This window comes from Pseudomonas sp. UYIF39, assembly GCF_029963765.1.
Lineage (GTDB): Bacteria > Pseudomonadota > Gammaproteobacteria > Pseudomonadales > Pseudomonadaceae > Aquipseudomonas.
In genome coordinates this window covers 110,160-165,928 of sequence record NZ_JALBYU010000008.1, presented here as the reverse complement: position 1 = coordinate 165,928, position 55,769 = coordinate 110,160, and the positions used below count along the sequence as shown (strand labels likewise).

At 59.0% G+C, this 55,769-nt stretch carries 52 protein-coding genes, 3 tRNA genes and 3 pseudogenes (2 of these 58 cut by a window edge); 31 read left to right on the top strand and 27 right to left on the bottom strand.

What is annotated here, in order from left to right:
• A protein-coding gene (locus tag MO767_RS13455) for a DUF480 domain-containing protein (protein ID WP_282480879.1) crosses the window boundary here: on the bottom strand, position 1 shows a 1-nt sliver of it. The gene continues 647 nt to the left of window position 1, outside the view; only 1 of the gene's 648 nt is visible here; only part of the start codon is in view: it crosses the left edge, with 1 base visible at position 1; the stop codon falls past the left edge of the window.
• Positions 2–308: 307 nt separating this feature from the next.
• On the opposite strand from MO767_RS13455, the gene MO767_RS13450 reads away from it, so the two are divergent.
• The 6 genes from MO767_RS13450 to MO767_RS13425 all read left to right on the top strand — a co-directional run bounded on the left by MO767_RS13450 (position 309) and on the right by MO767_RS13425 (position 5,474).
• On the top strand, positions 309–1,286 hold the full coding sequence (locus MO767_RS13450) for an NAD-dependent epimerase (RefSeq protein WP_282480878.1): 978 nt from the start codon (positions 309–311) through the stop codon (positions 1,284–1,286).
• Positions 1,287–1,334: 48 nt separating this feature from the next.
• Complete coding sequence (locus tag MO767_RS13445; protein ID WP_282480877.1) at positions 1,335–2,075, top strand: glycosyltransferase family 2 protein; 741 nt, start codon at positions 1,335–1,337, stop codon at positions 2,073–2,075.
• A complete protein-coding gene (locus tag MO767_RS13440; protein WP_008148397.1) occupies positions 2,072–2,350 on the top strand; it encodes a lipid-A-disaccharide synthase N-terminal domain-containing protein in 279 nt (92 codons plus the stop codon). Before MO767_RS13445 ends, MO767_RS13440 begins: the two co-directional genes overlap by 4 nt.
• A 3-nt stretch (positions 2,351–2,353) precedes the next feature.
• Complete coding sequence (locus tag MO767_RS13435) at positions 2,354–3,874, top strand: glycosyltransferase family 39 protein (protein WP_282480876.1); 1,521 nt, start codon at positions 2,354–2,356, stop codon at positions 3,872–3,874.
• Positions 3,871–4,809, top strand: coding sequence for an SdiA-regulated domain-containing protein (locus MO767_RS13430; RefSeq protein WP_282480875.1), 939 nt, complete (start codon positions 3,871–3,873; stop codon positions 4,807–4,809). Before MO767_RS13435 ends, MO767_RS13430 begins: the two co-directional genes overlap by 4 nt.
• A 155-nt stretch (positions 4,810–4,964) precedes the next feature.
• Positions 4,965–5,474 carry a DUF1993 domain-containing protein gene (locus MO767_RS13425; protein WP_282480874.1) on the top strand — a complete coding sequence of 170 codons (510 nt, stop codon included), beginning with the start codon at positions 4,965–4,967 and terminating at the stop codon, positions 5,472–5,474.
• A 62-nt stretch (positions 5,475–5,536) separates the two neighbouring features.
• Here MO767_RS13425 and sstT read toward each other — a convergent pair whose 3' ends face one another.
• Positions 5,537–6,769: a serine/threonine transporter SstT gene (sstT, locus tag MO767_RS13420; RefSeq protein ID WP_282480873.1), complete on the bottom strand. Its 1,233-nt coding sequence runs from the start codon at positions 6,767–6,769 to the stop codon at positions 5,537–5,539.
• Positions 6,770–7,049: 280 nt separating this feature from the next.
• On the opposite strand from sstT, the gene MO767_RS13415 reads away from it, so the two are divergent.
• Positions 7,050–8,204, top strand: a complete 1,155-nt coding sequence (locus MO767_RS13415; protein ID WP_282480872.1) for an MFS transporter — start codon at positions 7,050–7,052, stop codon at positions 8,202–8,204.
• 4 nt (positions 8,205–8,208) lie between these two features.
• Here MO767_RS13415 and nhaR read toward each other — a convergent pair whose 3' ends face one another.
• A complete protein-coding gene (gene nhaR, locus MO767_RS13410; RefSeq protein WP_282480871.1) occupies positions 8,209–9,108 on the bottom strand; it encodes a transcriptional activator NhaR in 900 nt (299 codons plus the stop codon).
• Positions 9,109–9,243: 135 nt separating this feature from the next.
• Between nhaR and MO767_RS13405 the strand changes: the two genes are divergently transcribed.
• Together MO767_RS13405 and MO767_RS13400 are read left to right on the top strand one after the other, a co-directional pair.
• Complete coding sequence (locus MO767_RS13405; protein WP_282480870.1) at positions 9,244–9,486, top strand: hypothetical protein; 243 nt, start codon at positions 9,244–9,246, stop codon at positions 9,484–9,486.
• Positions 9,487–9,514: 28 nt separating this feature from the next.
• Positions 9,515–10,264 (top strand): TerC family protein, encoded by a 750-nt coding sequence (locus MO767_RS13400; protein WP_282480869.1) that lies wholly within the window; start codon positions 9,515–9,517, stop codon positions 10,262–10,264.
• 79 nt (positions 10,265–10,343) lie between these two features.
• Here MO767_RS13400 and MO767_RS13395 read toward each other — a convergent pair whose 3' ends face one another.
• Positions 10,344–10,511: a hypothetical protein gene (locus MO767_RS13395; RefSeq protein WP_282480868.1), complete on the bottom strand. Its 168-nt coding sequence runs from the start codon at positions 10,509–10,511 to the stop codon at positions 10,344–10,346.
• Between the two features lie 167 nt (positions 10,512–10,678).
• Here MO767_RS13395 and MO767_RS13390 point away from each other — a divergent pair.
• From MO767_RS13390 to MO767_RS13380, 3 genes and pseudogenes are all read left to right on the top strand, one after another.
• A pseudogene (locus MO767_RS13390) lies at positions 10,679–11,408 on the top strand (peptidase C39 family protein).
• Positions 11,409–11,502: 94 nt separating this feature from the next.
• Positions 11,503–11,709, top strand: a complete 207-nt coding sequence (locus MO767_RS13385) for a DUF6021 family protein (protein WP_008148414.1) — start codon at positions 11,503–11,505, stop codon at positions 11,707–11,709.
• Between the two features lie 17 nt (positions 11,710–11,726).
• Complete coding sequence (locus MO767_RS13380; protein WP_282480866.1) at positions 11,727–11,942, top strand: hypothetical protein; 216 nt, start codon at positions 11,727–11,729, stop codon at positions 11,940–11,942.
• A 55-nt stretch (positions 11,943–11,997) separates the two neighbouring features.
• On the opposite strand, the gene pbpG is transcribed toward MO767_RS13380, so the two are convergent.
• The 3 genes from pbpG to folD all read right to left on the bottom strand — a co-directional run bounded on the left by pbpG (position 11,998) and on the right by folD (position 14,993).
• Positions 11,998–12,936 carry a D-alanyl-D-alanine endopeptidase gene (gene pbpG, locus MO767_RS13375; RefSeq protein WP_282480865.1) on the bottom strand — a complete coding sequence of 313 codons (939 nt, stop codon included), beginning with the start codon at positions 12,934–12,936 and terminating at the stop codon, positions 11,998–12,000.
• 214 nt (positions 12,937–13,150) lie between these two features.
• Positions 13,151–13,933 (bottom strand): methanethiol S-methyltransferase, encoded by a 783-nt coding sequence (mddA, locus tag MO767_RS13370; RefSeq protein ID WP_282480864.1) that lies wholly within the window; start codon positions 13,931–13,933, stop codon positions 13,151–13,153.
• A gap of 205 nt (positions 13,934–14,138) precedes the next feature.
• A complete protein-coding gene (gene folD, locus MO767_RS13365; RefSeq protein WP_282480863.1) occupies positions 14,139–14,993 on the bottom strand; it encodes a bifunctional methylenetetrahydrofolate dehydrogenase/methenyltetrahydrofolate cyclohydrolase FolD in 855 nt (284 codons plus the stop codon).
• Between the two features lie 279 nt (positions 14,994–15,272).
• Here folD and MO767_RS13360 point away from each other — a divergent pair.
• The 10 genes from MO767_RS13360 to MO767_RS13315 all read left to right on the top strand — a co-directional run bounded on the left by MO767_RS13360 (position 15,273) and on the right by MO767_RS13315 (position 25,602).
• A tRNA-Arg gene (locus MO767_RS13360) sits at positions 15,273–15,349 on the top strand.
• A gap of 40 nt (positions 15,350–15,389) precedes the next feature.
• Positions 15,390–15,465: transfer RNA gene (locus MO767_RS13355), tRNA-His, on the top strand.
• A 54-nt stretch (positions 15,466–15,519) separates the two neighbouring features.
• Positions 15,520–15,604: transfer RNA gene (locus MO767_RS13350), tRNA-Leu, on the top strand.
• A gap of 422 nt (positions 15,605–16,026) precedes the next feature.
• Positions 16,027–17,337, top strand: coding sequence for a trigger factor (gene tig / locus MO767_RS13345; protein ID WP_282480862.1), 1,311 nt, complete (start codon positions 16,027–16,029; stop codon positions 17,335–17,337).
• Between the two features lie 93 nt (positions 17,338–17,430).
• Positions 17,431–18,066 (top strand): ATP-dependent Clp endopeptidase proteolytic subunit ClpP, encoded by a 636-nt coding sequence (clpP, locus tag MO767_RS13340; protein ID WP_046047575.1) that lies wholly within the window; start codon positions 17,431–17,433, stop codon positions 18,064–18,066.
• Positions 18,067–18,178: 112 nt separating this feature from the next.
• Positions 18,179–19,462, top strand: coding sequence for an ATP-dependent Clp protease ATP-binding subunit ClpX (gene clpX, locus MO767_RS13335; RefSeq protein ID WP_007946893.1), 1,284 nt, complete (start codon positions 18,179–18,181; stop codon positions 19,460–19,462).
• 161 nt (positions 19,463–19,623) lie between these two features.
• Positions 19,624–22,020 carry an endopeptidase La gene (gene lon / locus MO767_RS13330; protein ID WP_027926069.1) on the top strand — a complete coding sequence of 799 codons (2,397 nt, stop codon included), beginning with the start codon at positions 19,624–19,626 and terminating at the stop codon, positions 22,018–22,020.
• A gap of 147 nt (positions 22,021–22,167) precedes the next feature.
• Positions 22,168–22,440 (top strand): HU family DNA-binding protein, encoded by a 273-nt coding sequence (locus tag MO767_RS13325; RefSeq protein WP_002552737.1) that lies wholly within the window; start codon positions 22,168–22,170, stop codon positions 22,438–22,440.
• Between the two features lie 233 nt (positions 22,441–22,673).
• Positions 22,674–24,545, top strand: coding sequence for a SurA N-terminal domain-containing protein (locus MO767_RS13320; RefSeq protein ID WP_282480861.1), 1,872 nt, complete (start codon positions 22,674–22,676; stop codon positions 24,543–24,545).
• A 229-nt stretch (positions 24,546–24,774) separates the two neighbouring features.
• Entirely contained in the window at positions 24,775–25,602 is an 828-nt protein-coding gene (locus MO767_RS13315; protein ID WP_282480860.1) for a DUF2242 domain-containing protein, read from the top strand.
• A gap of 350 nt (positions 25,603–25,952) precedes the next feature.
• Here the strand turns inward: MO767_RS13315 and MO767_RS13310 are convergent, their stop codons facing one another.
• Together MO767_RS13310 and MO767_RS13305 are read right to left on the bottom strand one after the other, a co-directional pair.
• Positions 25,953–26,993 carry an AraC family transcriptional regulator gene (locus MO767_RS13310; protein ID WP_282480859.1) on the bottom strand — a complete coding sequence of 347 codons (1,041 nt, stop codon included), beginning with the start codon at positions 26,991–26,993 and terminating at the stop codon, positions 25,953–25,955.
• A 3-nt stretch (positions 26,994–26,996) separates the two neighbouring features.
• A complete protein-coding gene (locus tag MO767_RS13305; RefSeq protein ID WP_282480858.1) occupies positions 26,997–28,127 on the bottom strand; it encodes a carbon-nitrogen hydrolase family protein in 1,131 nt (376 codons plus the stop codon).
• A gap of 209 nt (positions 28,128–28,336) precedes the next feature.
• Here MO767_RS13305 and MO767_RS13300 point away from each other — a divergent pair, with 209 nt between their 5' ends.
• Both MO767_RS13300 and MO767_RS13295 read left to right on the top strand, forming a co-directional pair.
• On the top strand, positions 28,337–30,376 hold the full coding sequence (locus MO767_RS13300) for an NADPH-dependent 2,4-dienoyl-CoA reductase (RefSeq protein ID WP_282480857.1): 2,040 nt from the start codon (positions 28,337–28,339) through the stop codon (positions 30,374–30,376).
• A 50-nt stretch (positions 30,377–30,426) separates the two neighbouring features.
• On the top strand, positions 30,427–31,344 hold the full coding sequence (locus MO767_RS13295; RefSeq protein ID WP_282480987.1) for a pyridoxal-phosphate dependent enzyme: 918 nt from the start codon (positions 30,427–30,429) through the stop codon (positions 31,342–31,344).
• A gap of 10 nt (positions 31,345–31,354) precedes the next feature.
• Here the strand turns inward: MO767_RS13295 and MO767_RS13290 are convergent, their stop codons facing one another.
• From MO767_RS13290 to MO767_RS13280, 3 genes are all read right to left on the bottom strand, one after another.
• Entirely contained in the window at positions 31,355–31,903 is a 549-nt protein-coding gene (locus MO767_RS13290; protein WP_282480856.1) for a cytochrome b, read from the bottom strand.
• A gap of 187 nt (positions 31,904–32,090) precedes the next feature.
• Positions 32,091–32,918, bottom strand: coding sequence for a phosphonoacetaldehyde hydrolase (phnX, locus tag MO767_RS13285; protein ID WP_282480855.1), 828 nt, complete (start codon positions 32,916–32,918; stop codon positions 32,091–32,093).
• Between the two features lie 194 nt (positions 32,919–33,112).
• A complete protein-coding gene (locus tag MO767_RS13280) occupies positions 33,113–34,222 on the bottom strand; it encodes a 2-aminoethylphosphonate--pyruvate transaminase (protein WP_282480854.1) in 1,110 nt (369 codons plus the stop codon).
• A gap of 109 nt (positions 34,223–34,331) precedes the next feature.
• Between MO767_RS13280 and MO767_RS13275 the strand changes: the two genes are divergently transcribed.
• Positions 34,332–35,195: a LysR substrate-binding domain-containing protein gene (locus tag MO767_RS13275; protein WP_282480853.1), complete on the top strand. Its 864-nt coding sequence runs from the start codon at positions 34,332–34,334 to the stop codon at positions 35,193–35,195.
• Positions 35,196–35,295: 100 nt separating this feature from the next.
• Here the strand turns inward: MO767_RS13275 and MO767_RS13270 are convergent, their stop codons facing one another.
• Complete coding sequence (locus MO767_RS13270; RefSeq protein ID WP_056740259.1) at positions 35,296–36,168, bottom strand: LysR family transcriptional regulator; 873 nt, start codon at positions 36,166–36,168, stop codon at positions 35,296–35,298.
• Between the two features lie 268 nt (positions 36,169–36,436).
• Here MO767_RS13270 and MO767_RS13265 point away from each other — a divergent pair, with 268 nt between their 5' ends.
• Positions 36,437–37,762 (top strand): MFS transporter, encoded by a 1,326-nt coding sequence (locus MO767_RS13265; RefSeq protein WP_282480852.1) that lies wholly within the window; start codon positions 36,437–36,439, stop codon positions 37,760–37,762.
• 67 nt (positions 37,763–37,829) lie between these two features.
• On the opposite strand, the pseudogene tssI reads toward MO767_RS13265, so the two are convergent.
• A pseudogene (gene tssI, locus MO767_RS13260) lies at positions 37,830–39,255 on the bottom strand (type VI secretion system tip protein TssI/VgrG).
• A 232-nt stretch (positions 39,256–39,487) separates the two neighbouring features.
• Here tssI and MO767_RS13255 point away from each other — a divergent pair.
• Positions 39,488–40,195, top strand: coding sequence for a YebC/PmpR family DNA-binding transcriptional regulator (locus MO767_RS13255; RefSeq protein WP_282480851.1), 708 nt, complete (start codon positions 39,488–39,490; stop codon positions 40,193–40,195).
• A gap of 27 nt (positions 40,196–40,222) precedes the next feature.
• On the opposite strand, the gene MO767_RS13250 is transcribed toward MO767_RS13255, so the two are convergent.
• From MO767_RS13250 to MO767_RS13210, 9 genes and pseudogenes are all read right to left on the bottom strand, one after another.
• The gene (locus MO767_RS13250) at positions 40,223–41,536 is read right to left on the bottom strand and encodes a leucine-rich repeat-containing protein kinase family protein (protein WP_282480986.1); all 1,314 of its coding nucleotides are present in this window, start codon (positions 41,534–41,536) and stop codon (positions 40,223–40,225) included.
• A gap of 99 nt (positions 41,537–41,635) precedes the next feature.
• Positions 41,636–42,498: pseudogene (gene zapE, locus MO767_RS13245) on the bottom strand (cell division protein ZapE); the annotation flags it as partial.
• Positions 42,499–42,660: 162 nt separating this feature from the next.
• A complete protein-coding gene (locus MO767_RS13240) occupies positions 42,661–43,707 on the bottom strand; it encodes an ABC transporter substrate-binding protein (protein WP_282480850.1) in 1,047 nt (348 codons plus the stop codon).
• A gap of 18 nt (positions 43,708–43,725) precedes the next feature.
• On the bottom strand, positions 43,726–44,841 hold the full coding sequence (locus tag MO767_RS13235) for an FAD-dependent oxidoreductase (protein WP_282480849.1): 1,116 nt from the start codon (positions 44,839–44,841) through the stop codon (positions 43,726–43,728).
• Positions 44,838–46,193, bottom strand: a complete 1,356-nt coding sequence (locus MO767_RS13230) for an FAD-dependent oxidoreductase (protein ID WP_282480848.1) — start codon at positions 46,191–46,193, stop codon at positions 44,838–44,840. The genes MO767_RS13235 and MO767_RS13230 overlap by 4 nt, the downstream gene beginning before the upstream one ends.
• A 49-nt stretch (positions 46,194–46,242) precedes the next feature.
• Complete coding sequence (locus tag MO767_RS13225) at positions 46,243–46,533, bottom strand: (2Fe-2S)-binding protein (protein WP_282480847.1); 291 nt, start codon at positions 46,531–46,533, stop codon at positions 46,243–46,245.
• Positions 46,534–46,540: 7 nt separating this feature from the next.
• The gene (locus tag MO767_RS13220) at positions 46,541–47,335 is read right to left on the bottom strand and encodes an ABC transporter permease (protein WP_008148452.1); all 795 of its coding nucleotides are present in this window, start codon (positions 47,333–47,335) and stop codon (positions 46,541–46,543) included.
• A gap of 6 nt (positions 47,336–47,341) precedes the next feature.
• A complete protein-coding gene (locus tag MO767_RS13215; RefSeq protein WP_282480846.1) occupies positions 47,342–48,211 on the bottom strand; it encodes an ABC transporter permease in 870 nt (289 codons plus the stop codon).
• Entirely contained in the window at positions 48,208–49,233 is a 1,026-nt protein-coding gene (locus MO767_RS13210; RefSeq protein WP_282480845.1) for an ABC transporter ATP-binding protein, read from the bottom strand. Before MO767_RS13210 ends, MO767_RS13215 begins: the two co-directional genes overlap by 4 nt.
• A gap of 243 nt (positions 49,234–49,476) precedes the next feature.
• On the opposite strand from MO767_RS13210, the gene MO767_RS13205 reads away from it, so the two are divergent.
• Positions 49,477–50,313: an IclR family transcriptional regulator gene (locus tag MO767_RS13205; RefSeq protein ID WP_282480844.1), complete on the top strand. Its 837-nt coding sequence runs from the start codon at positions 49,477–49,479 to the stop codon at positions 50,311–50,313.
• Positions 50,314–50,351: 38 nt separating this feature from the next.
• Here the strand turns inward: MO767_RS13205 and MO767_RS13200 are convergent, their stop codons facing one another.
• Both MO767_RS13200 and MO767_RS13195 read right to left on the bottom strand, forming a co-directional pair.
• A complete protein-coding gene (locus tag MO767_RS13200; RefSeq protein WP_282480843.1) occupies positions 50,352–51,104 on the bottom strand; it encodes an anti-sigma factor in 753 nt (250 codons plus the stop codon).
• The gene (locus MO767_RS13195; protein WP_282480842.1) at positions 51,101–51,607 is read right to left on the bottom strand and encodes a sigma-70 family RNA polymerase sigma factor; all 507 of its coding nucleotides are present in this window, start codon (positions 51,605–51,607) and stop codon (positions 51,101–51,103) included. Before MO767_RS13195 ends, MO767_RS13200 begins: the two co-directional genes overlap by 4 nt.
• Before the next feature lie 158 nt (positions 51,608–51,765).
• Between MO767_RS13195 and MO767_RS13190 the strand changes: the two genes are divergently transcribed.
• On the top strand, positions 51,766–52,854 hold the full coding sequence (locus tag MO767_RS13190; RefSeq protein ID WP_282480841.1) for a catalase family peroxidase: 1,089 nt from the start codon (positions 51,766–51,768) through the stop codon (positions 52,852–52,854).
• On the top strand, positions 52,851–53,396 hold the full coding sequence (locus tag MO767_RS13185) for a cytochrome b (RefSeq protein ID WP_282480840.1): 546 nt from the start codon (positions 52,851–52,853) through the stop codon (positions 53,394–53,396). The genes MO767_RS13190 and MO767_RS13185 overlap by 4 nt, the downstream gene beginning before the upstream one ends.
• A gap of 29 nt (positions 53,397–53,425) precedes the next feature.
• On the opposite strand, the gene MO767_RS13180 is transcribed toward MO767_RS13185, so the two are convergent.
• Positions 53,426–54,631: an MFS transporter gene (locus MO767_RS13180; RefSeq protein ID WP_282480839.1), complete on the bottom strand. Its 1,206-nt coding sequence runs from the start codon at positions 54,629–54,631 to the stop codon at positions 53,426–53,428.
• A gap of 96 nt (positions 54,632–54,727) precedes the next feature.
• On the opposite strand from MO767_RS13180, the gene MO767_RS13175 reads away from it, so the two are divergent.
• Positions 54,728–55,174: a helix-turn-helix domain-containing protein gene (locus MO767_RS13175; protein ID WP_123366482.1), complete on the top strand. Its 447-nt coding sequence runs from the start codon at positions 54,728–54,730 to the stop codon at positions 55,172–55,174.
• A gap of 39 nt (positions 55,175–55,213) precedes the next feature.
• Here the strand turns inward: MO767_RS13175 and MO767_RS13170 are convergent, their stop codons facing one another.
• A protein-coding gene (locus MO767_RS13170; RefSeq protein ID WP_201182367.1) for a M14-type cytosolic carboxypeptidase crosses the window boundary here: on the bottom strand, positions 55,214–55,769 show its final stretch. 596 nt of this gene lie beyond the right edge of the window; 556 of the gene's 1,152 nt are visible here — the last part of the coding sequence; its start codon lies off the right edge, out of view; the stop codon is at positions 55,214–55,216.

Sequence of the window (55,769 nt, the reverse complement as noted above, 5' to 3'; positions counted from 1 at the left end):
TGATTCTTTATCCTTCCCGGGGTCAATTTTTTCTCCTGCTGGCATGCACTTTAGATTGACGTGTGTCAATGGCAACTGAACTCGTCACGCCTTCTTAGCAATTGTTACAAAAGCTAAATGAATAATTAACGCAATTTTTACAATCCGACGAGCAACGTATGCTTGGCCGAGAACTGGCGGGCTTTACTGTGGGCATCTGGTAGTTCTCCCATCGACGATTTAAGCCTTTTTGACTGGACTGTGGAGCAAAGCATGAAGCTGACGTGGGTATTGGCCAAGAGCAATGCGCTGATCGGCGCGAACTCCCTATGAATGTTCTGGTCACTGGCGCCGCCGGTTTCATCGGTTATCACACTGTTAAGCGTTTGTGCCGGGAAGGCCTTGAAGTCATCGGAATCGACAACCTCAACGACTATTACAGCGTTGAGCTCAAACGCGCACGGCTTAACGAGCTTGCGTGCTTGCCAGGCTTTCGTTTTCAGACCCTGGATATCGTCGACAAACCGGCACTGATGGCGTTGTTCAAAGAACATCGTTTTACCGAGGTTGTGCATCTGGCGGCCCAGGCGGGTGTTCGCTATTCACTGGACAACCCGGACGTCTACGCGCAATCGAACCTGGTGGGTTTTCTGAATGTGCTGGAAGCGTGCCGTCACTATCGCCCCGAGCACCTGATCTATGCATCAAGCAGCTCGGTGTACGGTACCAACAGCAAAATGCCGTTCAGTGTCGAAGACGCTGTCGATCACCCCATTTCACTGTACGCGGCCAGCAAACGTGCCAATGAGTTGATGGCTCACAGCTACTGTCATTTGTATGGTCTGAAGGCCAGCGGCCTACGCTTTTTTACCGTTTACGGACCTTGGGGACGCCCCGACATGGCGCTGTTCAAGTTCACCGAAGCGATCCTCAACGGCCTGCCGATCGATATCTATAACCACGGCCAGATGGCGCGCGACTTCACTTACATCGACGACATTGTCGAAAGCGTCACCCGTCTGCGCCCTCGGCCGCCGATTCCGGACGGGGAGGGCGACGGCGTCAACCGGATTTTCAACATCGGGCGTGGCATGCCGATAGCTCTGCTAGAGTTCGTCGATTGTCTGGAGTCGGCGCTGGGGATCAAAGCGCAGCGCAACTTTCTTCCACTGCAGCCTGGCGATGTGGTCAAGACTTGGGCTGACGTGTCGGCATTGACCCAATGGGTCGACTTCCACCCTCAGGTGACGGTGGAAGCGGGTGTAGCGGAATTTGTGAAGTGGTATCGCCACTTTTATCAGAGATGAAATGTTCGCCCTTGATAATAAGAAACCAAGGATTAAAGGGGGGACCCTATGAGTTATGAAATATTTGTATCTGTACTGATTCCGGCAAAAAACGAAGCGAACAACCTGAAGCCCTTGATTGAAGAAGTGCGCGCGGCCTTGGCCGACGAAGCGTACGAAATCATCGTCGTGGACGATGGCAGTACCGATGCCACCTTGCACGAACTGCGGCAGATGAAAAACAGTGGCCTGAGCACGCTGCGTATCCTGCGTCATGAGCGTTCGCTTGGGCAAAGTACCTCGCTTTACCATGCGGCACTGGCTGCCAAGGGGCAGTGGCTGGCCACGCTCGATGGCGACGGCCAGAACGATCCTGCGGACATCCCCGGGATGTTGGCGCTGGTGCGCGGTGAACAGGGGCTGGCCGGCATTCAGTTGGTGGCCGGGCACCGGGTCAACCGCCGCGACAACGCGAGCAAGCGCTGGGCTTCACGGTTTGCCAATGGATTGCGCAGCCGCATGCTCAAGGACCAGACACCGGACACCGGTTGCGGATTGAAGTTGATCGAGCGGGCGGCGTTTCTGCGCCTGCCGTACTTCGATCATATGCATCGGTACATTCCTGCGCTGATCCAGCGCCACAACGGCCGAATGATCACTCATCCGGTCAACCACCGTCACCGCACATCCGGGGTCTCCAAATACGGCAACCTCGACCGTGCCCTGGTGGGCATTCTCGACCTGATCGGCGTCTGGTGGCTGATCCGGCGCACGCGCCTGAACGCCATTGCGCAGGAAATCGAAGGATGAATCTTTCCCGTGAAACCCTGTGGCTGGTGGTCGGCTTCGCCGGCCAGATAGCCTTTACCGGTCGCTTCGTCTTGCAGTGGCTTTACAGCGAATACAAGAAACGCAGCGTGATTCCAGTGAGTTTCTGGTACCTGAGCATCGTCGGTAGCGCCCTGCTGCTCGCTTATGCCATTTACCGGGAGGACCCGGTGTTTATTGCCGGTCAAGCCTTTGGCTCGATCGTTTATCTGCGCAATTTGCAGTTGATTGCCCGCAGCAAACACTTAAAGGACTGAGTCATGCGCAGAACGCTATCACCCCGGGTCGAATGCCTGGGTTTGATGTTACTCGCCCTGGTTTTGATTGGTGCCGGGCTGGGGCTACGTCAGCCGCAGAATGTCGACGAGGAGCGATTCCTTGGCGTTGCGCTCGAGATGTTGCAGCACGGCTCGTGGCTGATTCCGCACCGTGCGGCAGAAATCTACGGCGACAAACCGCCGATTTTCATGTGGACGGTGGCGTTCTTCGCCTGGCTGACCGGTAAACCCGCCATCGCCCTGTATCTGCCGGGGCTTCTATCGGCCGTGACGGTCACCGCAGTGGTCTATGACTTGGGCCGCCGGTTATGGCATCAACGTGTCGGTCGGATAGCGGCGCTCTTGTACCTGGCGACGTATCAGACGTACAGCATCCTGCAGACCGGCCAGATCGACAGCTTTTTGATTCTGTTCACTTCCGTGGGTATGTACGGTCTGGCGCGGCACCTGTTGCTCGGGCCGGCCTGGCGCTGGTTTTACCTGGGCTGCGCTGCCATGGGCATTGGTGTGATCACCAAAGGGGTTGGCTTCGTCCCGGCCCTGATGCTGATTCCGTATGTCTACGCGGTGCGCAAAGGTTGGCCCGGTGTGGTGGCCATGCCGGGCGAGGCGCGCAAGTGGCTGCTGGGACTGTTGGTCATGCTGGGCGCCATCGCGATCTGGTTACTGCCCTTGGCCTTGTCCATCGCGCTCAATGGCGCTGCTGACGAGGTCGCCTATGCGCGAGAAATTCTGCTGCGCCAGACCGCGGGACGCTATGCCGCGGCCTGGGACCATCGCGAGCCGTTCTGGTATTTCTTCGTTCACGTGATCCCGCAATATTGGCTGCCATTGGTGCTCGTGTTGCCGTGGCTGGTGCCCGCTTGGCGCCGACAACTGCGCAAGCACGACGGCCGAGTGTTGGTGCTGCTGGGCTGGGTGGTGCTGGTGGTTCTGTTTTTCTGTATCAGCAGCGGCAAGCGCAAGCTGTACATCTACCCGGCGCTACCGGGGCTGGTACTGGTGGCTGCGCCGCTGATTCCCTGGTTGCTCAAGCGCTGGTTCACTCAGCGTCCGCGGGGGCGGCGAGTATTCCAGGCGCTGGTCGTGACCTGGTTTGCGCTTTGGATTGCCCGCGGTTTTATCGAACCGATCAAGGACGGTCCCAACCCTCACGAAGCGATCATGGCGCAGGCGGCGTCCATGACTCAAGGTGCCGACCTGGTGTTGGTCAATTGGCGCGAGGGCCATTGGCTGTTCGCACGACAACCGATCGTGCACTTCGGGATGGTCGGCTCCACGGTCGAGCAGGCGGCACTGTGGCTGCGCGAACACCCTCAGGCTTACGCCTTGGTCCCCGACGAACTGTTGAGCCAGTGTTTCAATCCCCAGTCCGCGCGTGAGTTGGGCGAAACCTCCCGTGCACACTGGTCGATCGTCGGCGCGGATGCCGATAACGGCCAATGCCATCCGGGACAACCCGTCAATGTCTATCGATTTACGTGGGACCCGAAAAAAACATGAGTAAATCATGGAAGACTGGAGCTCTGCTCATCGCCGCGCTGGTCGGCGTTAGCGTGGTTTTCGTTCATTTTGGCTTGCCCGGGCAGTTGTACGCGCACTGGCATAACAGCTGGTATGGCAATCAGGCGTCAGACAAAAATATCTGGCTGCCAGACTACAAGGTCGCGATCGAAGGCAAGCCGATCCCGGGCATCACCGATTTGTCCGGTCTCGTCTATGACCCTGATCACGATCGCTTGTTGGGTATCACCAATAGTGCGCCGATGGAGATTCTGGTGCTGACCCGTGACGGCGATTTGCTCGAACGCTACCCATTGATCGGTTTCCAGGACACCGAAGGCATTGCATACATGGGCAAAGGGCGAGTGGTCATCGTCGATGAAACGTTGCAGCGGCTGCACATTTTCAACCTGCCGGACACCGCTGGCCCCATCCATGCGGAGCAAACCGAATCACTCGCCATTGAGATCAACCTCAGCGAGCATAACAAGGGGTTTGAAGGTGTGACCTATGACCCGGCCAATGACCGCATCTTCGCCATCAAGGAGCGTGATCCGCGGCAACTGTACTCAGTCACCGGCATGCTCGGCTCCATTGGCAACCAAATGCAGATCCGTATCAAGGACTTGACGACCTGGGTCGACCGCGGCGTTTTCAGCAAAGACCTTTCCGAGGGTTACTACGATCCTCGCACCGGCCACTTACTGTTGCTAAGCGAAGAGTCCAGCAATGTGACCGAACTGGACCAGCAGGGTAACTTTGTCAGTATTCTCTCCCTGCGCGCCTTGGCGGGTGACCTCAAACATACGCCGCCGCAAGCCGAAGGCATGACCATGGACAGCGCAGGCGAGCTTTACATTGTGAGCGAGCCCAACCTGTTTTACCGGTTCAGCCAATCGAAGGCCGGTCTGTCGGCGAGTGCAGAAAAACACTGATCAAGTTGAAGTTTTCATGCCGGCGAGGGGCTAACGTACGCAGATCGTTTAGAGCTTGCGCTGCGTTTTTCCCACCGGATAAAAGACCCGCCGCAGGGGACCGTGCATGGCTATAATCGCCCCACGTTTCCCTCCTGTCACAACACGAGACTGCCATGACTATTTCCCTGTACGCCACTTCCGTCCCGGTTTTCAAACAAATGCTCAACGCCCTGAGCGACGTTTTGAACAAGGCCGAAGCCCACGCCACCGCCAAGAACATCGACCCAAATGCTTTCCTGCAAGCCCGTCTGTACCCGGATATGTTCCCGCTGATCCGTCAGGTGCAGATCGCCGTTGATTTCGCCAAGGGCGTTTCCGCGCGTCTGGCCGAAGTTGAACTGCCGAAATACGACGACACCGAAACCACCTTCGCCGAGCTACAAGCGCTGATCGCCAAAGTGCTGGCCTTCATCGGCGAGATCAAACCGGAACAGATCGACGGCAAGGAAGGCATCGAAATCATCACCCGTCAGGGCACGCCGAAAGAGAAGCGCTTCACCGGCCAGGCTTACCTGCTGAGCTACGGTCTGCCGCAATTCTTCTTCCACGTCACCACCACCTACGCACTGCTGCGTCACAACGGTGTGGAAGTGGGCAAGCGCGATTACATGGGCGCGTTCTAAACCTCCCGACGTAAAAAAGCCCGCCAAGGTGTGAACCTTGGCGGGCTTTTTTTTGATCTTTGTTACGCCAGACGCTGAGCTTTTTCGTCTTCGCCCAGGCAAGCGGCGGCCGTAAACAGTACGTCGGTGGAGGAGTTCAGCGCGGTTTCCGCGGAGTCCTGCAGCACACCGATGATGAATCCGACGGCCACCACCTGCATGGCGATTTCACTGGGGATGCCAAACAGGCTGCACGCCAGTGGAATCAGCAGCAACGAGCCGCCCGCCACGCCCGAAGCGCCACAGGCACAGATCGCCGCGACGATGCTCAGCAGGATGGCGGTCGGAATGTCCACGGCGATGCCCAGCGTATGCACGGCGGCCAGGGTCAGCACAGTAATGGTGATCGCCGCACCCGCCATGTTGATGGTTGCACCCAGCGGGATCGAGACCGAGTAAGTGTCTTCGTGCAGGCCTAGGCGCTTGCTCAATTCCAGATTGACCGGAATGTTCGCCGCCGAACTGCGGGTGAAAAACGCCGTGATGCCGCTTTCCCGCAGGCACATCAGCACCAACGGATAAGGGTTGCGACGCAGTTTCCAGAACACGATGACCGGGTTCATCACCAGCGCTACAAACAGCATGCAGCCCAGCAAAACCGCCAGCAGATGCACATAGCCGATCAAGGCACCGAAACCGGAGGTGGCGAGGGTCGAAGCCACCAGACCGAAAATGCCCAGCGGCGCAAAACGAATCACCAAACGCACGATCAGGGTCACACCGTTGGACAAGTCGCCGAGCACCTCGCGAGTGGTGTCACCGGCATGGCGAATGGCAACGCCCATGCCAATCGCCCACGCCAGAATGCCGATGAAGTTGGCATTCATCAGCGCGCTGACCGGGTTGTCGACCACGCTCAGCAGCAGACTTTGCAGCACTTCACTGATACCGCCCGGTGCAGTGACCGCAACGTCGTGAGTCGCCAATACCAGGCTCGAGGGGAACAGCGTACTGGCGACAACGGCCACCACCGCCGCCGCAAACGTTCCCTGCAGATACAGAAACAGAATCGGCCGGATGTGGGTTTCCTGGCCGTGCTTATGGTTGGCAATCGAGGCCATGACCAGCACGAACACCAGAATCGGCGCGACAGCTTTAAGTGCCGATACGAAGACTTTGCCGATAAACGCAGTGGACTTCGCCACCTCCGGTGCGAACAGCGCGAGGGCAATCCCGGCGATCAGGCCAATGATGATTTGTGTGACCAGGCTTAAGCGATTCAGGCGTAACCATAAAGAAGGGGATGAAGCGGTCATAAAACGGCATCTCTGATTTTTTTAGGTGCGGGGGTATCGCGACATCAATGCCAATCAATGGCCGATGAACAGGGTGTACGTATCGCAGGGCGCGGACTTTATCACAGCGTGGCCTTTATCCTTCAGACCTGTGACGATCTGCCGCCCGAGGGTCAACGAGATCGGCAGGTTCGTGCAACCCTGATCGGAAACACTCTGTTAAGATTCGCCATCCTCATTTTCAAGTCATGCCAGTGGGCCTTCGGGCTATCGCTGGTGTCGTCGTTTTCTGGAGTTCTGCATGCTGTTGCCCATCCTTCTGTTGTCTGCCGCCGGTTTCACGGTGCTGACCACGGAATTCATCATCGTCGGCCTGTTGCCAGCGATCGCTCGAGACCTTGAAGTCAGCATCCCGCAAGCGGGTTTGCTGGTGACCTTGTTCGCCTTCACAGTCGCCGCATTCGGGCCGTTCCTGACCGCCTATTTCGCCCGGTTTGAGCGCCGCAAGTTGTTCATCTCGGTGCTGATCATGTTCGGCCTGGCCAACACCCTCGCGGCGTTTGCGCCGAACATTTGGGTGATGTCCGTCGCTCGGTTGATCCCCGCGTTGGGCTTGCCAGTGTTCTGGGCGCTGGCCAGTGAAACCGCGGTGGACATTGTCGGCCCGGACTACGCCGGCCGCGCCATTGCCAAGATCGGATTCGGGATTGTCTGCGCCACTGTGTTCGGTATTCCGGTGGGCACACTGATCTCCGATGCGTTCGGTTGGCGCAGTGCCTTCGGCATTCTGGCGGTGATCGCGTTTGCCAAGGCGTTGCTGCTTTTTATCTACCTGCCGAAAACCAATCTGCATCAGCATCAAGTGAGCTTCAGTTCGCAATTCAAAATTTTGCGTAGTCCGCTGATGGTTGGCCATGTGCTGCTGTCGATCCTGGTGTTTAGCGGCATGTTTACCGCTTATACCTATCTGGCGGACATTCTTGAGCGACTGGCTGGCTTCAGCGGCACGGTGGTCGGCTGGTGCCTGATGGGCTTCGGCGCGGTCGGGTTGATCGGCAACTCACTGGGCGGCCGCGCGGTGGATCGTCATCCGTTGATTGCCTCGATGATGTTCTGCGCGTTCATGATCGCCGGCCTGGTGGCGTTGGTGCCGAACATTCATTCGCCGCTGGGACTGGCAGCGGCGATGGGGATCTGGGGCGTGACTCAGGCGGCGTTGTTCCTGGTCAGCCATGTGCGATTGATGAAGGCTGCACCCGAAGCGCCGGCGTTCGCGGCATCGCTGAACATTGCCGGGGCTAACCTCGGGATCGGCCTGGGCGCCATGATCGGCGGTAGGGTCATCGACGGTGTAGGCCTGCAAGGTCTTGGTTTCGCGGCGGCCGCTTTTATCCTCGCCTCGATCCTCTTGGCCATCGCGCTGATGACCTTCAAGCCCCGCGAAGTCTGCGCCTGACACCTCACATCTCGGTGAACAGCTCGCGTCGGGCACCTTCGGTAATCGCGACAATGCCGGGGTGCTTGACCTTGCGTTCCACCGAAATGGCGTAGAACGACTCGGTCACCGCGTCGGTCTGGCCAATCAATTCCACGCCGTATTGGCGTTTCACCTCGTCGGCAATCACACTCGGGCCGATGAAAATCCCGCTGCCGGATTGGCCAAACGCCTGCATCAAGGCGCTGTCGTCGAACTCGCCGACGATGCGCGGCTGGATCTGCTGCTCGGCAAACCAGCGCTGCAAGCGACTGCGCACCACGGTCTCCGGCCCGGGAATCAGCAGCGGTGCGCCGTGCAGGCTGCGGGGGAAATCCTGACCGAATTGCGCCGCCAGTTCAGCAATGGCGAAGAAGCTGATACCGCATTCCCCAAGTTTCTGGCTGTAGCCCTTGATGTCCAGGTGCGAGGGCATCGGACTGTCGGAGATCACCAGGTCGAGACGCTGGATCGCCAGGTCGGCGAGCAGGCGTTCCAGTTTGTCTTCGCGACAGGTGATGCGCAGCGGCTCGCTCAATTCCATGGTCGGCGCAATCAGGCGATAGACGATGGATTTGGGCACCACATCTGCCACGCCAACCCGAAACAGAATCTGCTGTTCGTTGGGCTGTGCTCGCAGCATCAGTTCCAGTTCGCCGCCCAGCTGAAACATTTGCTCGGCGTAGGGCAGTGCCTGACGGCCGGACTCAGTGAGTTCCAGTTGCCGGCCGACACGGCGAAACAGCTCGATGCCATAAGTTTGTTCGAGCAGGGAAATCTGCCCGCTGATGGTCTGCGGCGTCAGATTCAGCTGCTCGCAGGCGCGCACGATGCTGCCGGTCTTGGCCACCACCCAGAAGTAATGCAGCTGTCGATAGTTGAGCATGGCGACCTACAGTTCGTTAAAACCGAAGTATAACCGCTAAAAATACGAATTTTCCTGAAGTGTTTGCCTCCCTAGAATGCCTCGCTATCAACGGGCCATCGTTTCCGCCCGGTTTGCTCTATCGAGGAAAGCATCATGAAGCTTAAAACCACGGCACTGCTGATCACGTCTTTACTGGTATTGGCCGGTTGTGACCAGGCCGAAAAAAGCGCTCAGCAACTGATGGGCAAGGCTGCCGAAACCGCCAAACAAGCGATCGACGACACCCACAAAGCCGCAGAGCAGGCAATCAGTGACGCCACTGGCGGGCTGATCAGCAAGAAAGAACAATCGGGCGAAGATAAAGAGAAAACCGAATCTTCGTCCCAGGAAATCTAAACCGTCTTAAACGAGTCAGGACTGACCCATGGAATACCTTTTAGAACTTGCTGCAAGCCCCACCGCCTGGGTCGCCCTGGCTACGTTGATCGTTATGGAAATCGTGCTCGGCATCGATAACCTGATCTTCATTTCGATCCTGACCAATAAACTGCCCGAGCAGCACCGGCAGAAGGCGCGGCGCATTGGTATCGGCATGGCGCTGATCCTGCGACTGGCGCTGTTGAGCACCATCGCGTTCATCGTCCAGTTGACTGAACCTGTGATCGATATCTTGGGCCAGACGTTCTCCTGGAAGGACATGATTCTGATTGCCGGCGGCCTGTTCCTGTTGTGGAAGGCGACCACCGAGATCCATCACAGCATGGACCCTGCGCCGGATGATCCGACGTCGGCCACCTCGACCGTGACCCTGGGCTTCGCTGCCGCGATCGGTCAGATCCTGCTGCTGGACATGGTGTTCTCCATCGACAGCATTATTACCGCTGTCGGCATGACCGAGCATTTGCCGATCATGATCATCGCGGTGGTGGTGTCGGTGTTGGTGATGTTGCTGGCGGCTGATCCTCTGGCCAAGTTCATCAACGACAACCCGACGGTGGTGATGCTGGCGCTGGGCTTCCTGATCATGATCGGCATGACGCTGATCGCCGAAGGCTTCGGCGCCCATGTACCGAAAGGCTATGTGTATGCGGCCATGGCGTTCTCGGCGACGATCGAGGGTTTGAACATGATGTCGCGACGGTCGAAGCAGAAGCGTTTAGCCGCTGAAGCTTAATCTGCGTTAAACGAAACGGCCGCCTGTGCTCGAAAGAGCCCGGGCGGCCGTTTTTGTTTGCGCTACACAATGGTGTCGTTCAGTGCGCGGTAACGTGGTGTGCATCGGTTGTATCGGTTTTCGCTACCGGCACCGACCGAGCCGGATGATGGTGCCGGCGGGTAATTCGCAGGACTCCCCATAACATGGCGGCGGCAACGGCCAGCCAGCCAGAAATCAACATCACAATGGTCATTGCCAGGCTCATCAGTGCCTCCTCTTCGCCCTGCTGCAGGCACACACTCTTTGCACATGACAGTCTAGTCGCTGCTGTGTTTCAGGCTATTGACCAAAGGTCGGCTGTCACCAATCAGTTCGCTTTATCGAATGCCATCATCTGCCGGTTAAGGCTATACCGCTGCCGCGCGGCGTCCTATGATCGACGGCCAAGCCGGGAGCGTGAATGCCTGGCGTCTAAATCAAGAGAGTGATGATGGTGCGGGTATTTTCTCGAATTCGATCTTTAGTGCTGGTCGTTGGCTGCGTTGCAGGTCTGGCTGGCTGCGCAGGAAGTGTGGCACCTGAAATCAAGCGCCTGCCGGAGCGAGTCGAGCTCAGTGGCACGTTCTACCGTGGCGTGGCGAATCAGAGTGGGCCACAAGTGCTGGCCAGCATGTTGTCCCAGCAAGGCATTGTGATTACGCCAGGGTTGCTCGAAAAACCGTTGCATTTACCGGGCGCCGAAGCCCAGTTGCAGCAGAACATGCAGAACCTCGCTCGCGAGTACGGCATGGTCGTCTATCCCCTCGACAGCAATCTGCCTGCACTTTTGACCCAGGTTGCGGCTGGCTACCCGGTAATGGTGCGATTCACAGAAGGCTCGGCGTTCTGGGCTGAACCGCGTTACGCCATTCTTGCCGGGTACAACCGTCAGAAACAGACAGTGGTGCTGCGCTCGGGCATGAATCGTCGGGAGTTGATGGGCTTCGGTTCGTTTGAATCGGCGCTCAAGGATGCCGGTGGCTGGGCCGTGCTGATTCAGAAGCCGAATCAATTGCCGGCCAATGTCGATCAACAGCGATGGCTCAAGGCAGCGAGCGACCTTGCCCAGGCAGGCCAGGAGCAGGCGGCCGCCAGGGCGAAGAAAGCGCTGAACGCGCAATAAGTCCGTTCGTCATCTGTCGGGCACCCCTGCACTTTGCCGACCTCTAACAAAGTAGGGCCCGGATTTCTCCGGGCCAGACTCAAAGGAGGTGCCTATGGCACATTCCACTACCCCCGTCGGCCCGCACTCTTCTGAGCATTCTTCGGGCGATGAGTTGGGGTTCGATCCCGATTCACCGGATCTCGCTGATCCTCAGGTCGACCCCATCGGACCTGCCAAGGCCCCCAGGGATGTGAAGCCGGGCGACAACACCAAGGCTCCCGCGAAGCCTTACGATCCACTCGCCAATCTGAAACCCTGAGCCTTAGTGAGGTGCGTATGTCTACTGATTCGAGTTTCAACGACAAACGTCCGGACAGCGTTCCAACCACCCCTGAAAACGACATCGACCCCGTGATGGATCCGGACAGCCCGTTAAGGGATCCTTTGGCCAGGCCGGTGATCGTGCCGACGGAGCATCCACAGGGCTGGAATGACCCGAGTGTCGGGGACGGCATTCCGGATGACGACCAGATGCCGCTGCCGAATGACTGACGCCGGACGAAAAAAAGCCCCGAATAGTCGGGGCTTTCTTTCATCTGTCGTTTACTTATTTAGACGCTTCAACCACGCCGCTCTGACGATGCTTGAGGTTCTTGTTGGATTTGTACTGCAAGGCTACAGACGGTACGTTCGTGCCTTGGCCTGTTTCCACCCAGCTGCGAATACGGCTGGCATCGGCAAAGTGTGTGTACTTGCCGAAAGCATCGAGGATAACCAGCGCAACCGGGCGGTTGCCCATGCTGGTGACCAGTACCAGGCAGTGACCGGCCTCGTTGGTGAAGCCGGTTTTCGTCAGCTTGATGTCCCAGTTCGGCTTGTTGATCAAATGGTCGGTATTATGGAAACCCAGGCTGTAGTTGGGTTTACGGAACGAGACAGTTTTTTCTTTGGTAGTACTTAGCTCAGTCAACAGCGGGTACTTGTGCGCAGCGATCAGCAGTTTGCTCAGGTCGCGGGCCGTGGACACGTTGCGAGGGGAGAGGCCGGTGGGTTCGACGAAGTGCGTGCTGGTCATGCCCAGTGCTTTGGCTTTGGCATTCATTGCGGCAATGAACGCGACGTAGCCACCCGGATAATGATGGGCCAGGCTCGCGGCAGCGCGGTTTTCCGAGGACATCAGGGCAATCAGCAGCATTTCCTTGCGCGGCATTTCGCTGTTGAGTTTGACCCGGGAAAACACACCTTTCATTTCCGGGGTGTCACTGATGTTGATGGAGATGTATTCGTCCATGTTCTGTCTGGCTTCAACCACGACCAGGCCGGTCATCAGTTTGCTGACGGACGCGATTGGCACCACCACGTCAGGATTGCTGGCATAGATGACTTTGTTGGTCTGCAGATCCATCAGCAATGCGCTGCCGGAAGCGATCTTCAGTGTTGACGTATCTCGCGGCGCCGAAGTGGTGTCGGCAGCGTTGACCATTGGTGTGGTGAAAGTCCCTGTAAATGCAAAAAATAGGCTCAGGATGGAAAGACGGATTTTCACGCTGGCAGACTCGTTAGGTGTGGATAAGCCGTTCTGTAACGGGTTGTTTCATTAAAACCGACGCATTTTAGGAGTATGAGCTACGAAAGCGCTAGCTGCCTGTATGGCGAGTGCTTTATATGAAAAAAATGAGAAAAAGGTGCGGGGGGAGATACTTACATCGTGTTTAGTCTCAGACATTGTGGGTGGCTGAGATTGCGGGTGGTTTTTGTGCTCAGTGCCCTTTGGTCTGGTTCCGCTTGGGCGCAAGCATTCCGACCTCTTGCTGATAGCGCTGATATTCCTCCCCAAGTGACTCGACCAGGTCTTTTTCTTCCAGGTGCGCGCCGATCAGGATGTAGAAGGTGCTGAGTATCGCAAACAGAAGATGCCCGGCGGTCATGTCGGGCGTCGCCCAGAATGCAATCAGGAAGCCGAGGTACAAGGGATGGCGGACAAGTTTGTAGAGCCATGGCGATTTGAAGGTGGGCTTTTCGGGGATGAGCTTGCGCCAGGCATAAAGCGCTTGCTTCACACCGAATAGCTCGAAGTGGCTGATCAGGAAGGTTGCCAATAGCGCGATGCCCCAGCCTAGCCAGAACAGTGAGATGAGCAGCCCTTTGCCCCAAGGCGATTCGACCTTCCAGACGGGCGTTGCGATAGGCTGCCAAAGCACAAACAACAAGGTGAGCACCAGGCAACTGGATAGTACGTACGTAGCGCGCTCCAGCGTGGCGGGGATGAACCTCATCCACCATCGCTTGAAGTTTTTTCGCGCCATGCCACTGTGTTGTGCGGCGAACAACGTAATCAGAATGGCATCAACCAGCACTGCCAGAGGCCATGTGTTGCCTGGTCCTGAATTGATATCTTTGGGGACTCCGATGCCTGCGAGAAATCCGATCAGATATAGAACGGTCAGCAGGAAAAACAGGTAGCACAAGAGGCTGTAAAGCAAGCCAGCCAGTTTTACAGAGAAAACGAAAAAGCGATGTCCGGTCAGGTTAGGGGGATTCATACGTGATGTCTTCCAGGCTTTGCGCGTACTTCCCGATTCGCGTCTACGGTTTATGAGGATGTTTCGAGTACCAGTCTAGGGCGGTATGGGATTTTCGCCGTTTCTCTGACCAGCAGTCCTTGAGGGGCATTACTTGAGCCATGTCTGAAAACAGGAAACCCCGCCAATAGCGGGGTTTCTTGCGTGTTCGGCGTAGCCGGTGGAATCAGCTGTGCAGTGTTTCGGCTGCGTACAACGTATTTTCCAGCAGGCACGCACGGGTCATCGGACCAACGCCACCCGGGACTGGAGTGATCCAGCCGGCGCGGGGCAGGGCGGTGTCGTAGATCACGTCACCGACCAGTTTGCCGTCTTCCTGGCGGTTGATGCCGACGTCGATCACGATCGCGCCTTGCTTGATCCACTCACCCTTTACCAGCCCCGGCTTGCCGGCGGCGACCACCACCAGATCGGCGCGACCGACGTGGCCTGCCAGATCCTTGGTGAAGCGGTGGGTGACGGTCACGGTGCAGCCGGCCAGCAGCAATTCCATTGCCATCGGGCGGCCAACAATATTGGAAGCCCCGACAACCACTGCGTCCATCCCGTAGAGATCGACACCGGTGCTTTCCAGCAACGTCATGATGCCTTTAGGGGTGCACGGACGCAGCAGCGGAATACGCTGGGCGAGGCGGCCGACGTTATAAGGGTGGAAACCGTCGACGTCCTTGTCTGGACGAATGCGTTCCAGCAATTTGGAGGCGTCCAGGTGTTCAGGTAAAGGAAGCTGAAGCAGAACGCCATCAATTGCCGGGTCGTCATTCAGGCGATCGATCAGATCGGTCAGCGCTTCTTGAGTAGTTTCGGAAGGCAGGTCGTAGGCTTGGGAAATGAAGCCAACCTCTTCACAGTCTTTACGCTTGTGCGAGACATAAACCTGAGAGGCGGGATCGCTGCCGACCAGGATCACCGCGAGACCGGGCGTGCGCAGACCTTGCTGGCGACGCTCGTTGACGCGTTTGGCGATCTGCTGGCGAAGGCTGGCGGCGATCGATTTGCCGTCGATTAGTTGTGCAGTCATTGCGCGTGATTAACCATCGAGAGGGGAAAAAAAGAGAACGTATTCTCGCATGTCATGAGGTGAGGGCAAAGGCGCTTGGTCTGCAAATTCCCCTAACCCCTTTAATTAAATGAATTTTTTTTAAAAAAGAGTTGACGACCTTCAGGGTCACCTATAACATTCGTCGCACTTGTCGGGCACAGCCTAGCACTGGTTAAGAAGGTCGAGCAGAGTTGATGTTTAATTCGGTGAGACTGAAAGCACTTAGTTTGTAATCGTCCAAGAATACAGATTAACAAGGCGCCCGTAGCTCAGCTGGATAGAGCATCCGCCTTCTAAGCGGATGGTCGCAGGTTCGAGTCCTGCCGGGTGCGCCATTAGGCAGCTTTGGCACAAGTAACGCAACATGGCAATATGGTGGGCGTAGCTCAGTTGGTAGAGCACGGGATTGTGACTCCCGTTGTCGAGGGTTCGATCCCCTTCGTCCACCCCATATTTAGAAAGGCGCCAGATTAACAGTCTGGCGCCTTTGCTTTAAAAGCTTGATGCGGATGTGGTGGAATTGGTAGACACACTGGATTTAGGTTCCAGCGCCGCAAGGTGTGAGAGTTCGAGTCTCTCCGTCCGCACCATTACAAGTAGCTATTTAATAGCAGAAAACGGCGCAGCACCTGAAAAGGGCTGCGCCGTTTTTGTTTTAGAAGTCTGAATTTTCAAAGCGGCCGCAGGTTCTGGGTCGAGAGGGCGCCTCGGATCGTCGGATTTATGTTTCTCGATGATGCTGATTCGCCCGTTGGTCCCCTTGTGGGGTCGACTGTCAGGGATGGATTGCCGATGTCTTCTATATATAGAAGGATTGGTGCAGAGCTCTGGCATGATTGGCTGTATTTGCTAACAGGGCGAGGCACAACCGTTTGTCCCCGCCTATAAATTGCCTGCTGCTTTTTTACCCGTTTTCAGTAGGGTGACTTCTTGAGTTTGACCCACTAGAATGCATGCCCTTGATTCTGGGGTCGGAAACGGCCGGCTAACGTCTGTGCAACGAGGAATATCCATGCAAGTTTCTGTTGAAAATACTTCTGCTCTTGAGCGCCGCATGAGCATCACCGTGCCGGCTGAGCGCATCGAGACTCAGGTCAACAAGCGTCTGCAGCAGACTGCCCAAAAGGCCAAGATTGCTGGCTTCCGTCCAGGCAAAGTGCCAATGAGTGAAATCAAGCGCCGTTTTGGTGCTGATGCACGTCAGGAAGCGGTCGGCGACGTGATCCAGTCCTCTTTCTACGAAGCTGTCGTTGAGCAGAAGCTGAACCCGGCTGGCGCTCCTTCGATCGAGCCGAAATCGCTGGAAGCCGGCAAAGATCTGGAATACGTCGCGATTTTCGAAGTGTTCCCTGAGTTCACCGTTGCCGGTTTCGACGGTATCGCGGTTGAGCGCCTGAGCGCTGACGTGGCTGATGCCGATCTGGACAAAATGCTGGAAGTGCTGCGCAAGCAGAACACCCGTTTCGAAGTGGCCGATCGCGCTGCTCAAAACGAAGACCAGCTGAACATCGATTTCGTTGGCAAGGTCGACGGTGAAGTGTTCGCTGGCGGTTCCGCCAAAGGTACTCAGCTGGTTCTGGGTTCCGGCCGCATGATCCCTGGTTTTGAAGACGGTCTCGTTGGCGCTAAAGCCGGCGAAGAGCGCGTTCTGAACCTGACCTTCCCAGAGGACTATCAGAACCTCGACCTGGCAGGCAAAACCGCTGAGTTCACCGTGACTGTGAACACTGTTTCCGAGCCAAAACTGCCAGAGCTGACCGAAGAATTCTTCGCTCAATTCGGCATCAAGGAAACCGGTCTGGAAGGCTTCCGCACCGAAGTTCGCAAGAACATGGAGCGTGAACTGCGTCAGGCGATCAAATCCAAGGTCAAGAATCAAGTAATGGACGGTCTGCTGGCCACCAACCCGATCGAAGTGCCTAAGGCTCTGCTGTCCAACGAAGTTGACCGTCTGCGCGTGCAGGCTGTTCAGCAGTTCGGTGGCAACATCAAGCCTGAGCAACTGCCGGCCGAACTGTTCGAAGAGCAAGCCAAGCGTCGCGTTGTGCTGGGTCTGATCGTGGCTGAAGTGGTCAAGCAATTCGACCTCAAGCCTGACGAAGCCCGCGTTCGTGAAATGATTCAGGAAATGGCGTCGGCTTACCAAGAGCCTGAGCAGGTTGTGTCCTGGTACTACAAGAACGACCAGCAACTGAACGAAGTCCGTTCGGTTGTGCTGGAAGAGCAAGTTGTGGATACTGTTCTGCAGAAAGCTAGCGTGACCGACAAATCGGTCTCTTACGAAGAAGCAGTCAAGCCGGTAGAAGCTCCACAAGCCGACTGATCGTTTTTGCGGTAAGAAGTACACACCATAAGCCAGCCTTCGTGCTGGCTTATGCGTATTCAAGACATAACTATTTGGGAGTGACTGCAGAGCATGTTCCGTAATTCGTATATTCAGCAGAACTCTGATATCCAGGCCGCAGGCGGCCTGGTCCCGATGGTTGTCGAGCAGTCTGCTCGTGGCGAGCGCGCCTATGACATCTACTCACGCCTTCTCAAGGAGCGAGTGATCTTTCTGGTTGGTCCGGTAGAGGACTACATGGCCAACCTGATCTGTGCGCAACTGCTGTTCCTTGAAGCGGAAAACCCGGACAAGGACATCCATCTCTATATCAACTCCCCGGGCGGTTCGGTGACGGCGGGCATGTCGATCTATGACACCATGCAGTTCATCAAGCCAAACGTGTCGACCACCTGTATCGGTCAAGCGTGCAGCATGGGCGCGTTTCTATTGACGGCCGGTGCCCCCGGCAAGCGTTACTGCCTGCCGAACTCGCGTGTGATGATTCACCAGCCGCTGGGCGGTTTCCAGGGCCAGGCTTCGGATATCGAAATCCATGCCAAGGAAATCCTCTTCATTCGTGAGCGTCTCAACACGCTGATGGCCAAGCATAGCGGGCACACTCTTGAAGAAATCGAGCGCGATACCAACCGCGATAATTTCATGAGTGCAGAGGCAGCGCGTGAATACGGGTTGATCGATGAAGTGATCAGCCAGCGCCCCGCTTAAAATAAGCAGCTCAAAATAGGGTTGGTCGGCGCGTCCGATCACTAGCGGGCTTGAAAAAGCCCGCAATAGCCTTCATCTTGTGTTGCAAGCCTATCGGATTTGGATCGAACGAATGACTGACACCCGCAACGGCGAGGACAACGGCAAGCTGCTCTATTGCTCCTTCTGTGGCAAAAGCCAGCATGAAGTGCGCAAATTGATTGCCGGCCCCTCGGTCTTTATCTGCGACGAGTGCGTCGACCTGTGCAATGACATCATCCGTGAGGAGGTGCAGGAAGCCCAGGCCGAAAGCAGCGCGCATAAATTGCCTTCGCCTAAAGAAATCAGCGGCATCCTTGATCAGTACGTGATTGGTCAGGAGCGTGCGAAAAAGGTTCTGGCCGTAGCGGTGTACAACCACTACAAGCGCCTGAACCAGCGTGACAAAAAGAATGACGATGTCGAACTCGGCAAGAGCAACATCTTGCTGATCGGCCCGACAGGCTCGGGTAAAACCCTGCTTGCCGAAACACTGGCCCGCTTGCTGAACGTTCCGTTCACCATCGCCGACGCAACCACCCTCACCGAGGCGGGTTACGTGGGTGAAGATGTCGAAAACATCATTCAGAAGCTGCTGCAGAAGTGCGATTACGACGTAGAAAAGGCCCAAATGGGCATTGTCTACATCGATGAGATCGACAAGATCTCGCGCAAGTCTGACAACCCGTCGATCACCCGGGACGTTTCCGGTGAAGGCGTACAGCAGGCCCTGCTCAAGTTGATTGAAGGCACGGTCGCTTCCGTTCCGCCTCAAGGTGGTCGCAAGCATCCGCAGCAGGAATTCCTTCAGGTCGACACCCGTAACATCCTGTTCATCTGCGGTGGTGCGTTCTCCGGTCTGGAAAAGGTTATTCAAAACCGTTCCACCAAGGGCGGCATCGGTTTCAACGCGGAAGTGCGCAGCAAGGAAGAAGGCAAGAAAGTCGGTGAGTCCCTGCGTGAAGTCGAGCCTGACGATCTGGTCAAGTTCGGGCTGATCCCGGAATTCGTCGGTCGTCTGCCGGTACTTGCCACGCTGGACGAGCTTGATGAGGCTGCGTTGATGCAGATTCTCACCGAGCCGAAAAATGCTCTGACCAAACAGTATGCCAAGCTGTTCGAGATGGAAGGTGTGGACCTGGAATTCCGGGCCGACGCTCTGAAATCGGTCGCCAAGCGTGCCCTGGAACGTAAAACCGGTGCCCGTGGACTGCGTTCGATTCTCGAAGGTGTATTGCTCGACACTATGTATGAAATCCCCTCGCAGTCCGAGGTGAGTAAAGTAGTGATCGACGAAAGCGTTATAGAAGGCAAGTCCAAGCCACTGTATATCTACGAAAACAGTGAGCCGGCTGCCAAGGCAGCGCCAGACGCCTAAGCGTCACGCTGCTGGAATAAAGAAGGGGCCTTCGGGCCCCTTTGCTTTTTGCGCGTTTTAACACCTTCTTTAAGCTTGTTTTTTTTGAAGGTAGCCCCCATCTTGGTTTCAAGCTCACTTCCATCTGTTTACGGCCTTATGGCCGCCGTAGAGGCGAAATCATGAAGACAACCATCGAATTGCCTCTCCTGCCATTGCGTGATGTTGTGGTTTATCCGCACATGGTTATCCCGCTGTTCGTGGGGCGCGAGAAATCCATCGAAGCCCTCGAGGCAGCGATGACGGGCGACAAGCAGATCCTTCTGCTGGCTCAGAGAAACCCTGCTGACGACGATCCCGGTGAAGATGCACTTTATCGCGTAGGTACCATCGCTACCGTTCTACAGCTGCTCAAGCTGCCGGACGGCACGGTCAAGGTTTTGGTTGAAGGTGAGCAGCGGGGCGCTGTTGAGCGTTTCAGCGAAGTGGACGGCCACTGCCGTGCCGAAGTCTCATTGATCGACGAAGTCGACGCGCCTGAGCGCGAGTCGGAAGTATTCGTCCGCAGCCTGCTCGCTCAGTTCGAACAATATGTGCAGCTGGGCAAGAAAGTCCCGGCTGAAGTCCTGTCGTCGCTCAACAGCATCGACGAACCAGGCCGTCTGGTCGACACCATGGCCGCACACATGGCCCTGAAAATCGAGCAGAAGCAGGAAATCCTCGAAATCATCGATTTGTCGGCCCGGGTCGAGCACGTTCTGGCGTTGCTGGATGCCGAGATCGACCTGCTGCAAGTCGAAAAACGCATTCGTGGTCGCGTCAAAAAACAAATGGAGCGCAGCCAGCGCGAGTACTACCTGAATGAGCAGATGAAGGCCATTCAGAAAGAGCTCGGCGACAGCGACGAAGGCCACAACGAAATCGAAGAGCTGAAAAAGCGCATCGATGCCGCCGGTCTGCCGAAAGACGCCTTGGCCAAAGCCCAGGGTGAACTGAACAAATTAAAACAAATGTCGCCAATGTCTGCGGAAGCGACCGTGGTGCGCTCGTATATTGACTGGCTGGTTCAGGTGCCGTGGAAGGCTCAGAGCAAAGTGCGTCTGGATCTGGCGCGCGCAGAAGACATTCTCGATGCAGACCACTATGGTCTGGAAGAAGTCAAAGAGCGGATCCTCGAATACCTCGCAGTGCAAAAACGCGTGAAGAAAATTCGTGGTCCGGTGTTGTGCCTGGTCGGTCCTCCGGGGGTGGGTAAAACCTCTCTGGCGGAGTCGATTGCTCACGCCACCAACCGGAAATTCGTGCGCATGGCCCTCGGCGGTGTGCGTGATGAAGCGGAAATTCGTGGTCATCGCCGTACTTATATCGGTTCGATGCCAGGAAGATTGATTCAAAAGATGACAAAAGTGGGCGTCCGCAACCCGCTGTTCCTGCTCGATGAAATCGACAAAATGGGCAGCGACATGCGTGGCGATCCGGCGTCGGCGTTGCTGGAAGTGCTCGACCCTGAGCAGAACCACAACTTCAACGATCATTATCTGGAAGTCGACTACGACCTGTCCGATGTGATGTTCCTTTGCACCTCGAACTCCATGAACATTCCACCAGCCTTGCTGGACCGGATGGAAGTGATTCGTCTGCCGGGTTACACCGAAGACGAAAAGATCAACATCGCCGTCAAATACCTTTCGCCAAAGCAGATTACTGCCAATGGTTTGAAAAAAGGCGAGCTGGAATTCGACGCCGAAGCGATTCGCGACATCATCCGCTACTACACCCGCGAAGCCGGTGTACGTGGGCTGGAGCGCCAGATTGCCAAGGTTTGCCGCAAGGCGGTCAAAGAGCATGCAATGGAAAAACGCTTCTCGGTGAAGGTCACTGCCGAGATGCTGGAGCACTTCCTGGGGGTGCGCAAATTCCGCTACGGTCTGGCCGAATCGCAGGATCAGATCGGTCAGGTCACCGGGCTGGCGTGGACTCAGGTGGGTGGCGAATTGCTGACTATCGAAGCCGCAGTAGTACCGGGTAAAGGCCAGTTGATCAAGACCGGTTCTTTGGGTGACGTCATGGTCGAATCGATCACTGCGGCCCTGACCGTTGTTCGCAGTCGCGCGAAGAGCCTGGGGATTCCCCTGGACTTCCACGAGAAGCGCGACACGCACATCCACATGCCGGAAGGGGCGACCCCGAAGGACGGCCCTAGCGCCGGTGTGGGCATGTGCACGGCTCTGGTGTCGGCATTGACCGGGATCCCTGTGCGCGCGGACGTCGCCATGACTGGCGAAATTACGCTGCGTGGTCAGGTGCTGGCAATTGGCGGTTTGAAAGAAAAACTGCTCGCTGCTCACCGTGGCGGAATCAAAACGGTGATCATTCCTGAAGAGAACGTACGCGATCTGAAGGAAATTCCTGACAATATCAAGCAAGATCTGCAGATTAAACCGGTTAAATGGATTGACGAGGTCCTGCAAATTGCGCTGCAATACGCGCCGGAGCCCTTGCCAGATGTAGCTCCAGAGATAGTTGCAAAGGATGAAAAACGCGAGTCTGACTCTAAGGAAAGAATTAGCACGCATTAGTACGCATTTGCTTGGGTGGCTTGTTGACAGCTTTTTAGAGCCCTTGTTATAAAGCGGCTCTTAAGTGTCTGTAGGCCATTCAGCACTCGTTTTTGCTTTCACCAAAAAACTTAGAATCATACTCAAATAGATATAAGGGGACTTAGAGTGAACAAGTCGGAACTGATTGATGCTATCGCTGCATCCGCTGATATCCCGAAAGCTGCTGCTGGCCGTGCGCTGGACGCTGTAATCGAATCCGTCACTGGCGCTCTCAAGGCTGGCGACTCTGTTGTTCTGGTTGGTTTCGGTACTTTCTCTGTAACTGATCGTCCAGCTCGCATTGGTCGTAACCCACAGACCGGTAAGACGCTGGAAATCGCAGCCGCTAAAAAACCAGGTTTCAAAGCCGGTAAAGCACTGAAAGAAGCTGTCAACTAAGTTCGATTCAGGTTTTTGCCTATCCGGGTCGGGGTCATGCCTGACTTGGCAGCGGAGCGGTAGTCCAGTCGGCGAGTCGCCGATCCGAGACGCCGAGGCTCGCAAGTTCGAGTCATCGGTCCGCTCCGCCAGTTACGAGAAGGCGCATCCTCGGATGCGCCTTTCTTCTATCCGGATTCTACCCACGCTCCACGGTTGCCTAATTTTGAAGTTCAACCGTTTCTGGGGGACGCATGCTGCAGAATATCAGGGACAATTCACAAGGCTGGATTGCCAAGACCATTATCGGGGTCATCGTTGCACTGATGGCTTTGACCGGTTTCGACGCCATCTTCAAGGCCACGACGCACAAAAATGATGCGGCCAAGGTCAATGGCGAAGAAATCAGCCAGAACGAGCTGAGCCAGGCGGTCGATATGCAACGCCGTCAGCTTATGCAACAGCTGGGCAAGGATTTCGATGCTTCCTTGCTCGATGAAAAAATGCTGCGCGAATCGGCTCTCAAAGGCCTGATCGATCGCAAGCTGCTGCTGCAAGGCGCAGAAAACTCGAAGTTCGCATTTTCCGAAGCTGCTTTGGATCAGGTGATCCTGCAAACGCCTGAATTCCAGGTGGATGGCAAGTTCAGTTCTGAGCGTTTCGACCAGGTTATTCGCCAGCTCGGCTACAGCCGCATGCAGTTCCGCCAGATGCTGGCTCAGGAAATGCTGATCGGTCAGTTGCGCGCTGGTCTGGCAGGTAGCGGTTTCGTCACCGACGCACAGGTTCTGGCATTCGCCCGTCTGGAAAAACAGACCCGCGATTTCGCTTCCCTGAACGTCAAGGTTGACCCGGCGGCTGTGAAGCTGACCGACGATGAAGTCAAAGCCTACTACGACGAACACGCCAAGGAATTCATGACGCCGGATCAGGTGGTCATTGATTACCTGGAGTTGAAGAAGGCTTCCTTCTTTGATCAGGTCAGCGTCAAGGACGAAGACCTGCAAGCGGCGTATCAGAAAGAAACCGCGAACCTGTCCGAACAACGTCGGGCCGCGCACATTCTGATCGAAGTGAACGACAAGGTGACCGAAGCGCAAGCCAAGGCCAAGATCGAAGAGATTCAGGCGCGTCTGGCGAAAGGCGAGAAGTTCGAAGCGCTGGCCAAGGAGCTCTCCCAGGATCCTGGTTCGGCGAACAACGGCGGTGACCTCGGCTTTGCCGGTCCTGGTGTCTACGATCCAGCCTTCGAAACAGCGCTGTATGCGTTGGCCAAGGATCAGGTCTCGGCGCCGGTCCGCACCGACTTCGGTTTCCACCTGATCAAGCTGTTGGGTGTCGAAGCTCCTGAAGTACCGACGCTCGCCAGCCTGAAAGACAAGTTGACCCGTGAGCTGAAAACCCAGCAGGTCGAGCAGCGTTTCGTCGAGGCGACCAAGCAACTGGAAGACTCGTCGTTCGAAGCCTCTGATCTGGCTCAGCCGGCGCAGGACCTGAAGCTCACTGTTCATACGTCCAAACCGTTCGGCCGTGAAGGTGGCGAAGGTGTTGCGGCGAACCGTGCCGTGGTTACTGCTGCGTTCAGTCCCGAAGTGCTGAATGAGGGTGCCAACAGCACCGCCATCGAGCTCGATCCGGAAACCGTGATCGTGCTCCGCGCCAAGGAGCACCTGAAGCCTGCGCAACTGCCGCTGGAAAGCGTTGCTGCCAGTATTCGTGTGCAATTGGCCAAGGAGCACGCCAGTGCTGCCGCCAAGACCAAGGCTGAAGAGCTGATTGTCAGCCTGCGCGATGGCAAGACTGCGCTGGACAAGGCGATCGACGGTCAGAACTGGAAAGTGACCCAGGCAGCTACTCGTGGCCAGGAAGGGATTGACCCCACCGTGCTGCAGGCGCTGTTCCGCATGCCGAAGCCCGCCGCCAAGGACAAGCCGACCTTCAGCAGCGTGACCCTGGCCGATGGTAGCCTGGTGATTGTGCGTCTGAACGGCGTGAACGAAGCGGCTGCGCCGACCGAAGAAGAGAAGGCTCAATACCGTCGCTTCCTCGCTTCGCGCATTGGCCAGCAAGACTTTGCGGCCTACCGCAAACTGCTGGAAAACCAGGCTGAGATCAAACGCTTCTGATGCCTGACTGAGTTTTGCGCGACACAAAGACCCCGGCCGAAAGGCTGGGGTTTTTTGTGGGTGAAATAAAAGCCGCACGGGTTATCCGTCGCCTGAGTATTTACCGAGCGACTTTTTCCTGTAAATGACAGTCAGTAGACTTGTAACTGTTTTAAGACACTAATCGATACTCCGCTAAGCATCGATCTGTTGCACAATACGCCCCGGACCGTTTTCCTCAGGATGTTCAATGTTTAAATCATTTCCCATGCGTGTTGCAGGGCTGGCGTTGGTGCTGGCCGCCGCGGCCGGCTGCTCGTCGAAGAAAGCCCCTATCTACGAGCATGAGAACTTCGATGACTCCGGAACATTTTCGCGCAGCTACCCGGTGACGGATGCGCAGACGTGCGAAGCCGCCCGTCGGGCGTTGCTCAGCCAGGGCTACATCATCACTAGCTCCGACCCGAAACTGGTCAGCGGACACAAAAGCTTCCAGCAGACCGGCGAGAGCCACATGGAGATCAGCTTCAGTGTGGTCTGTGCCGATGACGGCAGTGAGGGGCGTCACGCGACCATGTTCGCCAACGCCCTGCAGGATCGTTATGCGCTGAAGAAGACCAACAACTCCGCCAGTGTTGGTGTGGGCGTGCTGGGTTCTGTGTCGATGCCGATCGGTTCGTCCGACGACTCGATGGTCAAGGTTGCCAGCGAAACCGTATCGTCGCCCAAGTTCTACGAGCGTTTCTTCACCTTGGTCGAGTTGTTCCTGCCTCCGGAAGCGAAAAAGGCCGCGCACATCAAGGATAAGCCGAAACCCGATCTCGGCGTGCCTGAAGCCAAGGCCGCACCGGCTCCGTCGGCGCCGACCCCGGCACCTGCGGCAGAACCTGCGCCGACACCTGCCGAAGCTGCTCCAGCGGCCTCTGAGCCGGTTGCACCGCCGCCTGAAGCCGCTCCGATTGCTCCGGCCGAGAATGCCGAGCCGGCATCGACCACGGAAACGGTCACTCCGCCGCCCCAATCAAGCCTGCCTCCACCCACCGAGCCTATTTCGGCCATTCCTGTTTCAGGCCAGTAATCGTGCTCTGACGCTGCGGGAACGGGTCAGTCGACACCGATTCCGCAGCGGCTTTTAAATTGATCCGCGTCAACCCCGGCCGTTGTCCTACGGCCTGTATCGAAAAAATCCTGTGATAAATTCCTGACGGCCTGCTACGTTTTATTCAGTAGCTGCTGAGCGGCGTGCCTGCGTCATTTTTCTTTCACGTGGGCACTTTATGCTCGGGGCGCTGGCCATTTATTCAGGCGTTTTTTTCAACGAGCCGTGGGGGATTCAAAATGGACGATTATCAAGAAGAGCTGCTCGAGTATCAGGCGTTTGAACTGGACCCGCTGGAACCGGCCGAAGACGCTACCGAGCTGTAAGCGTCAGGCGGATTGGCGATGACTGCGGCGAAACTCGCCGGGAGTCTGGCCGCTCCAGCGTTTGAAGGCCCGTTGAAAGGCTTCGGCTGAGGCAAAACCCAGCAGGTACGCGATTTCTCCGAACGCCAGTTCGGTATCGCGGATGTAGGTCATGGCCAGGTCGCGACGCGTGTCATTGAGGATCGCGCGAAATTGCGTGCCTTCCTCGGCGAGTTTGCGGCGCAAGGTCCAGGTCGGCAGCTTCAGGCGTGCCGCCACTTCTTCCAGGTCGGGTTCCCGGCCACCATTGAGCAGTGGCCCCAGCAACTGAGTGATGCGTTCACGCAGGCTGCGGGTGCGTGTCAGTTGCTCCAGTTCCCGCTCACACAGTTGCAGCAAGTGTCGCCAGGTGCTCGGGCAGTGTTCCGGGTTGCGCTGGGCGAGGCTGGCAAGGTTCAAGCGCAGTTGATTGTGCTCGCAGCCAAACTGGATCGGGCCGTCGCCCAGCACTTCATAAGCCGCTCGGTAATCTGGCTCATCGAACTCGATCTCGATGCGTTCGGCCCGCACCGGGGCATGGCTTATGCTGGACAGTTGCTGCAACCAGCCAGCGATGATCGAATCCACCACGAAGCGGTTGTAGGCGTTGTAAGGGCTGATGGAATAGAACCGCAGCCAGGCACCTTGGGCGTCTTCGTGAAAACTCGATTGGCCGCGATAGTTGGAGCCATACAAGGCTTCGAAGCGAATCAGGCATCGCGCGGCTTCTCGCACCGTTGGCGCCTGAGCGGCCGTGACCCCGGCCAGGCCGACCTGGCTCAGGCGACTGAGCTGACCCATGCGCAAGCCAAGTGCCGGGTTGTCGGTCAGTTGAATGGCGCTGTGGCCCAGGCGCATGTAACGCGGGATCGAGAGCCGGGCGCCCGCTTCGCTGAGGCGAGCCGCGTCGAGGCCGTATTGTTCGAGCAGCGGTTGAGGGTCTACACCGTGACTGCGCACGGCGTCGGCCAGGCTATGAACAAAGCCCACCGACAGATCGCCGAGGCGCATCGGCAACGGTTTCATCGGTTACAACCAGAGGTTCAGCAAACGCGCGCCACGGGCATTGCCGTCGGCGAACTGCTGCCCGTTGCTGCTGAGAAAACTTTGACCGGCGCTGCCCTGATCCCAGAACTGACCGCGCAGGAACACGCTCATGCCGGCGATTGCCTGGCTGCTGGGCGGTTGAGCGGTGAGTGTCAGACGATGCCAGGCCTGGCCTTCACTGAGTTCCCCGGCCTTGAGGCTGACGGAGCCAGGCGTCGACAGCCCCTTGTAACCGCGCCACGGTTTGTCCCAGGTACCGCGCCCGACCACAAACGCCGGGACTGCGACGAACTGCGCACCCTGGTCGTCGAGCTTGCGGTAATTGTCCGGGTACCAGCTGTCGCTGCCGATCAACACACCTAGACGTCCGGTCGGAGTGTCGACGACGTTGAGCGTATGCTCGCCATTGGCGGCGATGACTTCATGTTCATCGAAAATCGGGTGCATCTGGCGCTGGGGTTGGCCGATCGGCAGGCCATCGCGACCGAACACCACGCTGCTGTTGTACAACGCGCCGCGGCCGATTTTCAGGGTGCCGTCGATGATGCTGGGCTCGGGTAGCACGATGGAGCCTGCCACCAACGTCACGTGGAATTCTTTTGCCAGACCACCAAACAGCGCCTGGTAGTCCTTGGCCATGCCTTTGGCCTTCATGCGCAAGTGCGCGTCGTCCAGACGGCTGTCGCCCGTGGCGCTGATCAGTGCGCGGACGAACTTCAGTGGGTTGCTGACCGCCAGCCAGTTCATGGCCTCCTTGAGCGTGGTGGCCTGGTACAGCTCATCTTTCTCGCCGCTGACCATCAACCAAGTGCCGACATGTTCGGGCAGGACGACGATGGTTTTTTCATTCAGCAGGCCCTGGTCCTGGGCCTTCTGCAAATAAGCCGCCAGCTTGCGGTGCAGGCGCTCGGGGCTTTGATAGTCGGTGGGAAACAGTTCGGGCTGGATGCCCAGCAAATTGCCGCGATCAGCGGGTGTGCCTTGGTCGACCGCAAGGTTGATGCGCAGGTCCGACAGGTAATGACCCACTGGGCGGTCCGCGGCCCACATGGCGTAGGTCGTAAGGGCGGCAATCAATGCCATGGTGAAGGTCAGGTACAGAAGTTTGCGCATGGGGAAACAGTCAACGGCCGTGTGCAGGATTCGCGACTAGGGTAGGGCCGATGCCGGTACTTGCCAAGGGGCGCTGCACATTTGGATCAATAAGTTGTCAGTTACGGTCATTGAGTGACAGCGGCGCGACTCTTAGTCTGTCCAACATGACTGACGGGGGCCGAAGAGCTCCTGCACTTTTTCCGTGATCGCTCGATGTGGAGTTACCGATGGCCGCCGCTCATTACCCGCACCTGTTGGCCCCGCTGGACCTGGGTTTTACCACGCTGCGCAACCGTGCCCTGATGGGTTCGATGCACACCGGTCTCGAGGAAAAGCCCGGCGGTTTCGAGCGCATGGCGGCGTACTTCGCCGAACGTGCCCGGGGCGGCGTTGGCCTGATGGTTACCGGCGGAATTGGCCCGAACGACGAGGGTGGGGTGTACTCCGGCGCGGCCAAACTGACCACCGAGGAAGAAGCGCTCAAACACCGCATCGTCACCCGCGCGGTGCACGAGGCGGGCGGCAAGATCTGCATGCAGATCCTTCACGCCGGTCGTTATGCTTACAGCCCGAAACAAGTTGCGCCGAGCGCCATACAGGCGCCGATCAACCCGTTCAAGCCAAAAGAGCTGGACGAGGAGGGCATCGAGAAGCAGATCAGCGATTTCGTCACCTGTTCGACCCTGGCGCAACAGGCCGAGTACGACGGCGTCGAGATTATGGGCTCCGAAGGTTATTTCATTAACCAGTTCCTCGCCGCCCATACCAACCACCGTACTGACCGCTGGGGCGGCAGCTATGAAAACCGCATGCGCCTGCCGGTGGAAATCGTGCGCCGGGTGCGCGAAGCGGTAGGCCCGAATTTCATTATTATCTTCCGCTTGTCGATGCTCGATCTGGTGGAAGGCGGTAGCAGTTGGGAAGAAATCGTGACGCTGGCCAAGGCCATCGAGCAGGCCGGTGCGACCATCATCAACACCGGCATCGGCTGGCACGAAGCGCGGATCCCCACCATCGCCACCAAAGTGCCGCGCGGCGCGTTCAGCAAAGTCACGGCCAAGCTGCGTGGCTCGGTGAGCATTCCGCTGATCACCACCAACCGTATCAACACCCCGGAAGTCGCCGAGCAGATTCTCGCCGAAGGCGATGCCGACATGGTGTCCATGGCGCGGCCGTTCCTCGCCGACCCGGACTTCGTCAACAAGGCCGCTGCCGGCCGTGCCGATGAAATCAACACCTGCATCGGTTGCAACCAGGCCTGTCTGGACCACACCTTCGGCGGCAAGTTGACCAGTTGCCTGGTCAACCCGCGCGCCTGCCATGAAACTGAACTCAATTACCTGCCGGTGCAGCAGATCAAGAAAATCGCGGTGGTCGGTGCCGGTCCTGCGGGTTTGTCCGCAGCGACCGTGGCGGCTGAGCGGGGTCATCAGGTGACGCTGTTTGATTCGGCCAGCGAAATCGGCGGCCAGTTCAACATCGCCAAGCGTGTGCCGGGCAAGGAAGAGTTCTTCGAAACCCTGCGCTACTTCACCCGCAAACTGCAGACCACCCACGTTGAGGTGTGCCTGAACACCCGCGTCGATGTGGCGCAACTGGTCGAAGGCGGTTACGACGAGATCATTCTCGCCACTGGCATCGCCCCAAGAACTCCGGCGATTCCGGGTGTCGAGAACGCCAAGGTGCTGAGCTACCTGGACGTGATCCTTGAGCGCAAACCGGTGGGCAAGCGCGTCGCGGTGATCGGCGCCGGTGGTATCGGATTCGATGTCTCGGAATTCCTGGTTCACCAGGGCGTGGCCACCAGCCAGAATCGCGAGGCGTTCTGGAAGGAGTGGGGCATCGATACGCATCTGCAGGCGCGCGGCGGTGTCGCCGGCATCAAGGCTGAGCCTCATGCACCGGCGCGTGAAGTGTTCCTGCTGCAACGCAAGAAATCCAAGGTCGGCGATGGCCTGGGTAAAACCACGGGCTGGATTCACCGCACCGGTCTGAAAAACAAGCAGGTACAGATGCTCAACAGCGTCGAGTACCTGAAGATCGACGACGAGGGTTTGCACATCCGCATCGGCGAAACCGGCGAGCCGCAAGTGCTGTCGGTGGACAACATCGTGATCTGCGCCGGGCAGGATCCGCTGCGTGAATTGCAGGAGGGGCTGGTGGCGGCCGGACAGAACGTGCATTTGATTGGCGGCGCGGATGTGGCGGCAGAGCTGGATGCCAAGCGCGCGATCAATCAGGGGTCGCGTCTGGCTGCTCAGCTGTAATCTCCGTAACGGCTGTTAAGATGCCGGCTCTTCACCCAGAGTCGGCACCGATGCTTCTCCCGCCCAACGAATGGCTACCCCAGGCCCCCCTCGACCCCCTTCATCTCGGCTGGCTGACCAACGCTGGCATCGACGTCGCGATCCTGCGCCTCGACCAAATCGACCCGCTGATCAGCGGCAACAAGTGGTTCAAACTCATCGAACACCTGAAAGCCGCTGACCGGATCGGTGCCAAAGGCATCATCAGCCTTGGCGGTGCCCACTCCAATCATCTGCATGCACTGGCGGCGGCGGGCAAGCGTTTTGGTTTTCGCACCGTTGGCCTGCTGCGTGGACATCCACAAGAAACGCCGACGGTGAAAGACTTGCAGGCGTTCGGTATGCAGCTGCATTGGCTCGGTTATGGCGGTTATCGAGCGCGGCACGAGCCGGGTTTCTGGCAACCATGGCAGGTGCAATATCCCGATCTGCATTCGGTGCCGGAAGGTGGCGGCGGTTTGCGGGGAGCCAAGGGCTGCATGCCGCTGAGGACAATGGTCTGCGAGCATCTGAGCGATTTTGGCTGGAGCGACTACGACGGCTGGTGGCTGGCCTGTGGAACGGGCACGACCCTGGCCGGTCTGGTGCTGGCCGAGGCGAGCGAACACCCGGTATATGGCGCACTGGCGGTGCCCGACGATCATGGTGTAGCGCAGCAGGTCGAGTCGATTGTGCGGGAGGCGGGTTTACAGCATTGCGCTTATGAATTGTTCGACGCCAGCCGTGGCGGCTTTGCCAAAGTCGATCCGCTGTTGCTCGAATTCATCGATCAGACCGAACAGGCCAGCGGCATCCCCCTCGAACCGCTGTACACCGGCAAAGCCCTGTTGGCGCTCAAGCAGCAAGTAGAAGGGGGGAGATTCGAAAAGGGTACACGCCTGATCTTTATCCACACCGGCGGTCTGCAGGGCCGCCGGGGTTTCCAGTGAGCGGCGGGGTTCACCCGCGCTTGGGCATCATGCGCAGCAAGGTGTTATCGCCCACTACATAGTGGTGATAAATCCCTGCCACGGCGTGCAGACCGATCAGCCAGTAACCAAGGGTGCCGCCGAGTTCATGCCAACCCTGTATCTGCTTGGCCAACGCCTTGTCCTCCGCGACCAGCAACGGCAGGTCGAAGCCGAAGAACATTACTTGGTGACCCTTGGCGCTAGTGACCAGCCAGCCCAGAGTCGGCATGGCGATCATGAAAATATACAGCGCCCAGTGCATCAATTTGGCCAGCACGGTCTGCCAGTGAGGCGAGGCCGGGAAGATTTGCGGTGCCGGGCCCAGGCTGCGAGCAAACAGCCGCAGCCAAACCAGGACAAATACCAACAAACCCAGCAAGAAGTGCGATTCGGTGATCAGCGTCCGGCCACCACTGCCTTTTGGAAAGCCCCCGCGAAATTCGATACAGGCATAAACCAGCGCCAGCAGGACCAGCATCAACCAATGCAGCGCGATCGATACGGTGCTGTAGCGTGAGTCGGAATTCTTCCAGGGCATACGGTGTTCCTCACAAGTCAGGTCAAACCACCGTTCTTGTTTGTCGGTGTGCTTTAACTGTAATCCGCTTTGGTGGATTTGCCTGCCGCTATTTGGATGTTCAATGCTCTGGATCAGGAGGTTGGCCAAAAAAAAACGCCAGTTCCGTTAAGGAGCTGACGCTTTTTTTATGAGGCGACAGTCGCAATCAGTTGGTTTGCGGCATCTCGCCCTTGGCCAGGCGCTTATTGATATCGGCGATTACTTCCGGCAAATCGGTGATGGTGTCGATCATGTAGTGGGGACGCGAGCCTTCGAACATCCCGTGGATGCGCTTGCGTTCGCTGGCCAGTTGGTCGCTGCCGAGGGCGCGGTAACCTTCGTAGTCCAGGCCCAGCGCGTTGCCCGAGCAGATCAATGCCACGGTCCACATGCCGGCGCGACGACCTTCAAGAATGCCCGGCACGGTGTCGTCGATCTTCACGCAGGCTGCGACATCATCGATCCCGAGGGCGATCACGTTGGCCAGTGCCTGGGCCGGCCATGGGCGACCGTTAGGCACTTCGTCGGTGGCGACCACGTGGTCGGCGACGTAACCGTTGGTGGCGGCCAGCTCGACAACCTTGTCCATGACCTGTTTCGGGTAGCCGGAGCAGGAACCGATCTTGATCCCTTGCTGGCGCAGATTGGCGATGGTGTCCAACGCGCCCGGAATCAGGGCCGAGTGCTCGGCGATTTTCTCGATCTGCAGCGGCATGAAGCGTTTGTAGATGGCGGTGACGTCATCGTCGGTCGGCGTGCGGCCGAACACCTTACGATATCGTTCGGCCACTTGCGGCTGATCGCACAGGGTGCGGATGTGGTCCCACTTGCCCATGCCCATCGGGCCGCGGGCTTCTTCGATGGAAACCTGGACGTCGAACTCGGCGAAGGCTTCGACAAAAATCTGTGTCGGGGCGAAGGAGCCGAAGTCGACCACGGTGCCGGCCCAGTCGAGGATGGCGGCTTGCAGCTTGGTTGGGTTGCTGTAGTTCATGTCTCAAATCCTGTATTGGGGAATGAAGAGCCGTGTAGCAGCTGTCGAGCCCCAGCGAGGCTGCGTTCGGCTGCGAAGCAGTCGTAAAACCATCCACATCGGTGTTTCAGGTGAACCGCGTCGACAGGGTTTACGACTGCTTCGCAGCCGAACGCAGCCTCGCAGGCTCGACAGCTGCTACAAGTCGTCGTGAATCAGATTTCCAGAACTTCCATCTCGCGCAGCACTTCGGCGATCGCCGCTACCGCCGCGTGCATCTCGTCCTGGTTGACGTGGCCGATGCAGCCGACGCGGAAGGTTTCAACCTGGGTCAATTTTCCGGGGTATAGGATGAAACCCTTGGCCTTGACGCGTTCGTAGAATTCCTTGAACTGGTAGCGCGGATCTTTCGGCGCGTGGAAGGTGACGATGATCGGCGCTTGAATAGCGGCGGGCAGGAAACTGCGCAGCCCCAATTTGGCCATGTCATCGAGCAGCACCTGGCAGTTGTTGGCGTAGCGCTGATGTCGGGCGGGCAAACCACCTTCTTCGTTGTATTGCAGCAGGGCTTCGTGCAACGCCGCGACCACGTGGGTCGGCGGAGTGAAGCGCCACTGGCCGGTCTTGGCCATGTGGGTGTGCTGATCGAAAAGGTCCATCGCCAGCGAGTGCGAGTTACCGGAGGCATTGGCCAGTGCTTCTTTGCGAGCGAAGACAAAGCCCATTCCCGGAACGCCTTCCAGGCATTTGCCCGAGGCGGCGATCAGCGCGTCGAACGGCACCTGTTGCGCGTCAATCGGTAAGGCACCAAAGGAGCTCATGGCGTCGATGATCAGGCGTTTGCCGTGTTGCGCGATGACGTGAGCGATTTCCGGCAGAGGATTAAGGATCCCGGTGCTGGTTTCGCAGTGAATCAGCGCGACGTGGGTGATGCTGGCGTCGGCGCGCAGCAGGCGGTCGACGTCGGCGGCAGTGGTCGGTTCGTCTTCGGCGGTTTCGAAGGTGCTGAAGGAGCGGCCGAGCACTTCGCAGATTTTCGCCAGGCGTTTGCCATAGGCGCCATTGATCAGCACCAGCACTTTGCCGTCGCGAGGCACCAGCGTGCCGATCGCTGCTTCGACCGCGAACGTGCCGCTGCCTTGCAGGGGCACGCAGTGGTGGCTGTCGCCGCCGTTGATGATCGCCAGCAGTTGTTCGCACAGGCTGGCGGTCAGTTGATTGAAGCGGTCATCCCATGAACCCCAGTCGACCATCATCGCCTGACGGGTGCGGGCCGATGTGGTCAGTGGGCCGGGGGTGAGCAGGATGGGTTCGGCAGTACTCATTCTCGTGTCCTCGCAATCGATGGGATGACGCTACGGGGCTTAAATTGCAATTTGCCGTGCTATCAATCAAATTGTTTGTTGTTATGCCAGCCATCAGTGAGGGTTATTCATGAACCTGTTCCAGCTCCGCGCCTTCGACGCCGTGGCCCGTGAGGGCAGCTTCACCCGGGCCGCTGCGCGACTGTTCATCAGCCAACCGGCGGTCACCGGACACATCAAGGCGCTGGAGGAGCATTACCAGATCACCCTGTTGCGGCGCACCGCACGACGGGTGGAGCTGACGGAGGAGGGCACCAAACTGGCCGCGATCACCCGGGCAATGTTCGGTCTGGTTGAAGAAGCGCAGGTGATGCTTGAGGCTAACCGGCAGTTGCTGACCGGGCGTCTGGAGGTGGCGGCGGATGGGCCGCACATGGTCATGCCGATGCTCGCCAGTTTGCGGGCGCGGTATCCCGGTATTACCGTGAACCTGCGGCTGGGCAATGCTCAGGAAACCCTGGCGGCGTTGTTGTCCGAGCATGCCGACGTGGCGGTGCTGACCGAGGTCGAGCCGCGCAAGGGTCTGCATTTGCAAGACCTGAGCGAATCACGGATTTGTGCGCTGGTGCCCGACGGTCATCCCTGGGCGCAGATGCCGAAGGGGGTGCCGCTCAAGGCGCTGGATCAGGTGATCATGGTGTTGCGCGAGCCAACTTCGATCACCCGGCGCACCTTCGACGAGGCGTGCGCGGCGGCGTTCGTCAGTCCACGGGTGTTGCTTGAGCTGGACAGTCGCGAGGCGGTGACCGAAGCCGTCGCCGCAGAGCTGGGGGTTGGCGTGGTGTCGTCGGTGGAGGTCAGCCACGACCCGAGGGTGACGGCGGTGCCGATTCTTGGTGAAGGGTTGGTTAATCGGCACATGATCGGGTGCATGGAACGACGACGGGATTTGCGCTTGATACAGGCGTTTTTCGAGTTGGCGCCCGTCCTGTAACCGAGGTGCGCCCATCGCGAGCAAGCTCGCACACAGGGGGTCTCCAGCGTTCACAAAATCCCTGTGGGAGCGAGCTTGCTCGCGAAGGGGCCGGACCTGCTTACACCAAACTCTCGCGAACCATCTCCAGAAACGTCGCCACCACCCGCCGCGAACTCTGTTCGCGCAAGCACACCAGCGTCTCGGTCAGTCGTCGTTTGCAGTCGGTAATAGGCAACGCGCAAACCCTCGAATCCGCGCCGAACTCGGCAGCTGAAACAACGCCAACACCAATCCCCACCACCACCGCCTCACGCGCCGCTTCCCGACCTTCAACCTGAATCGCCGGGCGAATGCGAAAGCCTGCCTGAGCCATTTCTTCTTCCAGCGTCTGGCGCGTCACCGAGCCGATTTCACGCAGCACCAATGGCGTGTCATCCAGATCCGCGAGGCAAATCGATTCACGGTCGGCCCACGGATGATTGCGCGAAACGAACGCCACCATCGGGTCGTTGCGCAGCGGCAACGAGATCAGACGTTCGTCACTCACCTCCCGGCCCAGCAACGCCAGGTCGGCCTGATAGTTGAACAGCCGAAACAGCGATTCGTCGGTGTTGCCGGTTTCGATCTTCACGCTGATGCCGGGGTAGCGCTCACAAAAGCGAGCAATCTGCGGCAACACGTGCACTGGCGCATCCACCGCGAGAATCAGGCTGCCAGTTTGCAAGGCCCTGGAGTCATGCAAGAGCTCCTGCGCCTCGGCCTCGATAACGAACAATCGCTGGGTAATGCTCAGCAAACGCTCGCCCAGATCCGTCAGCCGGACCGAGCGTTTATTGCGATGGAACAGCAGCACACCGAAACGCTCTTCGAGCTTGCGCACTTGGTCGGAAATCGCCGGTTGGGTGAGGAATAGCCGCTCGGCGGCTTTGGTAAAGCTTCCGTGCACGGCCACGGCGTGGAAGGCTTTGAGCTGGGCGTGGGAAACCGACATCGAAACCTCCAGTAACAAGCTGAGCTTATATTGGAAATACGATAAATCGATTTCACTTATTAATCAGTAATTGTTTTTATCCACCTCAGCCCCGGTGACTGGTCAGTCGAACAGCGTCGGCGGCCATGAGCCTGTGCGTGCAACAGCAGGACTCATCTGACCGATATCGCCTCAGGGACGCTGCGATATCGAAGTGCTCAACAATAAAAAAACAGGCGTGATTTCTCAATTTCTGCCGGCACACTCACACCCTGAGGTCAGAACCACCATGAACAAGCACATCGGCACTATCAAGCGTTGGCGCGTGCAGATCTTCGCGATCACCTGGCTCGCTTACGCCGCTTTCTACTTCACCCGCAAAGCTTTTTCCGTGGCAAAACTGGGGATCGCCGAAGACCCCACCTTCATGCTCGACAAAATGGCCATGGCCAACCTCGACGCCATCTACCTCACGGCTTACGCCATCGGGCAATTCACCTGGGGCATCCTGGCCGACCGCTTTGGCCCAAGGGTCGTCGTATTTGGCGGGTTGTTGATTTCAGCGGCAGCAGCCTTGGTGATGGGCAGTTTCGCGACGTTGCCAATCTTCGCTACCTGCATGTTGATTCAAGGGTTTGCTCAGTCCACTGGCTGGTCCGGGCTGTGCAAGAACCTCGGTAGCTTCTTTCCCTCTGAACAGCGCGGGCGGGTGCTGGGGTTGTGGAGTTCCTGCTACGCCTTTGGTGGGTTGGTGGCTTCGCCGTTCGCTGGCTGGTGGGCGTATACGCTGATCGGCACCTGGCATGCGGCGTTCTTTTCCAGTGCGGCGGTGGTTGGGCTGGTCGCCGTGCTGTTTTTTATTTTTCAGCGCAACAAACCCGAAGACGTTGGCTTGCCGGCGGTGGAACCGGAGCCAGAACTGACGGCGCAAGAGGCCGACGCGCAAAGCAAGATCAGCATGCTGGAACCGTTAAAAGAAATTCTGCGCAACCGCACCGTGCTGGTTCTGGGCCTCGCATATTTTCTGCTGAAGCCGGCGCGATACGCGATTCTGCTCTGGGGGCCGGTGATCGTCTTCGAGCAGATGCCCTCAGTGGGCAAGGTCGGCGCGGCGATCATTCCGACCTCGTTTGAACTGGCCGGGTTGCTCGGACCAATTCTGCTGGGTCTGGCTTCAGACAAACTGTTCGGCGCCCGGCGCATGCCGGCGTGTGTGCTCAGCCTGTTGGCGTTGACCGTGACCCTGGCCTTGTTCATGGGTGCCCTGCATACCGGCAGCGTGATGCTGGTGGTGGCGCTGCTGTTTGTCATGGGCCTTACCCTGTACGGACCGGACTCGATGATCAGCGGCGCGGCCGCGATCGATTTCGGCACCGCCAGGGCGGGCGCCACAGCGGCCGGTTTCGTCAACGGTTGCGGCTCGGTCGGGGCGATTCTCGGCGGATTGCTGCCGGGCTACTTCGACTCGGTCACCGTGTTCATCGTCTTCGCCGGCTGCGCGATGTTCTCGGCCCTGGTGCTGATCCCGCACTGGAACAGCCGCCCGGCTGGCCTGCGTGCCGAAAGCGCCTTCGTGCCTAACCAACCGATCAGCGTAAAACCTCTGCGTACTTAAGGATTGACCCATGAGACCTCTATGGCTGGAACAGGCGCTGGCGGCCAAGGCCGACAAGGGCTGAGTGTCAGCGCGTGAGGTCCGAGCGATTGACCAGCCAGTCGAGCAGCAAGTGGCTATCGCGGCGTGGCTCGGGAACTGGCCGAGTGCGTGGGTGATGACCCATGCCCACGCACAGCACCGGCCGGTCCGGGTCGCTGTCGAGAAAACTGATGAGGACGTCGCTGCCGGCCTTTGGCAGGCTGGACGGGTCAATCCGACCGTCCGGCGCTGCAAGGGCGAGCGGTAGCCAGAGACCGGTAGATTCAAGCGGATCCGCTTCCGCTGTCGGCCACAGCCTGACCTGTATTCGACCTCGATCATCCAGCGCCGCCGGTTGCCCGGCAGGGCCCAGCACCCGGGCAGGTTGATAACCCGGAATGCTCGGCCTGGTCTGTTTGAGCGCGGGCCTGAAGACCGTTGACCAGGGAATGGCGGTGAACTGATTGCAGTAATGGCGGACAGTGACGGGTTTGTCGGTGGCAAGAATCGAAGGTTGTTGCCCCTGATGTCGGGTTTCGGTGAGCAGCCATTGATTGTTGAAATTCGGCAGTGGATGTTCTGACACTTGCACTATCCGTGCGCTGCTCAGTGCGCTCTGGTTGCTTTGACCGTGGATCTGCAGGTGCTGGCAACGCAGACGTTCCAGTTGTCGCCGGCTCAGTTGATCGCGATGGACGTGCTCGGCCGCGACACGTGCCATCACCGGCAATGGTTGGCTGAACGCGTGGTTGGCCGCGCCCTCGTCGGGGTTTTGCGAACCACGGTTTCTGGCCGGCAGTGTTGAGGGCAAGGGCGGCGAGTCATGGCGCTGGAACAACTCACTGATCACCGGCTCGTCACTTGTCTTCGGGCACGTTGCCCTGGAAAGGTGTAAGGACCGGTTCCTGGGGGAAACTCAGGCTGTCATCCGCCAGGACCAGCACATGCCCGTCGCGCTGATGTTCGAAGTGATAGTGAATGCCTTCTTCTTCGCACAGCCGTTGCAGCAATGCCAGATCGCTCTCCTCGTACTGAATGCAAAAAGGTCGGAGAGGATAGTGTCCGTTGGACAATTCGAAGCGATAGCTCCCCTCGGGCACATCATGTTCCTCCAGCAGTTGGCGCAGGATCATCGGTACGCTGAGGTGATGAAAGACTCGGTGTGAACGCTGTCTGTCGAGCCATTGAAGGTAGGGCACCAGCACCAGTTTGTAGCCGATCCGGTGGGGGCCGCGATGCTCGCGACTGGCACTGTGAAGTACGCCGTGAATACCCTGGCTTTCCATCAGGCTGAGGTACACCGGCTGTTGCAGCAATCGGTCGAGGTTCATGGCCGGTGCGAGGCCGATCACTTCGATGTCGAATCGATAGGACTGGTTGAGGGCTTCTCGGCCACTGAACTGCAACACCTGCAAACTCAAATCGCCGTTGAGAAGTGTCAGGGTGAAGGGACTTTCCTTGTCGTTGTGCATCGAACGCGCTTCTGCCATGGAATACGGGCGCAGAGGGTACGAAACCACAGCCCTTTATGGTCACCGCAAATCGAAGTTTCAGAATCGCCCTACAACCACCGGTGAAGATGTCGATTGGTCATGCGGGTGAACAGGGTGGATTTTTTGGTCGATTGCCAACTTTAGGGCGTATAAACTTGCGCCATGCGTCGGCCAATAGATGTCTCGGCGCCATAGATCAAGAGAGTGAGTAATGGGCGCACAGTGGAAGGTTAAACACAAAGAAGCGGCATCTAACGCCAAGGGCAAGATCTTCGGCAAACTGGTAAAAGAAATCACCATCGCTGCCCGTAACGGTGCTGATGTCACTACCAACGCACACCTGCGTCTGGTGGTCGAACAGGCAAAAAAAGCTTCGATGCCCAAGGAAACCCTGGATCGCGCCATCAAAAAAGGCGCGGGCCTGCTGGGTGAGACCGTTCAGTACCATCGCGTGACTTACGAGGGTTTCGCTCCGCACCAGGTGCCGCTGATCGTCGAATGCGTAACCGACAACATCAACCGCACCGTCGCTGAAATCCGCGTCGCGTTCCGCAAGGGCCAATTGGGTGCTTCCGGTTCGGTCGCGTGGGACTTCAACCATGTCGGCATGATTGAGGCGTCCCCGGACAGCCCTGACGCCGATCCGGAAATGGCTGCCATCGAAGCCGGCGCCCAGGATTTCGAACCGGGCGAAGAAGAGGGCGCGACCCTGTTCCTGACCGAGCCTGCGGACCTGGATGCCGTGCAGAAAGCCCTGCCCGAGCAAGGTTTCACCGTGTTGTCGGCCAAGCTGGGTTATCAGCCGAAAAACCCGGTCAGCGGTCTGAGCGATGAGCAGATGGCTGAAGTCGAAGCCTTCCTCGAAGGCCTCGATAACCACGATGACGTGCAGGACATGTTTGTCGGGTTGACGGGTTAAACCGTTACTTCGGTGACCGCAAAGCGGTCACCGATTCTCCAAGGCTCGCACAATCTCGCTGAATCCCGGTCGCGCCAGCACCTGCGACTGACAGCAGCGCTGCTGCAATGCCTCCAGCTGCACACGACTCTCATCGCTCAACCCCGAGTCGATCCGCTCCAACAATTCCCCCAGCAAAACACCAAACGCCCGTACCTCGATCCGTTGCATCGCACGGCTTTCAAGGTTGTCCGAGGTGGCATGGAAAGACGCCGCACCAAAATCCCCCAGCAGGCAATCACCGTGCTCGTTCCACAAAATGTTGTGGCCGTAGAGGTCGCCGTGGGTGATGCCATGCTGGTGCAAATGCTCGGCTGCCGAGGCGACGCCACAGGCGATGCGCAATGCCACGCCAGCGCTGAACCGGGTGTCATTGGCGTAAACGTCGCGGGTACATGACGCCAGGCTCGGCAGCCCGGCCAGATTGCGATAGCTCGGATCGATCAATTGCATCACCAGCCCGGCTTGGGCTTCTGGATGCCCGACGACTCGCCCTTCAACCCGGATCAGGTTGGGGTGACTACCGGCGGTGATGCAGGCGTTCATCTCGTGCAACGGCGAGCCATCGCTGGTCATTTCGCCTTTGTAGAGTTTGACGGCGACCGGAATGGCCGCTTGGCCCGGTCGATCCCACATTGCCCGATGAATCACTCCTGAGGCGCCTTCGCCCAGTTGCTGCTCCAGACGCAGTTCAGACCAGGGAATGCGAGGCGTGGCTTCGAGGGCGGCGGCATCGCCTTCGGTCTCCAGCGGATTACCGGCGTACGCCAGCCATGTCAGGCTCGGCAGGGACAGCAGCCACTCGGGTAACTCGCTCAACTGGTTGGCGGCGATACGGATCAGTTCGAGTCGATGGCAATGACGCAAGCTCTGCGGCAAACGTTGCAAGCGGTTGCCGGCAAGCATGAGTTTTTGCAGGTGCGGGCGTTCCCCCAGCTCGGCCGGCAACTCAGTGATGCAGTTATCGGTCAGGATCAGCCAGCGCAGCATCGGTGGCAGGGCCGCGCCTGGCACGCGCTCGATGCGGTTGGCCTTGAAGGCGACCATTGTCAGTGCGGCGCATTGGCCCAGGCAGTCGGGCAGTTCGGTGAACAGATTGTCCGAGCAGAACAGCACGCGCAAACGGGTCAGTCGGTGCAAGTCGTCCGGCAGACTGCTCAAGGCATTGCCGCTGAGGTTGAGGACTTCCAGCGAGTCCGCCAGGTCTAAAATTTCTCGCGGAAACTCCGTCAGGCCGCCGGAGAGGTCCAGGCGGGTAATGCCCGACAGTTGACCGGCGCGTAGTTGGGCAAGGGTATCCATTAACAGATTCACTTTGATCGAGAGGACGGCGCGGAGGCCTGGAAACGGGCGACATGATACCGGCAAAGGCCGGGGACGTGTCAGACCGGATCCCTGACTTGCATCACCGCCCAGGCTTTCGCGCAAAGACTGCTGGCCGAGCAGATCAGGTGCTTGTCCTGGTCGTACAGGACGTCGACCAGATTGATGAAGCGCTGCTGGGCGGCGATTGAACAATCGGCGAGGTTGGGCAGTTCATCGATGAACCAGTGATCGAAACGTCGGCACAGCTCCAGGTAATCCATGACCGAGGTGGGTTGGTCACACAGGTCGCCGAAGGTGAAACCGATGGTTCGCCCTTCGCAGTGTCGGGCCGGAAGGTTGCGTGTCCCGACGGCCAGTTGAATGGCCGGTGCGTCGCGTTCGGGCCGGTTCAACGACTGACGCTGCGCCAGCGTGACCGGCCAGACGTACTCTCCCTGGGTAAACAGCTGCTGGGCATGGGTTCTGACTTGACTGCGGTAGTCGTGGGGACCGCCGACCTCCATGACCTGCATGCGAGCGTTGATAAGGTCGATCACCGGCTTGAAACGCGCGTGGTACAGCGGGTTGGGCAGTAGTCCTTCCGGTGGGTAGTTGGAAGTGAGCAGCAGCAGGATGCCTCGGCGGAACAGAGCCTTGAACAGCCGGGTAATGAGCATCGCGTCGCCGATGTCATGGACGTGAAACTCATCGAAACACAGCACCCGGCAATCGCGCAGTTGTTCATCAAGGGTGGTTTCCAGCGCATCGGGGTGATCGCGAAGAGTGAACATTCCTTGGTGTAGTTGCGCAAAAAACTCATGAAAATGCAGGCGCTGTTTTCCCGCGATGGGAAGCGCCTGGAAAAACCCGTCGAGCAGCCAGCTCTTGCCGCGACCCACGGTGTCGTGAAGGTAAAGGCCGGGGAGCGTTTTTGTCGAAGTGCCCGACAAGGTCGAACTACCACTGTGAGGTCACCCCGTAATCTTCATGCCGGCTCCCCGAGCGGCGGCATAGTGTAACCAGAGGGGGAATTTTCATTACAGTTGTGTCGACCTGTAGCAGCTGCCGAGCCTGCGAGGCTGCGTTCGGCAGCTGCTACATAGATAGCGCTATGCCGGAAGTTAGCGCTCGATACTGCGATTCCACCGTGCATTCCATGCCGGGCGCTGTTCGTTGACCTGATCCCAATCGATCGCAATGGCCGTGGTCAGGTACTGCTTCATCGCCTCGACCTGACCGCGAGTCTTGTCGGTGGTCGGGGTATTGGGGTTGGACGGGATCTGGTCGCCGTCTTCAAGCGCGGCGGCCTGCGCTTCAGGTGTCAGCAAGAAGGCGGCGAGTTTCTGCGCCAGTTCCGGCTGAGTGTTGTTGGCGATGGCACATTCGGCCACGTTGAGCACCACGGCGCCTTCCTTCGGTTGCGCATACTCCACCGGCATACCCTTGAGTTTCAGGGCGGTGACCTGGGTCGGCGTCAGCGGGAACAGCGCGGCTTCGTCGGTCTGAAGCATTTCGGAAATCTTCGCCGAACTTGGAATGTACTCCAGCACGTTGCGCCCGACGGTGTTCGGCCAAGCCTTGAAGCCTGGCTCGACGTTGGTTTCGCTGCCGCCCTGAATCCGGTTGAACATCAAAAACCCATGCAAGCCGAAGGTCGAGGACGCCATCGACTGGAACACCAGTTTGTCCTTGTAGCGCGGGTCGGCCATGTCCATCCACGAGGTTGGCGCGGTCCAGCCTTTCTCCTTGAACAGGCGCGTGTTGTACGCCAGCCCGGTCACGCCGAGGCTGACCGCCACCGCTTGATCCTTGATGCGGCCCTTGGCCGGAATCTGCGCCAGCGGTGCGCTGTCTTCGAGTTTGTCGCACAGCCCCATGGCGATGGCGCGGTACATGATGCCGTCGTCGAGGAACATCACGTGCATCTGCGGGTTGCCTTTGCTGGCCTGGACCTTGGCCAGAATATCGGCGGAGGTGCCGGGCACGATCACCACTTTGACGTTATTGGCCTTCTCGAAAACCGGCAGCACCTTGTCGGCGTAGAGCCGCTCCATGGTCCCGCCGTTCATGCCCAGGTAAAGCGTCGGTTCGGCCTGGGCCTGGGTGACCGTGAGCAGGGCGGTCAGACAGGAGAAACCGAGCAGTGCAGTGCGTTTGACGTTATTCATTGGCGCGACCTTCCTCTATCAAGCAACGGAGATGGAGTGAAACCGGGTGATGGAAAACGCATCCAGCGACGTTTTTGCGGCGCCGCTGCAGATGATTTCGGTGAGCGCCTGGCCCACCGCGGGGCCTATCTGAAAGCCCGCACCGGCAAAGCCGAACGCGTGCAACAGACCGGGTTGAGTGCCACTGTGGCCGATCACCGGTTGGCGATCGGGCAGGTAACCTTCGGTGCCGCTCCAGGTGCGAATCGCCTGGGCGCCTTCAAGAAACGGATAAAGCTCGACGGCCTGACGCAGGATCTCGATGACCGCGTGCTGGCCCGGCCGGGCGCGGGCACCGTCGAGAGCAAAACCCTGACCGCCACCCAACACGCAATTGCCGCGCGCGACTTGACGGGCATAGATACCGCCGCCTTCGACCCCGGTGCTGGCATTCATCACCAGCGGCAAGGGCTCGGTGACCAGCATGGCCGGGTGCCCGGCGTGCATCGGCACCCCCTCACCGAACTGTTCTGCCAGGCTGCCGGCCCAGGCTCCGGCGCAATTCAGCAGCCAGGGCGCCTGCAACTCCAGACCGTTTTGCGTGCTGACGCGAAAGCGCTGACCGTCGTGTTCCACCGCCGTAACCGCGCATTGTTCATGGACCTGTGCGCCGTGCCGACGCGCCGCCAGGGCAAACGCCGGGGAAACCAGTCGCGGGTTGGCGTGACCGTCATCGGGGCAAAACGAGGCACCGACCGCCACCTCACCGACCCACGGAAAACGTGCGCGTAACTCAGCGCGCTCGAGTACCTGCAAATCGAGGCCAAAACCCCGACTGCTGGCGGCATAGTCTTGCAAGGCGTGCAGATCGTTGAGGCTGCGGGCCAGTTTCAGGTGGCCGCTGCGCTGATACTCACCGTCGATGCCAATCAGCTGCGGCAGTTGCACCCAGATGTCGTGGGCCCGTTGCGACAGCGGCAGTTGCGACAGCGGTCGCCCCTGGCGTCGTACGCCGCCGTAGTTCACGCCGCTGGAATGCGAGCCACAGAAGTCCCGCTCTAGCAGTGCAACGCGACGTCCGGCCTTACTCAGAAACAGCGCGGCGGAGGCACCGACAATACCGCCGCCAATGATGACGGCATCGACTTCGATCATGACTCGAGCTCCAGACCAAACGGCAGGGGTTTGATGGGGGCCTGAGCTCGAAGCCTGCCGATGTCGGACACGCAGCGCTGGCTTTCGCAGGCAATGATTTCCGCGGCGGCGGCGCCACACATCCGTCCCTGGCAGCGGCCCATGCCGACCCGGCAATGCGCCTTGACCCGGTTGATCTCCCAATGGCCCTCGCGCACCACTTGGCGGATGTCGCCGGCGCGCACTTCTTCGCAGCGGCAGATCATCACGTCATTCGGGGCATCGGCGGCCCAGTTCTCGGGAAAGATGAAGGCCCGTTCCAGACCTTGGCGGAAGGTATCGATCCGTCCCAGCGCCTGCTCCAATTGCGCCCCACGTTGCGGCGGGATCAGGTAACCGATGTCTTCGAGCAACGCCAGGGCCGCGCGTTCACCGGCCATTTCGGCCGCGTCGGCGCCCATGATGCCGGCACCGTCGCCGGCCAGGTAAACCTCGGCGACACTGCTGCGACCGGCGCTGTCACGTTGCGGCAGCCAGGCTCGGTTGAGCGGGTTCCAGGCGAATTCACAGCCGAGCAGGTCGGCAAGTTGGGTTTCACTGCGCAGACCATGGGCGAAGGCGACGGCGTCGCACTCCAGATGCTGATTGCCCTTGGCGTGGCGCCAGGTCAGCGATTGCACACGCTGTTCGCCGTTGATGCCTGTGAGGCTGGCGCCCTGATGCACCGGGATGCCGTGGGCGGTCAGCCAACTGCGGTAATAGATGCCTTTGGCCAGGGTGGCCGGTTGCGAGAGCAGGCCGGGCAGGGCGCGGGCCTGAGCGCTGAAGGGCGAACTGTCGAGCACCGCGACGACATTCGCGCCGGCCTTGGCGTATTGATACGCCACCAGGTACAGCAGCGGCCCGCTGCCGGCGAACACCACGCGTTCACCGATGGCGCAGCCTTGGAACTTGAGGGCGATCTGCGCTGCGCCGAGGCTGTAAACCCCCGGAAGGGTCCAGCCCGGCACGGGCAGAATCCGGTCGGTGGCGCCCGTGGCGACGATCACGCGGGAGAACGCCAGCCGCGCGGCGCGGCCCTCATGCAAGGTGTCGAGCGCACCGTCTTCAGCGTTCCATACCAGGGTTTCAGGACGGTAATCGAGTTGCTCGCGCAGCGCGTCGATCGTCTGATGCAATGCGCTGGCCTTGCCGGCTTCGAAGCCATACAGCTTGACCGGCGAACGCTTGAAGTTTGCCGGTTGGCGACGATAAACCTGCCCGCCACCGCGTGCTGCTTCGTCCAGCAGGACCGGGCGAACGCCATGGGCGACCAAGGTTTGTGCGGCACGAATACCGGCCGGACCGGCACCGATGATGACTACAGACTTCATACCCACCTCATGTGTGAACGCCGCTGAACCCCTATGGGAGGAAAGGTATTCATAGGGAGCGCCCCGGTTCGCGGCTGATCTGCTGCCCGGCTTCGAGCAGCGTCGAGCAGGCGCGCACTCGCCGGCCATCGCCCAGGCGAACCCAGCAGTCCTGACAGGCACCCATCATGCAAAACCCGGCACGGGGTTCGGCGCTGAAGTCGCTGCCGCGCAAGTGTTCGCTGCAGGTCAGCACCGCCGTCAGCAAGGTGTCGCCGAGCAGGCCGGTGGCCGGTGCGCCGTCGAGGGTAAAGTCCAGGGCCGGGCGGTCGCCTTCGGCCAGTCGTTTCAGCAGAGCCATGGCGCCCTCATTGTTTGCCCACCAGAACCCGATCGAGGCCGTAGACCCGGTCAAGCAAAATCATCGTCAGCGCAGTCAACCCAATCACCAGTGCCGACACCGCCGCCATCATCGGATCGATGGATTCGGTGGCATACACGTACATCCGCACCGGCAGGGTTTGCGTGGCCGGCGAGGTGACGAAAATCGACAGCGTGACCTCATCGAAACTGTTGATGAACGCCAGCAGCCAGCCACCGGCGACCCCCGGCAGAATCATCGGCAAAGTAATTTCCCGGAACAGCGTGAAGCGCCCGGCACCGAGCGATTGCGCGGCGTGTTCGGCGCTGCGATCCAGGCCGATGGCCGACGCCAGCACCAGCCGCAGCACGTACGGTGTGATCACCAGCACGTGGGCGAAGATCAGCCAGGCGAAGCTGCCGTTGACGCCCATCAGCGCAAACAATCGCAGCAACGCGACGCCGAGCACCAGGTGCGGAATGATGATCGGCGACAGGAACAGGCCGTTTAAAAAGTCGCGTCCGGGGAATTCGAAACGAGTGATCGCCAACGCCGCCGGCACCGCAATCAGTGTCGCCAGACTGGCCGCGCAAAAGGCCAGGATCAGGCTGTTGTAGAACGCATCGACAAAGTCAGCACGCTCGAACACCGCGCGGAACCAGCGCAGGGAAAACTCCGTGGTTGGCAGGCTCAGGGTGTTTTCCGGGGTGAAGGCCACAAGGCAAACCACCACCAGCGGCGCCAGCATGAACAGCACCACGAGGGTATGGAACAGCAGGGCGAAAGGACCGTTCTTGGACATGACGAGTTATCCCAATGACTTCTTGTAGCGGCCTTCGATCATCCGGTTCCACGACAGCATGATCAGCAGGTTGAGCAACAGCAGGGCCACGGCGATGGCCGCACCCATCGGCCAGTTGAGCTCCGACAGGTATTGGTCGTAGATCAGCGTGGCGACCATTTTTATCCGGCGTCCGCCGAGCAGACCGGGAATCGCAAAAGAGCTGGCTGCAAGGCCGAATACGATCAATGTGCCGGAGAGCACGCCGGGCATGATCTGCGGCAGCACCACTTGGCGCATCACGGTGAAGTGGCTGGCACCGAGGGACATCGCGGCCTGCTCGGCGGCCGGGTCGAGTTTTTGCAGCGAGGTCCAGACCGGAATGATCATGAACGGCAGCATCACGTGGACCAGCGCAATCACCACCGCGAACGGCGTGTAGAGCAGCTTTATCGGCGAGCCGCCGAAGGCTTGCAGGGTCTGGTTGACCAGGCCGTCGGCGCCGAGTAACAGGCTCCAGCCGAAGGCGCGCACCACCACCGAAATCAGCAACGGGGTGAGGATCAGAATCAGGAAAATCGAGCGCCACGGTGCGCCCATGCGGCTGAGGATGTAGGCCTCGGGCACGCCGATCACCACGCAGAGCAGGGTGGTCAGGGCACTTATCCACATCGTGCGCAGAAAGATTTCGTAGAAGTACGGGTCGCCCAGCAGGTTGCTGTAGTGGTCGAGGGTGTAGGCGTCGCCGTTGATCCCCGAGCTGTAGTCGAAGACGTTGAACGACAGCACCAACGTCAGCAGCAGCGGGATAACCAGCAGGCCGACGTACAAGGCCAGGGCCGGTGCCGACAGCCAGTAACCCTGGCGTCCCTGGCGAACGGCGACAAGCGTACTCATGCCGGCACCTCGTCGACACTCAGTACCCGCAGCAACGTTGCGTCCCAATCGAGGCCGACCGCCGTGCCTTCGGTCAGCGGTGCCGAACCGTCGTTGCGGCGTACTACGCTGAGTTCGCCCAGGGTCGTCGACACGCCGTACAGCCATTGGCTGCCGAGAAAGAAGCGACTGACGATGTTGCCTTGCAGACGGCCATGGCCGGCGTCGCGCAAATCGATTTTTTCCGGACGCAGGCTCAGGGTCAGTTCGCCGTCGCCGCGGTTGCACACCTGAACGACGCCAGCACTGTCCCGCTCGCCCGGCAACAGGTTGGCCTTGCCGACGAAACCGGAAATGAACTCGGTGCGCGGGTGTTCGTAGAGGGTGTAGGGCGCGTCGATCTGGGTGATGCGCCCGGACTGCATCACCACCACCCGGTCGCTGATGGACAGCGCTTCGGACTGGTCGTGGGTGACCATCAGCGTGGTGATCCCGACTTCGCGCTGGATGCGGCGGATCTCGAATTGCATCTCTTCGCGCAGGTTGGCGTCGAGGTTGGACAGCGGTTCGTCGAGCAGCAGCACCGGCGGCTCGATCACCAGGGCCCGAGCCAATGCAACACGTTGACGCTGGCCGCCGGAAAGTTCTCGCGGGTAACGCTCGGCGTGCTGGTTGAGGCGCACCAGTTTCAGCACCCGGTCCACCCGCTGCTGCAACTCGCCGTTGGCCACTTTGCGCATGCGCAGGCCGAAGGCGACGTTGTCTTTCACGGTCATGTGCGGGAACAGCGCGTAACTCTGGAACACCACGCCCAGACCACGGCTGGCGGGTTTGGCGTGGGTGATGTCGCGACCGTCCAGCAGGATGCGACCGCTCGTGACTTCGACGAAGCCGGCGATCATTTGCAGGGTGGTGGTTTTGCCGCATCCAGAGGGGCCGAGCAGCGAGACGAACTCGCCTTTCTCGACCGAGAGGTTGGTGGCAACGACGGCGTCGATCTCGCCGTAACGTTTGCCGAGTCCTTCAAGTTGCACAAAAGCCATAACTGCGCTCCACCTGAGATTGTTATGCGTCGCCCGAAGGTGCGCTTTTTTGTATGGGCAGATACGAAAGGTCTTGCTGGGTGCGTTGGCGCTCGACTTGGGTCGGCTGCCGCTGTTGTTCGAATCGCCCCTGTATGGACGCAGAGTAGGACGAAGAATAGGATGGGCTCAATGGCCTATTTCACTGAAGCGATGACTATTTTCAGTTTCATTCGGTGAGTAAATTAATACTTGAGAAAACCCATGACAGATTCCATTGACCGGAATGAACGCAAAAGTGATGTTGGTGTTGGCGCAGTCTCAAGACTGTTTGCCGTGCTGCGCAGTCTGGGTGACACCGTCGAGGGCGGGGAGCGGGTTACGCAACTGGCCCAGCGCATCGGTTTGTCACAACCAACCACGCACCGATTGCTGCGCAGCCTGATGGATGAGGGCATGGTCGAGCAGGATGCACGCAGTAAGCGCTATCGCTTGAGTCTGGAGTTTTTCGCCCTGGCGGCGCGTGCCGGGAATACCGGAAACCTGCGCGAACTGGTGCGTCCGGCGCTGCTGCGGCTGTCGGCGTCGTTGGGGGATTCGTTGTTCTTACTGGCGCGAAGTGGTTTTGATGCGATTTGCCTGGACCGCAGTGAAGGGCCGTTTCCGATCCGTACCTTTACCGGTGACATCGGCGGGCGAGTGGCGCTGGGCGTGGGGCAGGGCAGCCTGGCGATTCTGGCGTTCCTGCCGGAAGAAGAGCGCGACACGGTGATTCACTACAACTTGCCAAGGCTCAAGGATTTCCACCTGTACGACGAGGTGTTCCTGCGCTCGGAAGTCGAGAACGTGCGCAAGCTCGGTTACGCCGGGCGCAACACCGGCGTGTTGCAGGGCATGGCCGGGGTGGCGGTGCCGATTCTGGACCGTGAAGGGCGGGCCGTGGCGGCGTTGAGTGTGGCCACTGTGAGTGATCGGCTGGGGCCGGATCGCTTGCCGACGGTGGTTGAAATGCTCAAGCGCGAAGCAGCGCTGATCGGGCCGCGGATCAATCCGTTCGACCCGTTACTGCGCCGGCCATCGCAAGTGTTCGGGCAGGGTTGAAACCTGGACAAATCCAATGTGCGGGCTTGGCGGTGTGATCAAAACTGCACGGTTTTCTTGAGCATCTGCGCCGCCGGCGTATCCGTCGGGCTGACCATCGCGTAGTTGTACCCGCCCCCCGACCAGTACTCGGCCTGCAACTCGCCATCGAGGCGACTGCCCCTCGGTAACAGGTAGTTTTTCGGCCCTGGCGGGCGCACGTAGAAGCTGACTTTATGCCCCCCCTGATCCTCGTAAACCACCATCGCCGCCGGCCCTTGCTCGGTACTTAGCAAGCGCCCGCTGACCGGTTTGAAACCGGCGCCCGAGAGGTCAGGCAAGCGATTGGCCTGAGTGAAATAGCGGTCGAGCCAACCCTGCATGTCACCGTCGTCGCTGACTTTGTAATCGGCCGGCAGGATGCCCTGCTGGGCAATCAGGCGATAGGCCTGCAGGGCATCGGTCATCGGCGGCGTGGCACTGATGAGCGTCATCTCCCGGGCTTGCCAACCGCTGAATCCGCCGACGCTGACCGCGATCAGCAACACGGCGGCGCTGGCCAGGTGACGGCGAGATTGTCGCTTGAGGCGTTGGCGAATCAGCGCCGGGTCGAGGTCCGGGTTGGCCGGTTGCTGCAGGGCGCCGCTCAATGCCGCGCGCAATTGCTGGGCGTCCTGCTGCCAGGCACGCACTTGTGCAGCCACTTGCGCGTTGCTGGCCAGAAAAGTCTCCACCAGACGTCGGTCGGCATCGCTGAGTTGCTCGTCGACATAGGCGTGCAGGTCACGTTCGCTTGGGGGCAGGCTGATCATTTGAGTCTCCGCAGAGAAGGGCGGGTGATTTCGCCGTCGCTCAACTGGCGCAAGGCTTGGCGGGCACGGGACAGGCGGGACATCACGGTGCCGGTGGGGACGTCGAGAATCTCGGCGACCTCTTTATAACTCAGGCCTTCGACCGAGACCCAGAGCAGCAGTGCGCGCTGTTCGGTAGGGAGCTGATCGAAAGCTTTGAGGGTCGATTGGGCAATCACCGTGCGTTCCACCGACGGCTGAGAATCGTCACGCCCGGTAAAGAATTCGAGCATCCGCGCATAACGCCGGGAGCGCCGGTGAGCATCGAGAAACTGCCGATACAGAATCGAAAACAACCAGGCGCGCAAGTCGCCCTTGGGGCGTTTGCCGCCCCAACTCGACAGCGCGCGCTCAAGGCAAGACTGCACCAGGTCGTCGGCGCTGCTGGGATTGCGCGTCAACGACACGGCAAACCGGCGCAATCTGGGAATGATTTCTCTCAGCTGTTCGTCGATATCGTTCATGAAGTTCTGACCAGTCACTACGCTGTGGACTAGAGAGACGCCCGGCATGCGAGGTTATTCCACGCCTGAAAAAATAAATACCGCGTGATGGAATAAACCGCTGTGGGGTTCGTCTGCTTGATCCTTCTCACTTGTGGCCGATGGCCCTGGAGTCTTTCATGGTAGATCGCTCATCACCGCCAACCCGGCCACCCTTGAGTGCCGCGAGCCTGACGTTACGTCTGGCCGGTATCGCTGTGGTGGTTGCCGCAGTGGCCGGGGCTTTTGCCTACGTCAACGGCACCTTCGACCCACAGCGCCTGACGCCGAAAAAGCTGATCAATGTGCTGGAGACCAACAACGGCGTGCACCCGGGTTTCCGGCGTAACCACTCCAAAGGCGTGTGCGTGATCGGGCATTTCGAGAGCAGCGGTGAGGCGCGCAGTTACTCCAGCGCTCAGGTTTTCAATGTGGCGCGGACCCCGGTGGTCGGGCGTTTCGCATTGCCGGCCGGTAATCCTTATGCGCCAGACAACAGCGTGCCGATCCGCAGCCTGGCGTTGCGATTCACCCAGGCCAACGGCCAGCAGTGGCGCACCGGGATGAACAGCATGCCGGTGTTCCCGGTGGGGACGCCCGAAGCGTTCTATCAATTGCAACAAGCCCAGTCACCGGACCCGGCCACCGGCAAGCCGAACCCCACTGCGGTGCCGGCGTTCTTTGGCTCGCATCCGGAAGCAGCACCGTTCCTGGCCTGGATCAAAACCGCCAAGCCGTCGGCCAGTTACGTGACGGAAACCTACAACAGCGTCAATGCGTTTTACTTGGTGAACGCTGCGGGACAACGGCAGGCGGTGCGCTGGAGCATGGTGCCCGTCGCTCAGGATGCAGCAGGTGCTACGGCGCCTGAGGGTGGTGACTTCCTGGAAAAGGACTTGGTACAGCGCATTTCCGCAGGGCCGCTGCGTTGGCAGCTGAATATCACCCTGGCCAACCCCGGTGACCCGGTCAACGACGCCAGCAAGGCCTGGCCCGACGGCCGCAAAGTGTTGAACGCCGGCACCTTGGTGCTCGAAAGCACTCAGCCGCAACTCAATGGCGAATGCCGCGACATCAACTACGACCCGCTGGTACTGCCCGCTGGCATAGAAGGTTCTGACGACCCGTTGCTCGCCGCTCGTTCAGCCGGGTACGCCACTTCCTACTTGCGTCGTACCAGCGAAGTCAGCCAGTTGCCCTCAGCCAATAAACAGGAGTCTCGTCAATGAGCGCTCAACCGAACCACTTCGCGCCTTTAGCGCGATTGCTGCACTGGCTGATGGCGCTGATGATCATTGCCATGCTGTTTATCGGCGCGGGCATGGCCGCTTCGGTGTCCGAGCGTCATGAGTGGCTGATTCATCTGCACAAACCTTTGGGCGTCGCGATTCTGCTGTTGGTGATCGTGCGCCTTGCCGTGCGCTTTTCCACGCACCAGCCACCGCTGCCAGCGGATCTGCCGGGTTGGCAAGCGCTGGCGGCCAGGGCTTCACATGTTTTGCTGTACGCGTTGATGCTGATTCTGCCGCTGCTGGGCTGGGCAATGATTTCGGCGGCCGGGGATCCGGTGATGCTCAGCAGCTCGTTGCAGTTGCCGTCGATCGTACCGGCGAATGCGCAGGTGTTTGCGTTCCTGCGCAAGGCTCACGGGTATCTGGCGTATTTGCTGTTCCTGACGGTGCTGCTGCATTTGGCGGCGGCACTGTTTCACGGTTGGGTGCGCCGCGATGACGTGCTGGATAGCATGTTGCGGGGCAAGGATCGCGGCTGATCCCCTGTGGCGGCTGGCGAAGCCAGCTGCTACGGATTAGTGTGAAGCAACTTCCAAGGTTGGACCTTCGTGGCCAGCGTTCGCCACCAATAGATCAACGCCACAGCATTGATGCCTGCGCCCAGCAGGCATACGCCGAGCCACCCGGCCCACGCGTACATCGCCGTCGAACCGATCGACCCTAAGGCGCTGCCAATTGAATAGAACAACATGTATCCGGCGGTGAGTCGGCTTTGGGCTTCCGGGCGCACGCTGTAGATCATGCTCTGGCTGGTGACGTGCACGGCCTGCAAACCCAGATCCAAGGTAATCACGCCAAGCAGCAATGCCCACAATGAGGACTGGGTGAAGGCAATCGGCAGCCAGGAAACCAGCATCAGCAAGAGCGACAAACCGCTGGTCCATTGTCCCAGGCCACGATCAGCCAGATGCCCGGCGCGAGCGGCGGCCAGTGCACCGGCGGCACCTGCCAGTCCGAATAATCCGATTTGTGTGTGGGACAACGACAGCGGCGGGGCGCTCAGCGGCAGCACCATGGGCGTCCACAACACCATGGCGCTGGCGAAGGTCAGTAGCGCGAGCACCGCCCGCTGGCGCAGCACCGGTTCTTCCTTGAACAGCGTGAATACCGAGCCCAGTAAGGCGCCGTAGGAACTGGCGGGTTGCGCATCTTCATGTTTGGGCAAGACACGAAACAGCAGCAACGCCATCACCAGCGTCAAACCCGCTGACAACAGATAAATCGAACGCCAACCGGCGAGGTCGGCCATGGCGCCGGACACTGTCCGGGCGAGCAGAATGCCGACGACGATGCCGCTGGTGACCATACCGACCACGCGCCCTCGCTGCTCCGGGATGGCCAATGTCGCGGCGTAGGCCACCAACACTTGTGTCACGACAGCCAATAACCCGGTCAATGTCATGCCGATCAGCAGCCAGATGTTGTCAGGCGCCAGTGCGATCGTGAGCAAGGCCAGCGCCGACAGCACAGTTTGCGTAACGATCAGGCGCCGGCGATTGAGCAGGTCGCCCAGCGGCACCAGCAACACCAGGCCTGCGCCGTAACCGACTTGCGTCAGCGTGACGACGATGCCGATGGTTGCAGGGTCCATGGCGAAGGCCTCGGCCATGGCATCGAGCAGCGGTTGTGCGTAGTAAACATTGCCGACGGCCAGGCCGCAGGCGATGGCAAACAGCAGCACCACGGCGCCGCTCAATGGATGTTCAGGTTTCATGGCAGGCTTCCTTGTGTGGTTTCAAAGTGAAACTAGTTGTACGGTAAGGAAGCTGGTTTTATATTGCAACTACATTTGATGGATGTGAGCGCGCTCATGGCTAAACGTACAAGCATGGAAAACGCCGAATGCCCGGTTGCCCGTTCCCTGGATGCCATTGGTGATTGGTGGTCGTTGCTGATCGTGCGCGATGCATTTGACGGCATACGTCGATTCGGGGAGTTTCAGCGCAATTTGGGCATGGCCAAGAATATTTTGTCTGCGCGGCTGCGCACCCTGGTGGCCCATGGCATTTTTGACCTGGTGCCAGCGTCGGACGGCAGTGCGTATCAGGAATATGTGCTGACCGAAAAGGGCAAAGGCCTGTTCCCGTTGATCATCGGATTGCGCCAATGGGGCGAGGCGTTTTTCTATGAGGCAGGGGAGGCGCACTCGCGGGTGGTTGACCGAGAGAACGGCCGACCAGTGCAGACGCTGGAATTACGTGCCGAGGATGGGCGCTTGCTGGGACCTGAGGATTGCGTGCGGATCGCTGCGGAGTGAAGCATGGCTGCATGCCGGGCATGCAGCCATCGCGCGTGATCAGCGCAAGGTATCGACCATGTCAGCCACGGTGGTCAGCACATCCTTGCCCAATTGCTTCGAGCGCTTGCCAGACCAGCCGGTCAGCGCATTCGGCGCATCGTTGTTGTCCTTGAAGGGCATTTCGAGGGTCAGCGACAGGCAGTCGAATTTCTCGCCGACGCTGTTGCACGCCAGGGTCATGTTGGCTTTGCCCGGCTCGTCGCGGGTGTAGCCATGCTTGGTCTGGAAGTCCTTGGTCAGGTGCTTCAGATGACTGCGGAAATGCTCTTCAAGTTTTTCGATTCGTGGCGTGTAGCCCGGGTTACCTTCGCAACCGGCGGTGAACACGTAGGGGATTTCTTCATCGCCATGGATGTCGAGGAACAGGTCGACGCCGTACTTTTCCATCTGCTGCTGAACGAACAGCACTTCGGGGCTGATTTCCTGGCTGGCGCTCTGCCAGGCGCGGTTCAGGTCCTGGCCCATGGCGTTGGTGCGCAGATGACCGTGGAAAGCGCCGTCCGGATTCATGTTCGGAACCAAATACAGATCGGCGCTAGTCAGCAGTTTGTTC

What these genes read in the sequence shown, in the direction of transcription:
- tig (WP_282480862.1), top strand. Translation starts at nt 16,027, where the DNA reads ATGCAAGTTTCTGTTGAAAATACTTCTGCTCTTGAGCGCCGCATGAGC.
- MO767_RS13180 (WP_282480839.1), bottom strand. Translation starts at nt 54,631, where the DNA reads ATGAAACCTGAACATCCATTGAGCGGCGCCGTGGTGCTGCTGTTTGCC.
- MO767_RS13175 (WP_123366482.1), top strand. Translation starts at nt 54,728, where the DNA reads ATGGCTAAACGTACAAGCATGGAAAACGCCGAATGCCCGGTTGCCCGT.
- MO767_RS13220 (WP_008148452.1), bottom strand. Translation starts at nt 47,335, where the DNA reads ATGTCCAAGAACGGTCCTTTCGCCCTGCTGTTCCATACCCTCGTGGTG.
- clpX (WP_007946893.1), top strand. Translation starts at nt 18,179, where the DNA reads ATGACTGACACCCGCAACGGCGAGGACAACGGCAAGCTGCTCTATTGC.
- folD (WP_282480863.1), bottom strand. Translation starts at nt 14,993, where the DNA reads ATGACTGCACAACTAATCGACGGCAAATCGATCGCCGCCAGCCTTCGC.
- MO767_RS13275 (WP_282480853.1), top strand. Translation starts at nt 34,332, where the DNA reads ATGAACCTGTTCCAGCTCCGCGCCTTCGACGCCGTGGCCCGTGAGGGC.
- mddA (WP_282480864.1), bottom strand. Translation starts at nt 13,933, where the DNA reads ATGAATCCCCCTAACCTGACCGGACATCGCTTTTTCGTTTTCTCTGTA.
- lon (WP_027926069.1), top strand. Translation starts at nt 19,624, where the DNA reads ATGAAGACAACCATCGAATTGCCTCTCCTGCCATTGCGTGATGTTGTG.
- MO767_RS13290 (WP_282480856.1), bottom strand. Translation starts at nt 31,903, where the DNA reads ATGCCCTGGAAGAATTCCGACTCACGCTACAGCACCGTATCGATCGCG.
- MO767_RS13210 (WP_282480845.1), bottom strand. Translation starts at nt 49,233, where the DNA reads ATGGCTTTTGTGCAACTTGAAGGACTCGGCAAACGTTACGGCGAGATC.
- MO767_RS13435 (WP_282480876.1), top strand. Translation starts at nt 2,354, where the DNA reads ATGCGCAGAACGCTATCACCCCGGGTCGAATGCCTGGGTTTGATGTTA.
- MO767_RS13195 (WP_282480842.1), bottom strand. Translation starts at nt 51,607, where the DNA reads ATGAACGATATCGACGAACAGCTGAGAGAAATCATTCCCAGATTGCGC.
- MO767_RS13215 (WP_282480846.1), bottom strand. Translation starts at nt 48,211, where the DNA reads ATGAGTACGCTTGTCGCCGTTCGCCAGGGACGCCAGGGTTACTGGCTG.
- MO767_RS13445 (WP_282480877.1), top strand. Translation starts at nt 1,335, where the DNA reads ATGAGTTATGAAATATTTGTATCTGTACTGATTCCGGCAAAAAACGAA.
- MO767_RS13205 (WP_282480844.1), top strand. Translation starts at nt 49,477, where the DNA reads ATGACAGATTCCATTGACCGGAATGAACGCAAAAGTGATGTTGGTGTT.
- MO767_RS13415 (WP_282480872.1), top strand. Translation starts at nt 7,050, where the DNA reads ATGCTGTTGCCCATCCTTCTGTTGTCTGCCGCCGGTTTCACGGTGCTG.
- MO767_RS13295 (WP_282480987.1), top strand. Translation starts at nt 30,427, where the DNA reads ATGCTTCTCCCGCCCAACGAATGGCTACCCCAGGCCCCCCTCGACCCC.
- MO767_RS13440 (WP_008148397.1), top strand. Translation starts at nt 2,072, where the DNA reads ATGAATCTTTCCCGTGAAACCCTGTGGCTGGTGGTCGGCTTCGCCGGC.
- MO767_RS13265 (WP_282480852.1), top strand. Translation starts at nt 36,437, where the DNA reads ATGAACAAGCACATCGGCACTATCAAGCGTTGGCGCGTGCAGATCTTC.
- sstT (WP_282480873.1), bottom strand. Translation starts at nt 6,769, where the DNA reads ATGACCGCTTCATCCCCTTCTTTATGGTTACGCCTGAATCGCTTAAGC.
- MO767_RS13450 (WP_282480878.1), top strand. Translation starts at nt 309, where the DNA reads ATGAATGTTCTGGTCACTGGCGCCGCCGGTTTCATCGGTTATCACACT.
- MO767_RS13380 (WP_282480866.1), top strand. Translation starts at nt 11,727, where the DNA reads ATGTCTACTGATTCGAGTTTCAACGACAAACGTCCGGACAGCGTTCCA.
- MO767_RS13270 (WP_056740259.1), bottom strand. Translation starts at nt 36,168, where the DNA reads ATGTCGGTTTCCCACGCCCAGCTCAAAGCCTTCCACGCCGTGGCCGTG.
- MO767_RS13310 (WP_282480859.1), bottom strand. Translation starts at nt 26,993, where the DNA reads ATGAAACCGTTGCCGATGCGCCTCGGCGATCTGTCGGTGGGCTTTGTT.
- MO767_RS13400 (WP_282480869.1), top strand. Translation starts at nt 9,515, where the DNA reads ATGGAATACCTTTTAGAACTTGCTGCAAGCCCCACCGCCTGGGTCGCC.
- MO767_RS13255 (WP_282480851.1), top strand. Translation starts at nt 39,488, where the DNA reads ATGGGCGCACAGTGGAAGGTTAAACACAAAGAAGCGGCATCTAACGCC.
- MO767_RS13395 (WP_282480868.1), bottom strand. Translation starts at nt 10,511, where the DNA reads ATGAGCCTGGCAATGACCATTGTGATGTTGATTTCTGGCTGGCTGGCC.
- MO767_RS13305 (WP_282480858.1), bottom strand. Translation starts at nt 28,127, where the DNA reads ATGCGCAAACTTCTGTACCTGACCTTCACCATGGCATTGATTGCCGCC.
- clpP (WP_046047575.1), top strand. Translation starts at nt 17,431, where the DNA reads ATGTTCCGTAATTCGTATATTCAGCAGAACTCTGATATCCAGGCCGCA.
- phnX (WP_282480855.1), bottom strand. Translation starts at nt 32,918, where the DNA reads ATGAACTACAGCAACCCAACCAAGCTGCAAGCCGCCATCCTCGACTGG.
- MO767_RS13425 (WP_282480874.1), top strand. Translation starts at nt 4,965, where the DNA reads ATGACTATTTCCCTGTACGCCACTTCCGTCCCGGTTTTCAAACAAATG.
- MO767_RS13300 (WP_282480857.1), top strand. Translation starts at nt 28,337, where the DNA reads ATGGCCGCCGCTCATTACCCGCACCTGTTGGCCCCGCTGGACCTGGGT.
- MO767_RS13200 (WP_282480843.1), bottom strand. Translation starts at nt 51,104, where the DNA reads ATGATCAGCCTGCCCCCAAGCGAACGTGACCTGCACGCCTATGTCGAC.
- MO767_RS13240 (WP_282480850.1), bottom strand. Translation starts at nt 43,707, where the DNA reads ATGAATAACGTCAAACGCACTGCACTGCTCGGTTTCTCCTGTCTGACC.
- MO767_RS13385 (WP_008148414.1), top strand. Translation starts at nt 11,503, where the DNA reads ATGGCACATTCCACTACCCCCGTCGGCCCGCACTCTTCTGAGCATTCT.
- nhaR (WP_282480871.1), bottom strand. Translation starts at nt 9,108, where the DNA reads ATGCTCAACTATCGACAGCTGCATTACTTCTGGGTGGTGGCCAAGACC.
- MO767_RS13225 (WP_282480847.1), bottom strand. Translation starts at nt 46,533, where the DNA reads ATGGCTCTGCTGAAACGACTGGCCGAAGGCGACCGCCCGGCCCTGGAC.
- MO767_RS13430 (WP_282480875.1), top strand. Translation starts at nt 3,871, where the DNA reads ATGAGTAAATCATGGAAGACTGGAGCTCTGCTCATCGCCGCGCTGGTC.
- MO767_RS13405 (WP_282480870.1), top strand. Translation starts at nt 9,244, where the DNA reads ATGAAGCTTAAAACCACGGCACTGCTGATCACGTCTTTACTGGTATTG.
- MO767_RS13235 (WP_282480849.1), bottom strand. Translation starts at nt 44,841, where the DNA reads ATGATCGAAGTCGATGCCGTCATCATTGGCGGCGGTATTGTCGGTGCC.
- MO767_RS13250 (WP_282480986.1), bottom strand. Translation starts at nt 41,536, where the DNA reads ATGGATACCCTTGCCCAACTACGCGCCGGTCAACTGTCGGGCATTACC.
- MO767_RS13315 (WP_282480860.1), top strand. Translation starts at nt 24,775, where the DNA reads ATGTTTAAATCATTTCCCATGCGTGTTGCAGGGCTGGCGTTGGTGCTG.
- MO767_RS13320 (WP_282480861.1), top strand. Translation starts at nt 22,674, where the DNA reads ATGCTGCAGAATATCAGGGACAATTCACAAGGCTGGATTGCCAAGACC.
- MO767_RS13280 (WP_282480854.1), bottom strand. Translation starts at nt 34,222, where the DNA reads ATGAGTACTGCCGAACCCATCCTGCTCACCCCCGGCCCACTGACCACA.
- MO767_RS13185 (WP_282480840.1), top strand. Translation starts at nt 52,851, where the DNA reads ATGAGCGCTCAACCGAACCACTTCGCGCCTTTAGCGCGATTGCTGCAC.
- MO767_RS13190 (WP_282480841.1), top strand. Translation starts at nt 51,766, where the DNA reads ATGGTAGATCGCTCATCACCGCCAACCCGGCCACCCTTGAGTGCCGCG.
- MO767_RS13230 (WP_282480848.1), bottom strand. Translation starts at nt 46,193, where the DNA reads ATGAAGTCTGTAGTCATCATCGGTGCCGGTCCGGCCGGTATTCGTGCC.